This is a genomic window from Planktotalea sp., from assembly GCF_049680325.1.
Lineage (GTDB): Bacteria > Pseudomonadota > Alphaproteobacteria > Rhodobacterales > Rhodobacteraceae > Planktotalea.
Genome location: NZ_JBAUHO010000215.1, coordinates 1 through 43342 on the forward strand (window position 1 = coordinate 1; position 43342 = coordinate 43342).

43 protein-coding genes are annotated in these 43342 nt (G+C 55.4%); 17 read left to right on the plus strand and 26 right to left on the minus strand.

Annotated features, from left to right (window positions below; translation table 11 throughout):
* Positions 1-1529 (plus strand): methylmalonyl-CoA mutase family protein (locus WBC85_RS09745; RefSeq protein ID WP_424435992.1); only part of this gene is annotated, 1529 nt, incomplete at its 5' end.
* 36 nt (positions 1530-1565) lie between these two features.
* Complete coding sequence (locus tag WBC85_RS09750) at positions 1566-2012, plus strand: GNAT family N-acetyltransferase (RefSeq protein WP_424435995.1); 447 nt, start codon at positions 1566-1568, stop codon at positions 2010-2012.
* Positions 2013-2016: 4 nt separating this feature from the next.
* On the opposite strand, the gene WBC85_RS09755 is transcribed toward WBC85_RS09750, so the two are convergent.
* Entirely contained in the window at positions 2017-2511 is a 495-nt protein-coding gene (locus WBC85_RS09755) for a collagen-like triple helix repeat-containing protein (protein WP_424435998.1), read from the minus strand.
* A 539-nt stretch (positions 2512-3050) separates the two neighbouring features.
* Here WBC85_RS09755 and deoD point away from each other — a divergent pair.
* Positions 3051-3755: a purine-nucleoside phosphorylase gene (gene deoD / locus WBC85_RS09760; protein WP_424436001.1), complete on the plus strand. Its 705-nt coding sequence runs from the start codon at positions 3051-3053 to the stop codon at positions 3753-3755.
* A gap of 86 nt (positions 3756-3841) precedes the next feature.
* Here deoD and WBC85_RS09765 read toward each other — a convergent pair whose 3' ends face one another.
* The 11 genes from WBC85_RS09765 to WBC85_RS09815 form a co-directional block, all read right to left on the minus strand.
* Positions 3842-4690, minus strand: a complete 849-nt coding sequence (locus WBC85_RS09765; RefSeq protein ID WP_424436005.1) for an urea carboxylase-associated family protein — start codon at positions 4688-4690, stop codon at positions 3842-3844.
* A gap of 160 nt (positions 4691-4850) precedes the next feature.
* Positions 4851-6506: an FAD-binding dehydrogenase gene (locus tag WBC85_RS09770; RefSeq protein ID WP_424436008.1), complete on the minus strand. Its 1656-nt coding sequence runs from the start codon at positions 6504-6506 to the stop codon at positions 4851-4853.
* A gap of 126 nt (positions 6507-6632) precedes the next feature.
* Positions 6633-7412, minus strand: a complete 780-nt coding sequence (locus WBC85_RS09775) for a succinate dehydrogenase iron-sulfur subunit (RefSeq protein ID WP_424436011.1) — start codon at positions 7410-7412, stop codon at positions 6633-6635.
* Positions 7413-7424: 12 nt separating this feature from the next.
* Positions 7425-7742 (minus strand): succinate dehydrogenase, encoded by a 318-nt coding sequence (locus tag WBC85_RS09780; protein WP_424436014.1) that lies wholly within the window; start codon positions 7740-7742, stop codon positions 7425-7427.
* Positions 7742-9547 carry a succinate dehydrogenase flavoprotein subunit gene (sdhA, locus tag WBC85_RS09785; RefSeq protein WP_424436017.1) on the minus strand — a complete coding sequence of 602 codons (1806 nt, stop codon included), beginning with the start codon at positions 9545-9547 and terminating at the stop codon, positions 7742-7744. Before sdhA ends, WBC85_RS09780 begins: the two co-directional genes overlap by 1 nt.
* A gap of 16 nt (positions 9548-9563) precedes the next feature.
* Positions 9564-9935 (minus strand): succinate dehydrogenase, hydrophobic membrane anchor protein, encoded by a 372-nt coding sequence (gene sdhD, locus WBC85_RS09790; protein ID WP_424436020.1) that lies wholly within the window; start codon positions 9933-9935, stop codon positions 9564-9566.
* An 11-nt stretch (positions 9936-9946) separates the two neighbouring features.
* Positions 9947-10330 (minus strand): succinate dehydrogenase, cytochrome b556 subunit, encoded by a 384-nt coding sequence (gene sdhC, locus WBC85_RS09795; protein WP_424436023.1) that lies wholly within the window; start codon positions 10328-10330, stop codon positions 9947-9949.
* Positions 10331-10638: 308 nt separating this feature from the next.
* Entirely contained in the window at positions 10639-11670 is a 1032-nt protein-coding gene (locus WBC85_RS09800) for a MaoC family dehydratase (RefSeq protein ID WP_424436026.1), read from the minus strand.
* Positions 11670-11876, minus strand: a complete 207-nt coding sequence (locus WBC85_RS09805) for a DUF1737 domain-containing protein (RefSeq protein WP_424436029.1) — start codon at positions 11874-11876, stop codon at positions 11670-11672. The genes WBC85_RS09800 and WBC85_RS09805 overlap by 1 nt, the downstream gene beginning before the upstream one ends.
* Positions 11877-11880: 4 nt before the next feature.
* Complete coding sequence (locus WBC85_RS09810; protein ID WP_424436032.1) at positions 11881-12426, minus strand: NnrU family protein; 546 nt, start codon at positions 12424-12426, stop codon at positions 11881-11883.
* 6 nt (positions 12427-12432) lie between these two features.
* Positions 12433-13290, minus strand: a complete 858-nt coding sequence (locus WBC85_RS09815) for an HpcH/HpaI aldolase/citrate lyase family protein (RefSeq protein ID WP_424436035.1) — start codon at positions 13288-13290, stop codon at positions 12433-12435.
* A 296-nt stretch (positions 13291-13586) separates the two neighbouring features.
* Here WBC85_RS09815 and WBC85_RS09820 point away from each other — a divergent pair, with 296 nt between their 5' ends.
* Complete coding sequence (locus WBC85_RS09820; protein WP_424436038.1) at positions 13587-13904, plus strand: hypothetical protein; 318 nt, start codon at positions 13587-13589, stop codon at positions 13902-13904.
* Here WBC85_RS09820 and WBC85_RS09825 read toward each other — a convergent pair.
* Positions 13901-14653, minus strand: a complete 753-nt coding sequence (locus WBC85_RS09825; protein WP_424436041.1) for a sulfite exporter TauE/SafE family protein — start codon at positions 14651-14653, stop codon at positions 13901-13903. The genes WBC85_RS09820 and WBC85_RS09825 overlap by 4 nt on opposite strands.
* Positions 14654-14810: 157 nt before the next feature.
* Between WBC85_RS09825 and mdh the strand changes: the two genes are divergently transcribed.
* From mdh to lpdA, 9 genes are all read left to right on the plus strand, one after another.
* On the plus strand, positions 14811-15773 hold the full coding sequence (gene mdh / locus WBC85_RS09830) for a malate dehydrogenase (protein WP_424436044.1): 963 nt from the start codon (positions 14811-14813) through the stop codon (positions 15771-15773).
* A 293-nt stretch (positions 15774-16066) separates the two neighbouring features.
* The gene (locus WBC85_RS09835; protein WP_424436047.1) at positions 16067-17335 is read left to right on the plus strand and encodes a hypothetical protein; all 1269 of its coding nucleotides are present in this window, start codon (positions 16067-16069) and stop codon (positions 17333-17335) included.
* Between the two features lie 170 nt (positions 17336-17505).
* Entirely contained in the window at positions 17506-18702 is a 1197-nt protein-coding gene (sucC, locus tag WBC85_RS09840; RefSeq protein WP_424436050.1) for an ADP-forming succinate--CoA ligase subunit beta, read from the plus strand.
* Positions 18703-18706: 4 nt separating this feature from the next.
* Positions 18707-19588 (plus strand): succinate--CoA ligase subunit alpha, encoded by an 882-nt coding sequence (sucD, locus tag WBC85_RS09845; RefSeq protein ID WP_424436053.1) that lies wholly within the window; start codon positions 18707-18709, stop codon positions 19586-19588.
* A 102-nt stretch (positions 19589-19690) separates the two neighbouring features.
* A complete protein-coding gene (locus tag WBC85_RS09850; protein ID WP_424436056.1) occupies positions 19691-22654 on the plus strand; it encodes a 2-oxoglutarate dehydrogenase E1 component in 2964 nt (987 codons plus the stop codon).
* 3 nt (positions 22655-22657) lie between these two features.
* Positions 22658-24139 (plus strand): 2-oxoglutarate dehydrogenase complex dihydrolipoyllysine-residue succinyltransferase, encoded by a 1482-nt coding sequence (gene odhB, locus WBC85_RS09855; RefSeq protein ID WP_424436059.1) that lies wholly within the window; start codon positions 22658-22660, stop codon positions 24137-24139.
* Between the two features lie 206 nt (positions 24140-24345).
* The gene (locus WBC85_RS09860; RefSeq protein ID WP_424436062.1) at positions 24346-25329 is read left to right on the plus strand and encodes a glycosyltransferase family 2 protein; all 984 of its coding nucleotides are present in this window, start codon (positions 24346-24348) and stop codon (positions 25327-25329) included.
* Positions 25326-25715, plus strand: coding sequence for an MAPEG family protein (locus tag WBC85_RS09865; RefSeq protein WP_424436065.1), 390 nt, complete (start codon positions 25326-25328; stop codon positions 25713-25715). Before WBC85_RS09860 ends, WBC85_RS09865 begins: the two co-directional genes overlap by 4 nt.
* An 86-nt stretch (positions 25716-25801) precedes the next feature.
* Positions 25802-27190: a dihydrolipoyl dehydrogenase gene (lpdA, locus tag WBC85_RS09870; protein WP_424436068.1), complete on the plus strand. Its 1389-nt coding sequence runs from the start codon at positions 25802-25804 to the stop codon at positions 27188-27190.
* Between the two features lie 55 nt (positions 27191-27245).
* Here lpdA and WBC85_RS09875 read toward each other — a convergent pair whose 3' ends face one another.
* From WBC85_RS09875 to WBC85_RS09885, 3 genes are read right to left on the minus strand one after another with little or no spacing between them, the layout of a single operon-like run.
* On the minus strand, positions 27246-27983 hold the full coding sequence (locus WBC85_RS09875) for a lysophospholipid acyltransferase family protein (RefSeq protein WP_424436071.1): 738 nt from the start codon (positions 27981-27983) through the stop codon (positions 27246-27248).
* Entirely contained in the window at positions 27980-28882 is a 903-nt protein-coding gene (locus WBC85_RS09880; protein ID WP_424436074.1) for a cell division protein FtsX, read from the minus strand. The genes WBC85_RS09875 and WBC85_RS09880 overlap by 4 nt, the downstream gene beginning before the upstream one ends.
* Entirely contained in the window at positions 28879-29556 is a 678-nt protein-coding gene (locus tag WBC85_RS09885; RefSeq protein ID WP_424436077.1) for a cell division ATP-binding protein FtsE, read from the minus strand. Before WBC85_RS09885 ends, WBC85_RS09880 begins: the two co-directional genes overlap by 4 nt.
* A gap of 190 nt (positions 29557-29746) precedes the next feature.
* On the opposite strand from WBC85_RS09885, the gene WBC85_RS09890 reads away from it, so the two are divergent.
* Positions 29747-30571, plus strand: coding sequence for a zinc-ribbon domain-containing protein (locus WBC85_RS09890; protein ID WP_424436080.1), 825 nt, complete (start codon positions 29747-29749; stop codon positions 30569-30571).
* A gap of 9 nt (positions 30572-30580) precedes the next feature.
* Here the strand turns inward: WBC85_RS09890 and WBC85_RS09895 are convergent, their stop codons facing one another.
* The 6 genes from WBC85_RS09895 to argH form a co-directional block, all read right to left on the minus strand.
* Positions 30581-33172, minus strand: coding sequence for a TIGR02302 family protein (locus tag WBC85_RS09895; protein WP_424436083.1), 2592 nt, complete (start codon positions 33170-33172; stop codon positions 30581-30583).
* Positions 33173-33206: 34 nt separating this feature from the next.
* Positions 33207-34472 carry a diaminopimelate decarboxylase gene (gene lysA, locus WBC85_RS09900; RefSeq protein ID WP_424436086.1) on the minus strand — a complete coding sequence of 422 codons (1266 nt, stop codon included), beginning with the start codon at positions 34470-34472 and terminating at the stop codon, positions 33207-33209.
* A 116-nt stretch (positions 34473-34588) separates the two neighbouring features.
* Positions 34589-35794, minus strand: coding sequence for a sugar-transfer associated ATP-grasp domain-containing protein (locus WBC85_RS09905; protein WP_424436089.1), 1206 nt, complete (start codon positions 35792-35794; stop codon positions 34589-34591).
* 139 nt (positions 35795-35933) lie between these two features.
* Positions 35934-36251, minus strand: coding sequence for a DUF2834 domain-containing protein (locus tag WBC85_RS09910; protein ID WP_424436092.1), 318 nt, complete (start codon positions 36249-36251; stop codon positions 35934-35936).
* A gap of 15 nt (positions 36252-36266) precedes the next feature.
* The gene (locus WBC85_RS09915) at positions 36267-36383 is read right to left on the minus strand and encodes an argininosuccinate lyase (RefSeq protein WP_424436095.1); all 117 of its coding nucleotides are present in this window, start codon (positions 36381-36383) and stop codon (positions 36267-36269) included.
* Positions 36380-37771 (minus strand): argininosuccinate lyase, encoded by a 1392-nt coding sequence (argH, locus tag WBC85_RS09920; RefSeq protein WP_424436098.1) that lies wholly within the window; start codon positions 37769-37771, stop codon positions 36380-36382. The genes WBC85_RS09915 and argH overlap by 4 nt, the downstream gene beginning before the upstream one ends.
* Before the next feature lie 21 nt (positions 37772-37792).
* Here argH and WBC85_RS09925 point away from each other — a divergent pair, with 21 nt between their 5' ends.
* Positions 37793-38362: a TlpA family protein disulfide reductase gene (locus WBC85_RS09925; protein WP_424436101.1), complete on the plus strand. Its 570-nt coding sequence runs from the start codon at positions 37793-37795 to the stop codon at positions 38360-38362.
* Positions 38363-38471: 109 nt separating this feature from the next.
* Here WBC85_RS09925 and WBC85_RS09930 read toward each other — a convergent pair whose 3' ends face one another.
* The 3 genes from WBC85_RS09930 to WBC85_RS09940 all read right to left on the minus strand — a co-directional run bounded on the left by WBC85_RS09930 (position 38472) and on the right by WBC85_RS09940 (position 41237).
* Entirely contained in the window at positions 38472-39536 is a 1065-nt protein-coding gene (locus tag WBC85_RS09930) for a Hint domain-containing protein (protein ID WP_424436104.1), read from the minus strand.
* Between the two features lie 109 nt (positions 39537-39645).
* Entirely contained in the window at positions 39646-40572 is a 927-nt protein-coding gene (locus WBC85_RS09935; RefSeq protein ID WP_424436107.1) for a lipid A-modifier LpxR family protein, read from the minus strand.
* Between the two features lie 203 nt (positions 40573-40775).
* Positions 40776-41237, minus strand: a complete 462-nt coding sequence (locus WBC85_RS09940; protein ID WP_424436110.1) for an Lrp/AsnC family transcriptional regulator — start codon at positions 41235-41237, stop codon at positions 40776-40778.
* 138 nt (positions 41238-41375) lie between these two features.
* On the opposite strand from WBC85_RS09940, the gene ald reads away from it, so the two are divergent.
* Positions 41376-42491 carry an alanine dehydrogenase gene (ald, locus tag WBC85_RS09945; protein WP_424436113.1) on the plus strand — a complete coding sequence of 372 codons (1116 nt, stop codon included), beginning with the start codon at positions 41376-41378 and terminating at the stop codon, positions 42489-42491.
* A 56-nt stretch (positions 42492-42547) separates the two neighbouring features.
* Here the strand turns inward: ald and mscL are convergent, their stop codons facing one another.
* Positions 42548-42958 carry a large conductance mechanosensitive channel protein MscL gene (gene mscL, locus WBC85_RS09950; RefSeq protein ID WP_424436116.1) on the minus strand — a complete coding sequence of 137 codons (411 nt, stop codon included), beginning with the start codon at positions 42956-42958 and terminating at the stop codon, positions 42548-42550.
* Between the two features lie 148 nt (positions 42959-43106).
* Between mscL and WBC85_RS09955 the strand changes: the two genes are divergently transcribed.
* Positions 43107-43342: glutathione S-transferase N-terminal domain-containing protein (locus WBC85_RS09955; RefSeq protein ID WP_424436119.1), on the plus strand; the 236-nt coding region annotated here is incomplete at its 3' end.

Below are 43342 nucleotides of genomic sequence, written 5' to 3' on the forward strand. Positions count from 1 at the left end.
TCGCTGATGTGGCAGAGTATTGCTACACGAACATCCCGAAATGGAACCCGATGAACGTGTGTTCCTACCACCTGCAAGAGGCCGGCGCGACGCCTGAGCAGGAATTGGCCTTTGCTTTGGCGACAGCGACTGCGGTTCTGGACGAACTGCGCCCGCGCGTTCCAGCGAGCGATTTTCCAACGCTGGTTGGTCGCATTTCTTTCTTCGTGAACGCGGGCATTCGTTTCGTGACCGAGATGTGCAAAATGCGCGCTTTTGTGGACCTGTGGGATGAAATTTGCCGCGACCGCTACGGCGTTGAAGACCCCAAGATGCGCCGTTTCCGCTATGGCGTTCAGGTGAACTCCCTTGGTCTGACCGAGCAGCAACCAGAGAATAACGTATACCGTATCCTAATCGAAATGCTCGCAGTGACACTTTCCAAGAACGCGCGCGCGCGCGCTGTTCAGCTGCCCGCGTGGAATGAAGCGCTTGGACTGCCGCGCCCATGGGATCAGCAATGGTCGATGCGCATGCAGCAGATTTTGGCCTATGAAACCGACCTTTTGGAATTTGACGATCTGTTCGATCAAAACCCGGCCGTTGATCGCAAAGTTGAAGAGCTGAAAACAGGCGCGCGCGCAGAACTTGCGAACCTCGATTCAATGGGCGGCGCGATCAGCGCGATCGAATATATGAAATCCCGACTGGTGGATAGCAATGCGGATCGTCTCAACAAGATCGAGCGCAATGAAACTATCGTGGTCGGCGTCAACAAATGGCAACAGGGCGAACAATCGCCGCTGCAAACCGAAGATGGTGGTATCATGGTTGTTGATCCCGCGGTCGAAGGCGAGCAGATCGAGCGCCTGAACGCATGGCGCGCCTCGCGCGATCAGGATGCGGTAAATACAGCGTTGGCCGCGCTGCGCGAAGCCTCTTCTAAAGGCGAGAACGTCATGCCCGCCTCTATCGCAGCTGCGAAAGCAGGTGTCACTACGGGCGAATGGGCAGCGCAAATGCGCGCGATCCATGGCGAGTATCGCGGTCCGACGGGCGTGTCTGCTTCTGTGTCCAACAAGACCGAAGGTCTGGACGACATTCGCGATGCCGTGAATACAGTCAGCGACAAGCTGGGCCGTCGCCTCAAGTTCCTTGTGGGTAAGCCGGGTCTGGACGGGCATTCCAACGGCTCCGAGCAGATCGCCTTTCGCGCACGCGATTGCGGCATGGATATCTCCTACGATGGCATCCGCATGACACCGGAAGAGTTGGTAACGTCTGCCCTTGAAACGCAGGCGCATGTGGTTGGTTTGTCGATCCTGTCCGGCAGTCATATACCTCTTGTGGAAGACATGATGCAGCGGATGCGCGATGCTGGCCTAGGCAATGTGCCCGTCATCGTTGGCGGCATTATCCCTGATGAGGATGCAAAGCGCTTGCTTGCCATGGGCGTAACCCGCGTCTACACGCCCAAAGATTTCGAGCTGAATGCGATCATGCAGGATATTGTCACACTTGCCGACCCTGCGGCTGTCGCAGCGGAGTGATTGACCCTGTGGCGCGGCGGCTTTAGCGTCGCGCCTATGACAAACGATCTAGAAATTCGCGCGCTTCGCGCTGAGGATGAGGCAGACTGGCGCAAGCTTTGGACTGCCTATCTGGAGTTCTATGAAAGCTCCGTTCCCGAGGACGTCTATAAAAGCACATTTGCCCGGTTAATCGACCCGGCGCGCACCAATCAATGCGCAGCAATTGCCTTGCTCGATAGCAAGGCGATTGGACTCGTTCATTGGATCTATCATCCGCATAATTGGAAGATCGAAGATGTGATCTATCTTCAAGACCTTTATGCAGACCCCTCTGCACGGGGCACCGGGGTCGGGCGCGCATTGATTGAACACGTGTATAACGTCGCCGATCACGGCGACACACCAACGGTCTATTGGATGACGCAGGAATTCAACACAACTGCGCGCCTGCTTTATGATCGCATCGCAAGCAAAACAGTTTTCGTGCAATACAAGCGTTGACTCGTTATCCGCTCGGAGTGAAGGAGGCTACAAAATAGCCGCTGCTATGCTCGAATTTCGACAATAACATCGACACCTTTGGCGTACGCAGTTGAAATGGTCCAGTATTGAGGATCGAGCTCGTTGTCCCATTGAAAAAGTTCAACTTAACTCCAACTTGCCCCCGCATAAGATTAGCGGTTGCGTAGACGCCCCCTTGGTAACAGAAGATCGCGCCGTCATAAACTTTTACAGCGACCTGAGGCACGTTTTCCAAGTCAAAACACTCTCCATCTCTGGCTTCTGTAATTTTGGCACGCCCATTAGATTGATTGCTGTCTGAAACACCAGAATTCAACGTATTTTGGGCTGGCGAGGTTGTTGCGGGTGCGCCTCTTTCACCCTTAGGCCCTTCAGGGCCGGGATCGCCAGCCGCACCTTTTTCACCCGGATCACCGCGCTCACCCTTCGGCCCCCTTGGTCCTGTCGGGCCGCGCAGTTCATCTACGTAATCTCGCATCAAGACCTCAGCGACCGCTTCCGCCGAAACCGTAGCGGAGGGGGGCACCACTGCACCAAGCCCTTGGAATTCTCTAAACTCATTGCGCAAAGTCTGGATATCAGCATCGATCTGCGCAACAGTTGCGCCATCGGCTCCCGCTCTGACAGCATCTTGAAGACCTTTCTCCAGCTTTTTGAGATCATCAAGAAAACCAGTGCTCTGCGCAATTAAGGTCTCTTGTTTAAGCTCTAATTTAGCAAGTTTTTCCGAGATATCGAAAATAATGGGCGCCTCGCTAACTTGTCGCGTAACTAAAGAATTCGACCCTAGACTGAATTAGCCGATCACCGCGGCCAAGACTGTGCCAGTTGCTCCAATCACGGCCGCGCCCCTACCCGTCACCCCCATAAAGAAATCCACTTTCCCGCAATTAATACACTGGGATTGACACTAAAGCATGCTGACGTTGATTAACGAGCACTAAATTCACGTGAGGTGATCTATGCAGCCTGTGAAAAAGCAAATACCATTAACCAACCCCGCACTAGGAGAGCGACATGACCATCCACATTGGAGCAAAGCCAGACCAGATTGCCGAAACGGTGTTGATGCCGGGCGATCCTTACCGTGCAAAATGGGCGGCTGAGACATTTCTTGAAAACGCAGAACTTGTGAACGAAGTGCGTGGGATGCTGGGTTTCACAGGAACATGGCGCGGTAATCGCGTGACGATCCAAGGCAGCGGGATGGGCATGCCGTCGCTTTCGATCTACGCCAACGAATTGCTGAAGGACTACGGTGCCAAGACTTTGATCCGCATCGGATCATGCGGCGGGATGCAGCCTCATGTGGGCATTCGCGATGTGATTATTGCAATGACGGCCTCAACCCTTTCCACGCCCTCGCTCGGGTTCTTCAAGGAACTGAACTTCGCACCCTGCGCCGATTGGTCCTTGCTGCGGGCCGCCGTTCACGCTGCCGAAGCGAAAGGGACCAAGACCCATGTCGGCGGAATTTATTCCTCTGATGTATTCTATGACGAGCGTCCTGATCTTAACGAACAAATGGTGCGCCACGGCATTCTAGGTGTCGAAATGGAGGCGGCCGAACTCTACACGCTTGCAGCGCGGTATGACGCGCGGGCGCTGGCGGTTTTGACGGTGTCCGATCACTTGCAAACGGGCGAAGCCTTACCCGCAGCAGAGCGCGAAAGCAGCTTTGGAGAAATGGTAGAGATTGCGCTGGAAGCGGCGTTCGCCTGATCTGTTGTTTGCGAGTGTGTGATGCTCTGGACTGGGGCGCTGCCCCAGACCCCGAGGTATTTAAGACCAGAGAAGCGAGGGCGTGACTAACGCCCGTGGCTTTGTGAATATCCGTTTTTCTGAGGCGAAGACCATTCAGCCAATGCACCTTGCGCAGGGGCAAACACTTCGATCAGCAGTGGGTGGCATTGAGCCGTGTCGCTGGAATGCTGCGAAGAGCAATCGCCGCCCGGGCAGGCGCTAAGCGCTGCAATCAGGTTAATCTCCGCAAAGAGCTCCAGGTAGTCACCCTGGCGCACAGGGCTTGCCTTCATGAAATACTGCCCTGTATCGCGGGTGAACCCTGTACACATGAAGACGTTGAGCACATCATGCACATGAGGTTCAGCCTCGCTCAACGAAATATCCAAGAGATCGGCAAGAGCACGCGTCAGGTTCGAATGGCAGCAATGGTGATACTGGCTGCCTTGCAAAAGATTGCCAGTATAGGGATCGCACCGCGTGCCAATTACATCATGGACCGAGCCGCCAAAGCGATCCATTCCGTACCACCCGAGCGTGTCTTCGGTGATCGTCGCAATAGGACGTAAGTGCGGAAAACTGCTCCACATCTGCTCGCCCGTAGTAAGGTGCGTTCCGTGAAGTGCGCGGGTCTTACCAGAATAGAAACGCTCGCTTAGATCATCGGCATTCCACAGATTGAGATCGCCGACTTGTGGCCCCGTAGGGCAGGAAATGCGGAAGAAATGCCCTGCGGGAATGGCAATACATGCCGCCTCACGCGGAGCGGCGATCACTTCATCAACCTTTTGTGCGTTTTTGCGTGCTCTTGCGTAAAGTTCAAGTTCGGGGATGGGAAGCGTCTCTGTGGGATAGCAAATGACCGGCTCAACAGCGCGGCGCGCTTCGGCATCTGCGGGTGCATTGTAAGGCATCAGGCGGTTTCCATTACTGTCGCGCCCAACACTTTGGGCAAGTGATATCCAAACTCTAACCTGTTATCGCCTTCGTCAATTCAAGCGAAGACAGAACCAGCGTTCGTTGCAGAATTGATACCCGAAGCATGGTGCCTATCGGCTGCTATAGCCCGCGTTTTCAAACCGACCGACCACAGGCACGGCCAGAGAAAATGCAGCCCCCGAGAAATGTCCCTTCCAGTGCGTTGTATCCGTGATACCCGCCGCCGCCGAACCCGGCGACCTCACCTGCCGCGAAGAGCCCGTCAAATGTGGAACCATCTTCGCGAAGCACTTGGCCTGCGAGGTTCGTGTGCAGGCCGCCAAGAGACTTGCGCGTGAGGATATTCAAGCGCACAGCGATGAGCGGGCCAGCCGTTGGGTCAAGCAAACGATGTGGTTTTGCGGTTCGAATTAGGCGATCGCCGCGATATGCACGCGCACCCCGTATCGCAGTGATTTGTGCGTCCTTTGCGAAAGGGTTGCCGATCTGCGCATCGCGCGCTTCGATCTGGCTGCGCAGGTGCGCTGGATCGAGTGGCACATCAGGGGTCAACGCGTTCATCCCGCTGACCAGCTGTTCCAACGTCTCTGCGACGACGAAATCCTCGCCCTTTTGCATGAATGCTTCAACGGGTGCTGGTGCCCCCTTACCCAAGAGCCGCGCCTTTAGCACTTCGAGCCATTTGCCCGACGTGATATCCGGGTTCTGCTCCGATCCAGACAGTGCAAACTCCTTTTCGATGATCTTCTGGGTAAGGATAAACCAGCTGTGACCGTGACCCGTGCTAAGAATGCGTTTTAGCGTGCCAAGGGTGTCAAACCCGGGAAGAAAGGGCGCTTCCATCCGCTCGCCCAATGCATCGAACCACATAGAGGACGGGCCAGGCAGGATGCGAATTCCATGATTGGGCCAGATCGGATCCCAGTTTTTTAGCCCTTCGGTATAGTGCCACATACGGTCCGCGTTGATGATACCTGCACCTGCGGCATTTGCCGCGCGCTGCATTTGACCATCGACATAGTCAGGAACGCCGGCAACCATGGTTTGCGGGGCATTGCCCAGCCTTTCTGTAGGCCATTGCTTGCGCACCATTGTATGATCGCCGCCAATGCCACCCGTCGTTAGAATGACAGAGTCTGCAAGAAATTCGAAAGCTCCGCTGACCGTGCGATTGGTGCTATGCCCGCGCTCGGCCGGATCGTCCTGCAAAACATCGCCGCGCACACCGCAGGCACGTCCATTCGTGACTATCAACTCGCTTACTCGATGGCGAAAGGCAAAGGTCAATTTTCCTGCGGCCTGCGCCGCCCGCACCAACCGTTCGAACGGGGCGACTGTTCCCGGCCCTGTGCCCCACGTCATATGGAACCGAGGGACCGAGTTGCCATGCCCATGCGCCATCGCACCGCCGCGTTCAGCCCAACCGACAATCGGAAACCAGCGGTAGCCTATACCATGAAGCCATTCGCGCATTTCACCAGCGGCAAAGTCCAGGTAGGCCTCAGCAACGGCCTTTGGGTTGGCATCCTCGGCGCGGTCGAACTGCGCGCTGCCCATCCAATCGCTTTGCGCAAGTGCATGGCTATCTCGAATGCCCATGCGACGCTGTTCCGGCGTATCGATCATGAACAAGCCACCAAGTGACCAAAACGCTTGCCCGCCGAGCGATTGCTCGCCCTCCTGATCTAGCAGAATAACCGAGCGCCCGCGCGCCACAGCTTCGCTCGCTGCGACCAACCCGGCCAGCCCTGCACCGACGATGATGACGTCTGCCTGTGCTTTCCCGCTCATGTCATTCTCCCTTTGTTGGGCTTACTTTAGCAGTTGGCACCCATCACGCCAGTGGCCTTTCGTAAACAAAAAAGCCCCGCGACCTTTCGGTGCGGGGCGTTTTCAATTCGATGCGAACCGCGCCGTTTATACTGTACGCTCGACCATCATCTTTTTGATCTCGGCAATTGCTTTCGCCGGGTTCAGACCTTTGGGGCAGGTCTTTGCGCAGTTCATGATCGTGTGGCAACGATAGAGTTTGAAGGGGTCTTCAAGCTCGTCCAAACGCTCGCCCGTTGCCTCATCGCGGCTGTCGATGATCCAGCGGTAGGCGTGAAGAAGCGCCGCTGGTCCAAGGTAGCGATCGCCATTCCACCAATACGAGGGGCACGACGTTGAGCAGCACGCGCACATAACGCATTCATAAAGGCCATCAAGTTTTTTGCGATCGCCGATAGACTGCTTCCACTCTTTCGCAGGGCGGTTTGTCTTTGTTTCAAGCCACGGCATGATCGACGCGTGCTGTGCATAGAAATGCGTCAGATCGGGGATCAAATCCTTAACCACAGGCATGTGTGGCAGCGGGTAGATTTTCACGTCGCCTTTTATCTCATCCATACCGTAGATGCAGGCAAGTGTGTTGATGCCGTCGATGTTCATCGCGCAAGAGCCACAAATGCCTTCGCGGCACGAACGGCGGAACGTTAGCGTTGGATCGATTTCGTTCTTGATCTTGATAAGCGCATCCAAAATCATCGGGCCGCACTCGTCCATATCAACCCAATAGGTATCAAGGCTCGGGTTTTTCCCGTCATCAGGGTTCCAGCGATATATCTGGAATTTACGCAAATTGGTCCCGCTGGACGGTTTTGGCCAAGTTTTGCCAGTTGTCATACGCGAGTTCTTGGGGAGGGTCAGTTCTACCATCGTCTCACTCCTTTAAAGAAACAGGCCTAAGCCGTTTTTTGAAATGCACTGCACCGTGTCGGGACGCGATGCGATTGTCGTTACCGTTTCCACCGTTGACGGGGTCACCCCTGTCGCTGCGGCCTTGGCAATGTCGAAAATTTCGAAGCGTGTCGCATTATCGATTACACAATCGGTGATCGGTGATGCGTTCACGCCCGGAAACTTCTGCGCCACGACGCCGTTCACCACGCCCTTTGCACTTTCGCGCGCGACAGTGTCAGCAGTTTCGTTTGCAGCCTGACAGCCACCAAGCGCAATCGCCGCACCAATGAGCAGAGCAAGGCGCATTAGAATGTCCGCTCTTTCGGTGCGATCTTCTTAAGGCTGATGCCGCCTTCGGCTTCGGTCGTCAGAGGATCGGTCACCACGGGGCGATGGGTCAGCTTAACCTTGCTACCATCAACACGGGAAATCGTGTGAACGCGCCAGTTCTTGTCGTCACGTGTCGCGTAATCCTCGTGCGCATGGGCACCGCGGGATTCCTTGCGCGCCTCTGCGCCGACAATCGTCGCCAATGCGTTTGGCATCAGGTTCGTCAGCTCCAGCGTTTCCATCAGGTCGGAATTCCAGACAAGGCTGCGATCCGTCACCTTCAGGTCGCCGACTTTCGCAGCAACTGCGGTCATCTTCTCAACGCCCTCTTTGAGGGTTTTGTCGGTACGGAAAACAGCTGCGTCGGCCTGCATGGTCTTTTGCATTTCAAGGCGAAGTTCAGCTGTTGGTGTACCGCCGCTTGCATTGCGCAGGCCGTCGAAACGATCAAAGGCAAAATCAACAGACGCTTGGTTCAACGCACTATTGCCAGACTCTGCGTCCACAACCTTGCCTGCGCGGATCGCAGCGGCGCGGCCAAAGACCACGAGGTCGATCAGCGAGTTGGAGCCAAGACGGTTCGCACCATGCACAGAAGCGCAGCCCGCCTCGCCAACTGCCATGAGGCCCGGAACAACGGCGTTCGGGTCTTTTGCGGTCGGGTTCAGCACTTCGCCGAAGTAGTTCGTCGGGATACCGCCCATGTTGTAGTGAACTGTTGGCAGAACCGGAATTGGCTCTTTGTTCACATCAACACCTGCGAAAATCTTCGCGCTTTCGGAGATGCCCGGCAAGCGCTCTGCAAGTGCCTCGGCAGGCAGGTGGCTGAGGTTCAGGTGGATGTGATCGCCCTCTGCGCCCACACCCCGCCCTTCGCGGATTTCCATCGTCATACAGCGCGAGACATAATCGCGCGGCGCAAGGTCTTTATAGTTCGGCGCATAACGCTCCATAAAGCGCTCGCCTTCGGAGTTGGTGAGATAGCCACCCTCCCCGCGTGCGCCTTCGGTGATAAGACAGCCGGAACCGTAGATGCCAGTCGGGTGGAACTGAACGAACTCCATATCCTGAAGTGCCAGACCCTGACGCGCGACCATGCCGCCACCATCGCCCGTGCAGGTATGCGCGGAGGTGGCAGAGAAATAGGCACGGCCATAACCACCCGTCGCCAGCACGACCATCTTTGCGTTAAAGACGTGCATTGTACCATCATCAAGCTTCCAGCAAACCACGCCTTGGCAGACGCCATCGTCGGACATAATCAGGTCAATCGCGAAATATTCGATGTAGAATTCCGCGTTGTTCTTAAGCGACTGGCCGTAAAGCGTGTGCAAGATCGCGTGACCTGTGCGGTCCGCCGCGGCGCATGTGCGCTGCACGGGCGGGCCTTCGCCGAATTCTGTTGTGTGACCGCCGAAGGGGCGCTGATAAATCTTGCCCTCTTCGGTACGCGAGAATGGCACACCGTAATGCTCCAGCTCGTAAACCGCTTTGGGCGCTTCGCGGGCGAGGTATTCCATCGCATCCGTGTCGCCAAGCCAGTCAGAGCCTTTGACCGTGTCATACATATGCCACTGCCAGTTATCAGGGCCCATGTTGGACAAGGACGCTGCAATGCCACCCTGCGCCGCTACCGTATGCGAGCGGGTCGGGAATACTTTGGTTATGCAGGCTGTTCGCAGGCCTTGTTCGGCCATGCCAAGCGTTGCACGCAGACCCGCGCCACCAGCGCCGACCACCACAACATCATAATCGTGGGTTTCATATTCATAAGCTGCCATTGGGACGCTCCGAAACTTAAAGTGCAATGCGGGCGAGGGCAAACAAGCCTGTCGCCGCGAACGCGTAAGCGATGCATGTGAATAGGATGATCAGGAATTTTTTGGTCAACCCGCGTGTGTAGTCTTCAATCACGACCTGCATGCCATGGCGGAAGTGTACCATCGCCACAGTGATTGTCATCGCTGCAATGATAGCGGGAAAAGGTCGTCCGTAATAGGCGAGCACATCCGCATGCGACGATCCCAGTATGCTCCCAAATTGCAAAACGAAAATCGGGATCAAAACGGCAAGGCCAACGGCGCTAATCGTTTGGCGCCAAAAATGGGTTGTGCCAGTGCGAGAAGATCCGCGGTAGGTCGCGCGTTTGCGGTCTGTAAGATAGGCCATCTGCGGTCCCCTTATACAACAATCGCGACGAAGATCGCGAGGATGACCGAACCAGCCACGACGGCTTTGCCCAGCATTTCAGCTTTTTCAATCTCAAAGCCACGGCCCGTGTCCCAATAAAGGTGACGCAAGCCGGACAAGAAGTGATAGCAGACCGCCCAAAGCGCCAGGAACATCACGATGTCCCCGACAAACGAGGTCAAAAGCCAGTTCACGAATTCAAAATACTCTGCACCAGATGCGGCAGCCAACAGCCACCAGATCACGAGCAGCGCCGCGCCAAGCAACGCGATACCTGTGATACGGGCAAAGATGGATGTCACAGACCCCCATTGCGGGCGATAGACTTGCAGATGCGGAGACAGTGGGCGATTGCCACGGTTCACGTCAGCCATTTGCGTTTCCTTTCGGTTCTGTTGCCACTGTTTTATAGCAATTTTTGCGACTGTCACCTGACCTAGACAAATCAAGGCGCGGTTTTTTGGCGCAATTTGCTAGATTTCTTGTTTTTTGTGATCACGCTAGTTTGCCGTGTGATCACAAAATTATCATTCTGTATTCTCGCGATAGAATCGCGGATGGGCCTAGTCACCAAAGGACAATCCAGCCCCGATTTGCTTCGCAGCAAGCCAAACGCTTTGGGGAAGTCAATAGCGGCACCCCTTGTGATCACAAATTTCACGCCCTTTTGAAGGGTGTAATATCACTTCGGAATCAACGCCCAATAGTCGAGATCCAGAAGGACTTGCGGCATGTATTTGCCATTCTCGCCCTTAAGCTCGAACGCAGCGTCGCCCTTGTACGCAACCAATCGCAAGCGGATCGCACCTACGCCTGGAGCATCGGTTTCGGCCTTGTCCAAGACTTCGGACCATGCGCGCACCGTATCGCCACTAAAGCAGGGGTTCGCATGGGCACCGCCATTTAATCCGACGATCATCTGTGCATTCGCAAGTCCGTTGAAGGAAAGCGCCCGCGCCATAGAAATCACGTGACCGCCATAGATCAAACGCTGACCATCATCGCGATTGGTCGCGTCAAAATGGACCTTTGCGGTGTTCTGCCAAAGGCGCGTGGCGATCATGTGCTCGGCTTCTTCAATCGTGACACCATCCACATGGTCAATCGTTTCGCCAATCGCGTAATCGCCCCAGCGATGGGCCTCGCCAGCGAGCGTTGTGTCGTAATTGGTGAAATCAAGGCCCGCGGGAATGCTAAGATCACTTGCACTCAAAGCGCCTTTCAGCTCTGGCACGACTGTTTCAGGCGCAGGCGCATTTACATCGCGCTTGCGCACCATGACCCAACGCACAAATTCCATCACGACCTCGTCGCGCTGGTTACGGCCCGAGGTGCGTACATCGACGACGCCCGTTTTTCCGTTGGAGTTCTGTTTGAGACCAATCACTTCAGAGCTGGAGCGCAGTGTGTCCCCCTCATACACGGGCAACAGCCAGCGACCCTCGGCATAGCCAAGGTTTGCGACCGCGTTCAGTGAAATATCAGGGACGGATTTGCCGAAAACAACGTGGAACGCGGCCAGATCATCGATTGGCGAGGCTGGCAGGCCAGAGGCGCGGGCGAATTCATCTGACGAATAAAGCGCATGGCGCGCAGGATAGAGCGCGTGATAGAGCGCCCGCTCCCCCCCCGAGACAGTCCGCGGCACTGCATGATGGATGACGTCGCCTATGGAATAGTCCTCGAAAAATCGGCCTGCGTTTGTTTTGAGCATTACTGCGCTCCTAATTTCATGTCTGGTGTGTACTCGGCATCGACATCTTTCGTGACGGATTGCCCACACCGCATAATGCCTTTGACGGGGTCAAAAGTCTGCGTGGGCGAGCCGTAAAGCTCCCACCCTTTTGCCAATGCGTCAGAAACCTTGTGGCAAAAGGCCGATGTGTCGTCTTCACTGAGAAAGCGGTAGATTTTGCTCATGGGGTCAGCCTCCAAAGGGCGAAACGCCCAGTGCTAGGTGGATAAGTGCCGTGATCGTAAAAGTCACAAGCGTGATGATAACGAGCAGCTTGTCTTTCTTTGCATCCCCGGGTTCTGGGCGATCCCAAGGCCCGGCGCGGTTAATCAGGATCACCGACCCGACAGCCCAAGCCAGCATGCCGCCGAAGAGGATGAGCGACGCGAGATCACCGTTCACCAGCAGGTGCGCCAAGGCCCAGACCTTTACTGCTGCCAATTGCGGATGGCGCATTTTGCCGCGAAGCCGCCCCGTTGTTGCGCTCATCCCGAAAAGGAAAAACGCACCAAGCATCAGCAAGTTATTGATATGTGTGAAAAACGAAGGCGGCGACCAAACTGGGATAAACTCTGCCCAGCGATAGCCGAATATCATCAACAAGAGGCTTAGAGCGATCGCTGCGGCAACCAGGCCTTTCCCCTTATCACCCATCGCCGCACGCTGCGCCGGCATTAAGCGTTTGAAATAATGGGCAAGGGTCCAAAGAACGAGACCGAGAATCAAAAGGGTCATATTAGGTTACTCCGCTGCAAGGGCTTCAATTGCCTTTGCTTTTGCCAGAGTTTCGAGTGCGGTGGCAACGTGTAGGTTTTCAACGATGCGCCCGTCGACTACTGCAACGCCCTGCCCGCTTGCCTCGACTTCTTCAAAGGCCGCGATCTGACGTTTGGCCAGTTCGATCTCGGCTTCGCTTGGGGCAAAGGCGGCGTTGGTCACATCGACCTGCGCGGGGTGGATCAGCGTTTTTCCGTCAAAGCCCATGTCGCGGCCTTGTTCACACTCGACCTTCAGGCCTTCGTCATCCTTGAACGCATTATAAACGCCGTCCACAATAATCAATCCTTCAGCCTTTGCCGCCAACAGACAAAGCCCGAGCGAGGTCAGCATCGGCAAACGATCCGCCCGGTTGCGACTTTGAAGCTCTTTGGCGAGATCATTGGTGCCCATAACCATGCCCGCCAGTTTTGGGTGCGCAGCGATTGCCGCCGCATTCAGCATGCCGCGTGGGCTTTCCATCATGGCCCAGATCGGCAGATCGCCAGTGATTTTTGCGAGCGCGTCCAGATCGGCAGGGCTGGCGACCTTGGGCAGCAAGATCGCGTCAGCATCCATTTCGGTAACCGCTTTCGCATCATCTTTGCCCCATTCTGTATCTAATCCGTTGATACGCACAATTTTGAAACGCGCGCCATATCCGCCCGCCGCAAGGGCTTCTTTCAGAATGTCACGTGCTGCGTTCTTTTCTTCCACAGGCACAGCGTCTTCCAGATCGAAGATGATCGCATCCACAGGCAAATTACGTGCTTTATCCAAAGCGCGTGGCTTGGAACCTGGAATATAAAGAACCGAGCGATAGGGGCGTTGACGCATGTCCATGGGAATCTTCCTCGCAATAAAGTTGCGCGTAAGTGGCCCTTTATTTGCATTTCATTCAAGCCCTAAATGCCGCGATGCAGCAAATATCGCTAAAATGCGACGCAACGCGCGGTGGATTAACCTTATCTACACCCCGCGCCTTGCATGTTTCATCCCATCGGACACCACGGGAGGGCTGACCAGTTGGCTACTGGAACAAAGCAGCGAAGCACCGTCCGAACAAATGAACCTTGGGTGCATCAACCGGCAAAGCCGGAACAGCCTGACGATGCGACACATTTCGAAGGAATGACGCTATGAACAAGCGGATGATAATTGGTGCACTGGGATTTGGAATTCTCGCTCTCGCTGCGACCACAGGATTTGCCCAGAACGCCCGAAACTGCGCCCCTCGCGAGGTGGTGGTTGAACGGCTGGCCGACAAATATGGGGAAGCACGCCAATCTGTCGGGCTCGGGGCCAATAACTCGTTGGTAGAGGTGTTTGCCGCAAATGAAACAGGCACATGGACGATCACGGTCACGATGGCCAATGGTCTTACCTGCCTTGTTGCATCTGGTCAGAATTTTGAAACCTTGGCCGAAGCACTGCCAGCCAAGGGCAATGACGCCTAGGTTAGCGCATCTAAAATCAATTTGGTTCCCGTCACGGCGAGCAACACATAGGTGATGCCAAAGAAGACCCGCTCGGGAACCAGATAATGCGCTTTGACACCGATCCATGCGCCGAGCAGGGCGAAAGGGGCCAAAGCAAGATCAAGTACAAGCAGTTCGAGCGTGAAGATGCCAAGCACGCCGTAGGCCGCGGCCTTAAGGCTGTTGACGATCCAAAAGACCAGAACGGTGTTGGCTTGATACTCTGTTTTCGTAAGCTTCAAAGACAGCATGTAAATTGCAGCGGGTGGACCGCCTGCATGGCTTACAAAACTGGTAAATCCTGCCCCTACTCCTGCCAATATCCCTGCGCCATTCCCGAGGGGTCGCTCTGAAATAGCGATCCAACCGCGCGATCGCGCAATTTGCCAGATAACAAACAACAACGACATGGCGCCGATCATGAAACGGATCACGTCATCATTGGCAGCGCGGTAGACCAGCGCGCCGATGATTACACCCGGTACACCTCCGATAATCAACAATCGTGCAGAGGGCCAATCCCACTTGCGCCAATAGGGGCGAAGTGTTGCGATGTCGATCAGCATGAGCAACGGCAGCATCAAGCCAAGCGCCTGGCCGGGTGTGAGGACCAGCGCCAGAATCGACGCCGACGCAAAGGCTGCGCCAGACCCAAAGCCCCCTTTTGACACCCCCGCAAAGACGACTGCGGGGGCCGCAATTGCAAAAAAGGAAAAATCCCAAAGCACTGGCTACCCTTTCAATTTCCCTGATCTATTACGGCTTTAGCCTGCTCCATCGCTCATTTCCACCCACCCGCGCCTCTGCGCCGCAGCGCAGCACACTTGCGCCAAAGCGCAAACCGCACTAGCCATGCGCCAAATTCAACGGACCGGAGAGAGTTCCATGGCCAGACCCAAGATAGCACTTATTGGTGCAGGACAAATTGGCGGCACACTTGCCCACCTCGCAGCTTTGAAAGAATTGGGCGATGTTGTCCTGTTCGATATTGCCGAAGGCACGCCAGAAGGCAAAGCCCTCGACATCGCAGAATCCGGCCCTTCCGAGGGTTTCGATGCGACAATGTCTGGCACGCAATCCTACGAGGACATCGCTGGCGCAGACGTTTGCATCGTAACTGCTGGCGTTCCTCGCAAGCCCGGCATGAGCCGCGATGACCTTCTGGGCATCAACCTCAAGGTTATGAAATCCGTCGGCGAAGGCATCCGCGATCACGCGCCAGACGCTTTTGTCATCTGCATCACCAACCCGCTTGATGCGATGGTTTGGGCGCTGCGCGAATTCTCGGGCCTTCCGCACGAAAAAGTTTGTGGCATGGCGGGTGTCCTTGACTCAGCGCGTTTCCGTCACTTCCTTTCGGTCGAATTCAATGTGTCCATGAAGGACGTTACAGCCTTCGTTCTGGGCGGCCACGGCGACACGATGGTTCCACTTGAGCGTTATTCGACAGTTGCGGGTATTCCTTTGCCTGATCTGGTCGACATGGGCTGGACCACGCAAGACAAGCTTGACGCAATCATCCAGCGCACACGTGATGGCGGAGCAGAAATCGTTGGCCTGCTGAAAACCGGCTCTGCCTTCTACGCGCCTGCGACATCCGCGATTGAAATGGCCGAAGCCTATCTCAAAGACCAGAAACGCGTTCTGCCTTGCGCAGCTTACGTTGATGGCGCTTACGGTTTGGACGGCTTCTATGTGGGCGTTCCAACAGTGATCGGCGCTGGCGGCGTCGAGCGCGTTGTCGCAATCAACATGAACAAAGACGAGCAAGCGATGTTCGACAAATCAGTCGACGCTGTCAAAGGCCTCGTTGCTGCGTGTAAAGAGATCGACAACTCACTCGCTTGATAGCGACCTAAAAGTGTGATTCCAATTAGCGCGCAAGCAAGTCAGCTTGCGCGCTTTTTGTTGGATTATTCATGCTTTTTCGATCCGTCTTCACGCTTTTTCTTTCCGCCGCCGTTTGCTTTGCCGAACAACCCATATAAACGCTTGCAAAAGACGGCCTTGCAAAGCGGATCGCGAGCATAAAGCCTGACAAGCCCGAGCTGCAAATGGAGCTGGCCTTTCTAACGTCGCTTCGAGCGCTTGAAAAATCAGCGCAAAATCAAAACCGGTCTGGCATCGGGAACAGCCTGGCAATGCTTCCATTCTTCGGACTGAACCGGATCGCACAACGCCAAAGCGATGAGCAATCCACGCCCGAGGCTCTCAAAGCACTGCTACAGGGTTTTCTTCAGGATTTGGACAAGGCGCGCATCGCAATTGATGCCATCGAAGATCGTGACAGCGCGACTTTCGTGCTTAACGTGGATGACCTTTGGTTCGATCTTAATGAAAACGGGCTGCGCGAGCGTCATGAGGATGCCGCAAGCGTCATGGCCCCTTTCTTGGGCCGCGCAGCGATCCGCCGTGCGCAGGCCAATGCCAAGGCTAAAGGAAACCCCACCGTCATACGTTTTGACACAGCAGATATCGCCTGGCTCATGGCCTACACCCACGCGATGTCCGCTACAGCGCAGATGGCATTGGCCTTTGATCCGACAGAGATCATCCGCAACCTGAATGCAGATCGGGCGACGTTAGACGACATCCCAACCCTTAAGCCGTTCTATGACATCGCGCTTGTGAAAGCAGATCTCCTGCGGCTCGAGGCGATGCTAACGAACCTCAATGACAAGCTTAGACCCCTGGATGAGCAGATCAAATCACTTCGAGCGCGCCGCATTGCATTGCGCAAGGAAGACAAGTCGAATGAACGGGATGCAAAGAATGCCGAACTTAATGACCAGTTCGAAAAACTGGGCAACGACCGAAGGGAACTGTCACAAAGCCGTCGCTGGATTACAGCAGAGATCCAAAGTCTCAAAGCAAAGCTTCCTACCAGCAAGGCCTCGGATTTCGACAGGACCAGCCAAAGTTTCGCCCCCATCATCGATGGCATTTACGTTTTGTTGAAAGCGCTCGATCAGCAACCTGATCCTGTTCATCTTGAAGCAGCCCGTGGTCATTGGGCGCAGATGATTGCAAGCAACCGGGAATTCTGGACGCTTGTCGAAGGTGAAAGCGACAATGATCGAGAATGGGTCCCTAACCCGAACCAGACATCCGCACTTGGATTTGAAATCACGCAAGAGACTGCAGAAACATGGCAACACATTCTGGAAGAAGCCGACGCACTGGTGCAGGGCAATTTGCTGATACCGCATCCGCTCTTGCCACAAGGGACGGGCATCAGCCTCAAAGCCTATTTCGACGACCCCTCGCCGCTTGACCTATTGGCATGGGTTCAAGGCCATGCAGCTTATCGCTATACACAACGTGGTCAACGATTGAGCAATCAGAGTTGGCAACGGTTACAACGACTCTCTAGTGGCAATGCTGCATTGTTTGCGATTTTCCTCAACTAAGGCTCGAATCGCAACATTCGCACCGAGGATTTCACATTTTGTGATCACACGATTTAAAAGTGTGATCACAAATGTCGGAATTATCCCACCTGCGTCACTTTTTCGTTTAATTCGCTCTTAATACTCACACTATAGAGGCAAGCAATCGAAGCAAGACGGGACCGTTTCTTATGAACATCCACGAATACCAAGCCAAAGCGCTGCTAAAGAGCTACGGCGCGCCAGTTTCAGACGGCCGCGCCGTGCTGAAGGCGGAAGATGCCAAAACAGCCGCAGGCGAGATGGACGGCCCGCTTTGGGTTGTTAAGGCGCAGATCCACGCAGGTGGTCGCGGCAAAGGCACCTTCAAGGAAGCCGACGCAGGCGAAAAGGGCGGCGTTCGCCTTGCCTTCTCTGCGTCCGAGGCTGCTGAAGAAGCCAAGAAAATGTTGGGGCGCACGCTCGTTACGCACCAGACCGGCCCAGCGGGCAAGCAAGTCAACCGCATCTACATCGAAGATGGCTCTGACATCGAAGCCGAACTTTACCTCGCGTTGCTGGTAGACCGTCAAACGTCGCGCATCTCTTTTGTTTGCTCCACTGAAGGTGGCATGGACATCGAAGAAGTTGCAGCGGCAACACCAGAGAAAATTCTCAGCTTCTCTGTTGATCCAGCGACTGGCTACCAGGCCTTCCACGGCCGCCGCATCGCTTTCTCGCTTGGTCTGAAAGGCCAGCAGGTCAAGCAGTGTGTTGCATTGATGGGCAATCTTTACCGTGCTTTCGTTGAGAAAGACATGGAGATGCTGGAAATCAACCCGCTGATCGTTCTGGAAGGATCTGGCGATCTGAAAGTGCTCGACGCGAAAGTCAGCTTTGACGGCAACGCGCTATACCGCCACGCAGACATCATGTCCCTGCGCGACGAAACTGAAGAAGACAGCAAAGAGCTTGAGGCGTCCAAGTACGACCTCAACTACATCGCGCTCGACGGCGAAATTGGCTGCATGGTCAACGGCGCCGGCCTCGCGATGGCGACAATGGACATCATCAAACTCTACGGTGCAGAGCCTGCTAACTTCCTCGACGTAGGCGGCGGCGCGACCAAAGAGAAGGTGACAGAAGCGTTCAAAATCATCACCTCCGATCCTCAGGTCAAAGGCATCCTTGTGAACATCTTCGGCGGCATCATGCGCTGCGATGTCATCGCCGAGGGCGTTGTTGCTGCGGTTAAGGAAGTCGGCTTGCAAGTTCCACTGGTTGTGCGTTTAGAGGGCACAAACGTGGAAGAAGGCAAAGCGATCATCAACAATTCCGGTTTGGATGTGATTGCAGCGGACGACCTGAAAGACGGTGCACAGAAAATCGTCAAAGCGGTGAAAGGATAATCCCATGGCTGTTCTTGTAGACGAAAACACAAAAGTAATTTGCCAAGGCCTCACAGGCTCGCAAGGTACATTCCACTCCGAGCAAGCGATTGCATACGGCACGAAAATGGTTGGCGGCGTCACACCCGGCAAAGGCGGCACAACGCATCTCAATTTGCCCGTGTTCAACTCTGTGCATGAAGCAAAGCATGTCACCGAAGCGAATGCTTCCGTGATCTACGTGCCTCCCCCCTTCGCGGCGGATTCCATCCTAGAGGCCATCGACGCCGAGATGGAATTGATCGTGTGCATCACAGAGGGCATTCCAGTTCTCGACATGATGCGTGTTCAGCGTGCGCTTGAGGGCAGCAAAAGCCGCCTGATCGGCCCCAACTGCCCCGGCGTAATCACGCCAGATGCGTGCAAAATCGGCATTATGCCGGGTCACATTCACAAGCGCGGTTCATGCGGTGTTGTCTCCCGTTCGGGCACACTGACGTATGAAGCGGTGAAGCAGACCACGGACCTTGGCCTTGGCCAGTCTTCTGCGGTTGGCATCGGCGGCGATCCCATCAAAGGCACCGAGCATATCGACGTGCTGGAAATGTTCCTCGCGGATCCAGAGACACAGTCGATCATTATGATCGGTGAAATCGGTGGTTCTGCTGAAGAAGAAGCAGCGCAGTTCCTTGCAGATGAAAAGAAAAAGGGCCGTTGGAAGCCAACAGCCGGTTTCATCGCAGGTCGCACGGCCCCTCCCGGCCGCCGTATGGGTCATGCTGGCGCGATTGTCGCTGGCGGCAAAGGCGGCGCAGAGGACAAGATCGAAGCGATGCGCTCCGCTGGTATTGTGGTGGCAGACAGCCCCGCAACACTTGGCGAAGCCGTGATCGAAGCGATCGGTTGATCTAACAGAACCAAACGCTTGGGCTTACGGGCCCAAGCCTACCAATACTTTGGCCCCAATCGGGGCCGCATTCACAAAACGGCCCCTTTCGGGAGAGCAAGAATGACCGACCAAAGCCCTAATGACGTTTTTCACGCATCTAGCTTTATGCAAGGCCATAACGCCGAGTATCTAGAGCAGCTTTATGCGCAATACGCCAATGACCCCAATGCGGTCGATGCGGCGTGGCAGGACTTCTTTTCCCAGTTGGGCGATGCTGAGCTGGACGTAAAGGCAGAGGCAGCAGGTCCGTCATGGGCGCGCGCCGATTGGCCCCCGATGCCGAATGATGATCTGACCGCTGCGCTTGACGGGCAATGGCCTGCACAGGCCGAGACCCAAGCCGCGGGCGACAAGATCAAAGCGAAGGCTGCGGCGGCAGGTGTCGAAGTCAGCGACGAGGCGATCAAACGCGCCGTGCTGGATTCCATCCGCGCGCTGATGATTATCCGCGCCTACCGTATCCGTGGTCACCTTGCAGCCAATCTGGACCCGCTTGGTATGCGCGAAGCGAGCAGACATCCGGAACTGGACGCCAAATCCTATGGCTTCACCGAAGCCGACATGGACCGCCCGATTTTCATCGACAATGTTCTGGGCCTGCAAATCGCGTCTATGCGCCAGATTCTCGACATCGTGAAGCGTACCTATTGCGGCACCTTTGCGCTGCAATACATGCATATCTCCGATCCCGAAGAGGCCAGCTGGCTGAAAGAGCGGATTGAAGGCCTTGGCAAGGAAATCCAGTTTACCCGTGAGGGCCGCAAAGCGATCCTGAACAAGATGGTCGAAGCCGAGGGTTTCGAGAAGTTCCTGCACGTCAAGTATATGGGCACCAAGCGTTTCGGCCTTGATGGCGGCGAAAGCCTGATCCCGGCGATGGAGCAGATCATCAAGCGCGGCGGCGCGCTAGGCGTGCGCGATATCGTGATCGGCATGCCCCACCGTGGACGCCTGTCTGTCCTCGCTAACGTGATGAGCAAACCCTACCGCGCGATCTTCAATGAATTCCAGGGCGGCAGCTTTAAGCCTGAGGATGTCGATGGATCTGGCGATGTGAAATATCACCTCGGCGCAAGCTCCGATCGTGAATTCGACGGCAATTCCGTGCACTTGTCACTGACTGCCAACCCTTCCCACCTAGAAGCGGTGAATCCCGTTGTCATCGGCAAGGTGCGCGCGAAACAGGACCAATTGAACGACACGGATCGCACAAAAGTTATGCCGATCCTGCTGCACGGTGATGCGGCCTTTGCGGGTCAAGGCGTTGTAGCAGAATGTTTCGCACTGTCTGGTTTGCGCGGCCACAAAACCGGCGGCACGATGCATATCGTTGTGAACAACCAGATCGGTTTTACAACAGCTCCGCATTTCTCACGCTCATCCCCCTACCCCACAGACAACGCTCTGGTGGTAGAGGCACCGATCTTCCACGTGAATGGCGATGATCCCGAAGCCGTGGTTCATGCGGCAAAGGTTGCGACCGAATTTCGTCAGAAGTTCCACAAAGACGTGGTCATCGATATCTTTTGCTACCGCCGCTTTGGTCACAACGAGGGCGACGAGCCCATGTTCACCAACCCGGTGATGTACAAGAAGATCAAAACGCACAAAACCACACTCAGCCTCTATACAGAGCGTCTTGTAAAAGACGGCCTGATCCCAGAAGGCGAGATCGAGGACATGAAGACCGCGTTCCAGGCACATCTGAATGATGAGTTTGAAGCAGGCAAAGATTACAAGCCGAACAAAGCCGACTGGCTGGACGGCAAGTGGTCGCATCTCGATCGGATGAAAGAGAAGAAATACCAACGCGGCAAAACAGCGATCAAGCCTGAAACGCTTGCAGAGCTTGGCACCGCCCTGACGCGCGCGCCGGATGGCTTCCCGCTGCATAAAACGGTTGGTCGCCTTCTCGAAGCGAAACAACAGATGTTCGAAACCGGTGAAGGGTTTGACTGGGCCACAGGCGAAGCATTGGCGTTTGGCTCATTGCTAACTGAAGGCATGGGAGTGCGTCTTTCTGGTCAGGACTCCACGCGCGGTACGTTCTCCCAGCGCCATTCCGGTCTGATTAATCAGGACACGGAAGAACGTTATTATCCGCTAAATAACATTCGCGAAGGCCAAGCGCGCTATGAGGTCATCGACTCGATGCTGTCGGAATATGCGGTGCTCGGGTTCGAGTATGGCTACTCCATGGCTGAACCCAATGCTTTGACGCTTTGGGAAGCCCAATTCGGCGACTTCGCCAATGGTGCGCAGATCATGTTTGACCAGTTCATTAGTTCCGGCGAAAGCAAATGGCTGCGCATGTCTGGCCTCGTTGTCCTGCTGCCGCACGGCTATGAGGGTCAAGGACCAGAGCACTCCTCTGCCCGCCTTGAGCGCTTTTTGCAGATGTGTGGCCAGGATAACTGGATCGTCGCGAATTGCACGACGCCTGCCAACTACTTCCACATTCTGCGCCGCCAGTTGCACCGCAGCTTCCGCAAACCGCTGATCCTGATGACCCCGAAATCCTTGCTGCGCCACAAGCTGGCAGTCAGCAAGGTCGAGGAATTCACGACTGGCTCCAGCTTTCACCGCGTTTTGTGGGACGATGCGCAATATGGCAATTCTGACACCAAACTGGTTGCAGATGACAAGATCAAACGCGTCGTGATGTGTTCGGGCAAGGTCTACTATGACCTGCTGGAAGAGCGCGATGCACGTGGCATTGACGACGTTTACATTATGCGTTTCGAGCAGTTCTATCCTTTCCCGGCAAACTCGGCGGTGCGCGAACTTGAGCGCTTCAAAAATGCCGAAATGGTCTGGTGTCAGGAAGAGCCAAAGAACCAGGGCGCATGGACCTTTATGGAGCCCAACCTTGAATGGGTTCTGGGACGCGTAAAAGCAAAACACCTACGCCCCGTTTACGCGGGCCGCTCGGCTTCGGCGTCGCCTGCAACGGGCCTCGCCAGCATGCACAAAGCACAACAAACAGCGCTGATTGACGAAGCGCTGACATTGGAAGGGAAATAACCCATGAGCACTGAAATTCGCGTCCCAACACTGGGCGAGTCTGTCACAGAGGCCACCGTTGCCACATGGTTCAAAAAGCCCGGCGATGCCGTTGCTGTTGATGAAATGCTGTGCGAGCTGGAAACCGATAAGGTAACCGTCGAAGTGCCTGCCACAGTGGCCGGTCAAATGGGCGAAATCATTGCCGCCGAAGGTGAAACCGTAGGCGTTGATGCCCTGTTGGCAACCATCGTTGAAGGCTCTGGCAAAGCGGCCAGCCCAAAGGCAAAAGCCGCCCCTGCTGCGGATACGCCCAGCGAGGCCAGCGTTGATGTTATGGTTCCAACCCTTGGCGAGTCGGTAACCGAAGCAACCGTGAGCACATGGTTCAAGAAAGTTGGCGACACTGTCGCGCAGGATGAAATGCTATGCGAGCTGGAAACTGACAAGGTTTCAGTTGAAGTTCCTGCCCCCGCTGCTGGCGTTCTTTCCGAAATCACAGCGCCCGAAGGCACGACTGTTGATGCCTCCGCCAAGCTGGCTGTTATCGGCGGTGCCGCTGCCTCTGCCAGCCCGGCCGACGCACCCGCAACAGCGCCCGCAGCCTCCGCTGGTGGCAAAGACGTTGAAGATGCACCCTCCGCCAAAAAAGCAATGGCCGAGGCTGGCATCAGCCGCGACGCCGTTGCAGGCTCTGGCCGCGACGGCCGCATTATGAAGGACGACGTTGCCAAAGCGCTAAGTGCTGCGCCCACAGCGGCCCCGGTTGCCGCAGCGCCCCGCGCACCTGTGCCTGCCGATGATGCCGCCCGCGAAGAGCGTGTTAAGATGACCCGCCTGCGCCAAACCATCGCAAAGCGCCTGAAGGACAGCCAGAACACCGCAGCGATGCTGACCACCTATAACGAGGTGGACATGACCGAAGTAATGGCGCTGCGCAAAGAGTACAAAGATCTCTTTGAGAAAAAGCACGGTGTGAAGCTTGGCTTTATGTCCTTCTTCACCAAGGCTTGCTGCCATGCTTTGCAGGAAGTCCCTGAAGTGAATGCAGAGATTGATGGCACCGACATCGTCTACAAAAAATTCGTGCACATGGGCATCGCCGCTGGCACGCCCACGGGTCTGGTTGTTCCCGTTATCCGCGACGCGGATGCAATGTCCTTCGCGGATATCGAAAAAGCGATTGCCGAAAAGGGCAAGCGCGCCCGCGATGGCAAGCTTTCCATGGCGGAAATGCAAGGCGGCACATTTACCATCTCCAATGGCGGTGTTTACGGCTCGCTCATGTCCTCGCCCATCCTGAACCCACCGCAGTCCGGCATTCTCGGCATGCACAAGATTCAGGATCGTCCGATGGCCATCAATGGGCAGGTTGTGATCCGTCCGATGATGTATCTGGCGCTGTCCTACGATCACCGTATCGTTGACGGCAAAGGTGCTGTGACCTTCCTTGTGCGCGTAAAAGAGGCACTGGAAGATCCCCGTCGCCTGTTGATGGATCTCTAAACAAGCAAAATGGCCTATCTCCAACCCGCAACGCTTACGTGTTCTCAGTGTGGTTTCCGCTCTGAGATCACGTGGGTGATCGGGGTTGGGCCAAACAGCGTCCCGGGCAAAAAGCCTTACCGCAAATTGCACAAACCGGGTGAGTTCCTTCGCGATCCAGAAAGCCGTAACAGGTTACTGTGCCCGGACTGCGGCGAGGTCGTTTCATGAGCGTATCATCCAAAACCGCGCTCGTTGCCTGCATGCGCAACGAAGGACCTTTCATTGTTGAATGGGTCGCCTATCACCGCGTGATCGGTTTCGATCGCATTGTAATTTGTTCAAACGATTGCACCGATGGCTCCGACGCGTTGCTTGATGCGCTTGATCGGGCAAATGTCATCACCCATTTGCCCCATGACATTCCTGACGGCGATACACCACAAGACAGCGGCATTCGCACCGCATTTGCAACGCTAGAGCAAAGCGACATCGAATGGATTGCCCATATTGACGCCGATGAGTTCCTGAACATTGGCCATGGCGCTGGCAAGGTCACTGATCTGTTGGCCGTTGCGGGGATGGGCGATGTGATTGCGCTACCTTGGTGGGGCTTTGGCGATAGCGGGCATATTCATTGGCCTGGTGATATTCTGAGCAAATTCACAATGGCAGAGCCCGCACCAAGCGAGGCGCGCGCCAAGTTCAAATCCATGTTCCGCTTTCGCAAATTCACCCATGCGAACGATCACATGCCGACAGGCCCCAAGGTATCGGTTCCGGATGTGCGATCAGCCAATGGCGAGCAACTGAGCGATGAAGGGCTATATGATAAAAAGCGCGCGAAGTATCGACCGCTCGAACTTGCCCTGTGTCCCGAAGCGAGCTGCATCAATCATTATGCAGTGCCGTCACGCGATGCTTTCCTGATGAAGAATGATCGCGGCGATGGTCAAGGAAAGGTGACAGATAAATACTACCTCGGGTCGCGCTGGCACGAGATCGCCAATCAAAATGGCGCACCGAATTTGAGCATCCAGCGGCATCTTTCAGCAACACAATCTGAAATCGCGCGGCTTCGTGCGATCCCGGAAATCGCAGACGCTGAAGCTGCGTGCCAAGTCTGGTTTGCCGAGCGCTGCAAAACCCTGCTTACCGACGCGCAGATCGCAAAATGGTCCAAACCCCACATAAGGAGTGCACGCGCATGACCCCTGAACTCATGGCACTCACCTTGGCCGCGCTCCTGCAAGTGCTTCAATTCTGCGCCTACTCTTTAACTTCGATCATGCAGGTCGGCATGCGAAAAGCCGCAGGCCCGCGCGATCAGAAAATCGAACTCACCGGCACCGCGGGACGACTGCAAAGGGCAATGAACAACCACTTCGAGGGGTTGATCCTTTTCACCATTTCTGTCGTCGTGGTGACATACACCGATCAATCCAGTGCGCTTACGATGCTTTGCGCTTTCACCTATCTTGGTGCGCGCATTCTCTACATTCCTGCCTATGTATTCGGGCTTGCGCCTTGGCGTTCGCTTATCTGGTTCATCGGCCTGATTGCGATTGTCGTTATGCTACTGGCGGCACTCTTTTGACTTCATCCTTCCTAATAAACTTCGGGTGCCTTAGTTTTACTAAGGCGGGGCAACCCCCCTTCCCCGCTTACTGAAAAGGACACATCATGTCTGACTATGACGTTATCATCATCGGCGGCGGCCCTGGCGGCTATGTCTGCGCAATTCGCTGCGCACAACTTGGCCTCAAGACCGCCTGTGTTGAAGGGCGCGATGCGCTTGGCGGCACCTGCCTGAACGTCGGGTGCATCCCATCCAAAGCCCTTCTACACGCAAGCCACCAGCTTCACGAAGCCGAACACAACTTTGCAAAGATGGGCCTCAAGGGCAAAAGCCCCTCCGTCGACTGGACACAAATGCTCGCCTATAAGGACGAGGTGATCGAGGGCAACACCAAGGGCATCGAGTTCCTGTTCAAAAAGAACAAGGTCGATTGGCTCAAGGGTTGGGGCTCTATTCCCGAGGCAGGTAAAGTCAAAGTCGGCGAAGACGTTCATACCGCCAAGAATATCATCATCGCCACTGGCTCTGAGGCATCGTCTTTGCCCGGGGTCGAGGTTGACGAGAAGATGGTCGTCACTTCGACGGGGGCGTTGGCGCTGGGTAAAATCCCCAAAAAGCTGGTTGTGATCGGCGCAGGCGTTATTGGCCTGGAGCTGGGGTCCGTTTATGCGCGCCTTGGTGCTGAGGTGACTGTTGTTGAATTCCTTGACGCGATCACACCGGGAATGGACGCCGAGGTTCAGAAAACCTTCCAGCGCATCCTGACAAAGCAAGGTCTCAACTTCGTCATGGGCGCGGCGGTGCAGGGCGTTGAAACGTCCAAGACCAAGGCAAAAGTCACCTACAAGTTGCGTAAGGATGACAGCGAACATGTGATCGACGCGGACACGGTTCTTGTCGCGACAGGCCGCCGTCCCTTTACGGTTGGGCTTGGCCTTGAGGCGCTTGGCGTCGAAATGTCAGAGCGCGGCCAGATCAAGACTGGCAAGGATTGGCAGACCAACGTCAAAGGCATCTATGCAATTGGCGATGCCATTGCTGGCCCAATGCTGGCCCACAAGGCAGAAGACGAAGGCATGGCCGCAGCAGAGCAGGTCGCGGGCAAACATGGCCATGTGAACTACGGCATCATCCCGGGCGTTATTTATACGCACCCGGAAGTCTCCAACGTCGGCGCAACCGAGCAAGAGCTGAAAGAGGCGGGCCGCAACTACAAGGTTGGCAAGTTCTCCTTCATGGGCAATGGCCGCGCGAAAGCGAATTTTGCGGGCGATGGATTTGTGAAAATTCTGGCGGACAAGGATACAGACCGTATTCTGGGCGCGCATATCATTGGACCCGCTGCAGGCGAGTTGATCCACGAGATCTGCGTTGCCATGGAATTCGGTGCCTCTGCCGAAGACCTTGCGATGACATGCCATGCACATCCGACCTATTCCGAAGCCGTGCGCGAAGCTGCGCTTGCCTGCGGTGATGGTGCCATCCACGCGTAACGCCGCTCAATTTTTCAAAAATTGAGACTGCAAAATCTTTGAAAGATTTTGGGCGCTAGATATCGAAACCCGCTTCACGCATCAGTTCGTTGGAGCGGGCTTCAACCCGTTCTTCCAAAATCGCCATAAACTCATCGCGCGGCAAGCCGGGTTCAATGGGATCAAGAAACTCAACAACTGCCAAACCGGGTTTGCGATAGATACCTGTGCGCGGCCAGAAAACACCGACATTTGTGGCAACAGGATAACATGTCTGTGCCATCTGTTCATACAACACGCCCGTTCCTACTTTGTAGGGTTTCTGAGCGCCCGGCGCGACGCGCGTGCCTTGACTGTAGATGATGAGCTGACCCGGCTCGACAAGGCCCTCTTTCACGTCCGCGACCATCTTTTCAATTGCTGCACCGCGCTTGCCACGATCAACGGCAATGCAGTTCAGCAATTTGGCATACTGGCCAACGACCGGCGTCCACAAAATCTGTTTCTTCATGATGAATTTTCCGGCAGGGATGGCCGTGAAAATCATCATGATGTCCAGAAAACTCTGATGCTTGGCCGCGACCAAGCCAGCCTCGCTTGGCGGAGTGCCGCGCACCTCGACCCTGAGGCCCACCATCCAGCGAGCGGTCCAGAAAACCCAGCGGCTATAGGTCTTGCAACACGCATAGGCCCCACGCCGCGAAAACATCGCCCAAGGGGCAAACGCCAGCCCGATTATTGGCATCATCAGGTAGATTTGCCCGACATATAGCAATGATCGTAGCCATTGGATCGGATTTTTCTTTTCGCTCATGTCAAGCTCCGTAGGGTATTTGTCGCGGCAAGGCGCGTGGCCAGAAAGGCTACAACGCCAGCCAGAACCGGAATGAAAAGCAGCAAGAGCCACTGCCCCCCTTGCGGACCAAGGCCCGTTAGAAACCCGCCCTCTTCAGAGGCACTTGGCAAAAATAGCAGGGCCAACGCGCCAAGCACCGTGCCAACAGCCGAGCCTGTCAAAGCCCGCAAGGTAAAGCGGCGCACAAAGGCCTGCGCAATATAAGCATCACGCGCACCAACAAGGCGCATAACCGCGATCACTTGCGCATTCGCCGCCAATGCTGCGTTTGCCGCCAACGTAATCATCGCGCCCGTCGCTACCGCGATCAGCAAGATCGACAGCCAGCCAAGGGTACGCAGCGAGCCCGCCGCAGCCACCAAGGGCGCGCGCCAACGCGCGTGATTGTCCAAGACTGCGCCCGGAACTTCACCAGACAGGCGCAAGCGCAGCCCGTCCCCGTCAAACCCTTGTGCCGTCTCGATGACTTCAATCATTTGCGGTAGGGGCAACGCATCCAACGGCAACTCCGGACCAAACCATGGTGCAAGCAAATCGCGTTGCTCCTCCAAGGTCAGCGCGCGTGCGGATTCAACACCTTCAGTCGTGCGCAATACATTGAGCGCGGCTTCCGTCTGGGCTGCCATTTGCTCAATTGGGGCCGAAATGCGCACTGTCGCGCTGCGCGCCAGTTCTTCGCTCCAACGATTGGCCAAGCGCCCTGACGCTAACGACAGCGCCAGCGCGAAGACCACAAGAAAGGCCATTGCCGCGGCGCTGAAAACAGTAAGGCGCACGGTAAAGCCTGTTGGCGGGACCGCGCGTTCCGCTTGCGCATCGCCAATTGCGAAATCAAGGACTGAACGAAGCGCACTCACAGGTCCGCTCCTGCCAGTTGCAGTCTACGCCCCGAAATGCGCAGCACGCGCGCTTGCACCTGGTTCTTTGCAGCGCGGATCAGACCCAAATCATGGGTCGCGATCATGATCGTCTTTCCCATTTTGTTCAGCTCGATCAGCAATGACAAAAGGCGTTGGGACATTTCCCAATCCACGTTTCCAGTTGGTTCATCCGCCAATATGACATCAGGCGACATGATGATTGCGCGGGCCAGCGCGGCGCGTTGACGCTCACCACCCGAAAGCTCGGGCGGCATCGCATCCGCGCGCGAGGTCAATCCGACCCAGCCCATCAACTCTTTCAGATTCGCATCATCATCAAGCGCCTCATGGTTGCTCACCGTAAGCGGCAGCGCGAGGTTCTCTTTGAGTGTGAGGTGATCCAAAAACTGGCAATCCTGATGCACCACACCGACGCGGCGGCGTGCAAAGGCAATGTCATCGCGGCTCATGCTTCTGACGTCTTCGCCGAAAATCCGAACTGACCCGGACGTAGGCACCAAAGCACCGTAGCAGAGTTTCAAAAACGTTGTTTTGCCAGAGCCAGAAGGCCCCGTTAGGAAATGGAACGATCCCGGTGCCAGCCGCAATGACACGTCATTGAAAAGCTCTCCGCCGCTATAGCTATGGGCAACTGTCTCAAACTCGATCAATCGGTGACCTTTCCTTAGCAACGCCCCAGTGGCGTGCGTTTCCCTGTTGTGCCTGAGCCTGTCGCCGGATTCAATCTCTCCGAGACGGATAGAGCGAATGGGATTTACCATAGCTGCATGTCGTCATATGGTGCGCAGGACAACAACCGGCAGCGGTTTGGGAATTTGCCAAAAAAGGCAGGGTGATACTATGCGTTTGATTTGCCCGAATTGTGGGGCTCAATACGAGGTTCCGACAGAGGTCATTCCGACCGAGGGTCGCGATGTCCAGTGTTCTGCCTGTTCCAACACATGGTTTCAGGCACATCCCGATCACGACAACGCATTGGCGGACGAGGTTGATACACCAAGCGTCGAGGCCGTTTCGCCTCCTCCCGCGCCTCCTTCTGCGCCCGCGAAAGAGCCGCAGGAAATACCGCAAGTCGCGCGCCGCGAGCTTGATCCGCAAGTTTCCGATGTCTTGCGCCAAGAAGCCAAGCTTGAGGCAGCGGCACGCGCTGCCGATCATGGCACCCCACTGGAAAGCCAGCCGGAATTGGGGCTGGAAGCCGCGACCGAGGATGAAGGCACCCGCCGCGCACGCGAAGCACGCGAACGCATGGCACGCATGCGCGGTGAACCTGTGCCGGATGAGGTCGCTGTCGCAGCGGTGACCGCCGCCGCAGGATCGCGCCGCGATTTGTTACCAGATATTGAAGAAATCAATTCAACGCTGCGCTCTTCCGGCGAACGGCGGCGTCCTGCAGAAGCGACTGACGCTGACCTGAGCGGTACAACGCCGCGTGTTCGACGCAAACGCAGTGGTTTCAAGCGAAGCTTTATAATGATGATCTTGGTCGCGGCGATCGCGATAGGTGCCTACGTATTCGGACCACGCATTTCAGCTATGGTGCCAGCAGCCGAACCCTATGTTCAGCAATACACAACACGTGTTGAAAGTGCTCGAACCTGGCTTTCTTCGTCGCTCGACAAGGGGTTGGCCTGGCTTGATAAAATGGCCTCCGAAAACCTCTAAATCATTGATTTAAAAACGATCTAACAACCTTTGCAGGTAGTCGCGCTCGCCCTCTGGCCGTGCGCTTTCGCCGCTGCGCTTGCGAATTTCGTCCAGCAGCTCGCGCGCACGTCGATAGACATCCTCGCCCTGCAGCAGGCCTTCATCGGTCCCCGCCTGCCCGCTTCCACCGGGGCTACGCCCTAGTGGATCACGCTGTGTTCCCCCTTGGCGGCCTTCGGCAGTGCCTTGCTGGCCCTGATTTTGCTCAGACTCGGCCAAGGCCTCGCCTAGGTTTCGCATACCATCACGCAACGCATCCATCGCTTCCGCTTGGCGGTCGATCGCCTCGGGAAGGTCGTTTCGAGAAAGCGCATCGCCTGCGCCCCGCATCGCATCTTCTGCACGCTTCAAAGCCTCGCGGGCCGCATCACCCGCTGCGCTACCCTCACCAGGCAGACCACCGCGCTGACGCTCCAACTCACGGCGCAATTCCTCTTGTCGCTGCGCCAGACCCTGCCCGCCATTTTGGGACTGCTGACCGTCTTGGCCTTGCTCGGACTGCCCTTCGCCTTCGCCCTGACCTTCGCCAGACTGGCCGTCGTGCGATTGCCCTCGTCCCTGACCACCATTACGGCCTTCGTTGCCTTGGCTTTCTCCCGCTTGTGCACCGGGGTTGTATTGTTCTTGCAAGTCACGGAACGCCTGATCGGACAGCCCTTGCTGATTGCGTAGGGTGTCCGCCAAATCTTCCATGGCGCGTTCGCCTTCAGATTGCTGACCCTGACCTTGCTGGCCCTCGGCGACCTGCATGTTCTCCATCAACTCCTGGAGTTCCTGCAAGGCCTGCTCTGCTTCGGCCATGCGGCCTTCTTCCATCAGCTCCTGAATACGGTCCATCATCTTTTGCAGATCGTCTTGCGTCATCTGCATTGCGTTTTCCTGAGATCCCTGCGGCTGTTCGGAATTGTCGCCATTGCGCGCGGCTTCGCGCTGCAATTGCTGAATGTAGTTCTCGTTAGCTTGGCGTAACTCATCCATGAGTTCAGCGATTTCGTCGTCGCTGGCACCGTTTTTCATCGCTTCTGACAAACGTTCCTGCGCCCTGCGCATGCGTTCCAGGGCATCTTCGACATCGCCATCCTCAAGCAAAAGCGCCAAATCCCAAAGCGCCTGCGCTGCTTCATCACGGGCTTCGGCGGTAAAACTATCAAAGCCGATTTGCGTTTCCATACGGCGCAAAATCACTCGCATACGAAGGTAGGCTGTTTCGGATCGGAAAATATCATCGGGCCGATACGAAATCGCACGAAGCATCTGTGACACGCGGGTGCCGTTGCTGCGCGACCACAACAGCCATTGGCGCTGCTCGATCAACGCGCTTGCCAGAGGGTCAAAAAATCGCCGCCCCGGCAGGATCATATGGGTGACGTTCTGCTCTGAGACCTGCCCTTTTGCATCTTTCACGGTCATCGTGAGTAAAACCGGAAGATTGGCGAAAGGGTGCCGGGACAGATCGCCCATTAAGGTTTCGGAAAAGTCGCTGCGATCACCCGAAATGGGCAATGGCAAGTCAAGTTCCACGGTTTCGCGCGGTTCCGGGTCAACACCAAGGCCGTAACGACGCGTCACAGATGCCAGATCAAGCGATATCTGCGCTTTGCCTTCCACAACGTCGTAATCGTCAGAGGCCGCGAAAGGCAGGCTCATGACACCATCCGCTGCACGTTCTGGCGCGCCTGTCACCTCGACGCGCGGCGCGGTATCGGGCGTCACCAGAATATCCCATGTACGTCCGTTTGGACCCGCTATTTCCAAGGTTCCGCTTTGCAAAGCGGTAAAGTTTTGCTCGGGATCAGCCACGCTTCCCGTCTCAACGGTTCGTGCAGAAACGGTTTCCGCCACCGTCAGCGCACCAATTTCGCCGTAAAGCCGCAGGCTAATCTGGCTGCCAACCGGCACTTCGATGCTGGCTTCCTGATCGCTCAGATAGAGGCTTGGCTTGCCCGTATAGCTTGGCGGTTCAATCCAACCTTCCCAAACCGGGCCGCTTGCCAATCCCGTATTGCCTTGCGCGAGGTCGGTCACTGTTGCCACGCGCCAAAGCGATCCAAACAGGACGGCAATGCCCAATAGCAGTGCCGCGACATAGCGCAGTGCAAAAGGGTCAAGCGCAGCAAGGCGGATTTTCGGGCGCACGGCACGTGCTTGCATGGCGCGCTCTGCCATTCTGGCCTGATGTACGCGCCAAACAGCAGCCGATGCCTCGTCTTGCGGACCGATTGCCTGATTGTCGATCAGCGCTTGAATCGGGTGCCCTTTCAGGCTGGCATCAAGCCGCGCCAATGCTTCGATGCGGCTAGGAAGGCGGAACTTGATGAAGCCGCGCAACAAAAACACCACCGCGGCGACGCTGGATACCACCGCGACGGCCCAGATGGCCTCGATAGGTAGGGTTTCGTGCCAGCCCAGCATCAACGTAGCAAGCAAGGCTATAGCAAGGCTCCAAAGTGGCCAAAGCGCACGCGCGGCGCGTTCGGTCACCATTCCCAACCACGTCAACGCCAAAGGCACGCGCAACCGCGCGAGCGCCCTGGTTTGCTCAGATGTGGTCTGCGTCATACCCTGCTCCGTGCTCGAACGGGCAGGATGCGCGCTAGAGCCATTCAGGAATGGTATCGCGATTTATCATTTCGTCAAAGGTCGGACGTGGCCGAATGACAGCGAATTGATCGCCTTTCACCAAAACCTCCGGGATCATCGGCCGTGTATTGTATTCAGACGACATCACCGCACCATATGCACCGGCGGAACGGAACGCGACCAAATCACCTGCATTAAGCGGTGATATTTCGCGTCCTTTTGCAAAGGTATCGCCGCTTTCACAGACGGGCCCGACGACATCATAGGGGCGCGGCAAGGTGCCTGCCTCTGGCTCAATGACGGGGATGATATCGTGATAGGCATCATACATTGCCGGGCGGATCAAATCGTTCATTGCCGCGTTTATAATAAGAAATTCGCGATCTTCACCCGATTTAACATAGATCACCTCACTGACCATGAGGCCCGCGTTTCCAGCAATCAAACGACCCGGTTCAATTTCAATCTCGCAGCCAAGATGGCCAACGCATTTCTTAATCAGCGCTCCGTAATCTGTTGGCAGCGGCGGCGCTTCATTCGTGCGTGCGTAGGGAATGCCAAGCCCGCCACCAAGGTCCAGACGCGTGATTTCGTGGCCATCGGCACGAAGTTGCTCAGTCAGATCCGCAACTTTGTTATAGGCCGCTTCAAACGGTGCAAGATCGGTCAATTGGCTACCGATATGTACGTCGATTCCGATGACTTTGAGGCCTGGCAAAGAGGCCGCCAACGCATAGACTTCGCGGGCGCGGCTGATTGGGATGCCAAATTTGTTCTCGGACTTGCCCGTCGCGATTTTCGCGTGGGTCTTCGCGTCTACGTCAGGATTTACGCGAATTGTAATTGGCGCTTCAACGCCCAACTCTGTCGCGATCTCGGAAATGACATGCATTTCTGGCTCGCTTTCCACATTGAACTGGCGAATGCCGCCACTCAGAGCCATGCGCACTTCGTCGCGGGTTTTCCCGATGCCAGAGAAAACAATGCGATCACCAGCAACGCCCGCAGCCTTCGCGCGCGCGTATTCGCCGCCAGATACAACGTCCATTCCTGCGCCAAGCGCGGCAAGTGTCTTGAGAATCGCTTGGTTCGAGGCCGCTTTCATCGCGTAGCAAACCAAATGGTCGATGCCGTCCAATGCCTCGTCAAACAGTTTGAAATGACGTTCAAGCGTCGCCGTTGAATACACATAAAAAGGCGTGCCGACGCTCGCAGCTATTTCGCTGATCGGCACATCTTCGGCGTAAAGCGCGCCGTCGCGATAAAGAAAATGATCCATGCGCGCGTGAGTACTGACAATCACGCGCGCAATCAATCGCTATTGAGTCCACATGGCGTCAACTTTGAAGATAACGCGTTGGGGCCACAGCTGGTGCAACCAGCTTTTTCCAGCCCTTAAACTTGCTGTTCTTTGCGAAGCTTCTTGTAGTGTTCCGTGCGCGTTTTCAAGATGGCTTGCGTGCGCGCTTCAACCCTGTCGAAAACAGGTGAAAAGTCGTCATTGTTGATCCCACGATCATGGGCCAATTGATAAAGTGTATGGAATGGGTTCGCGTTGCACTCAATGATAACGGGACCATCTTCCCCAACTGCAATATCCCATCCGAAAACTCCAAACTCGGGGAATAGGCTGTGACCTTGGCACGCAACCTCTTTCACCTTGTCCCAATGGGGCACTTGGAAGCCGGCAAAACTTTTGCCCGAAACCGGGTGCTGTTCCAGAATTTGACGATCCAGACCAGCGCCTGTGATCGCATGGCTCACTTTACCGTTGTCGGCATCAACTGCACCCAGCATCGAGCCAGACTGCCAGAAGTTATCGGACATCGCTTTGGGTGAAGGAATTTTCCAGACCGCATAAAGCACGCGAGGCGCACCCTCTTCAATCACTGTCACCACACGCATCGTGCCAACTGCTTGTCCAGCCAAAGCTGAAACCGATTTGTGTTGCTGCACAGCGCTTTGAAAGGTGAAGCCTTCTGGGTAATCGTTGATAACTTCATGTGCGAAGGCATCAATATCAAACGATTTTCCATTGCCCATTTCAATGAGCCCTTTGTCCGCATCAATGCCCGTCAGCAAAGCGGAACCAACTGATTTGGAACCTTCTAGCGGCTTGGCAAAAACGGGATAACGGGCCTCGGATTTCAAAAAATTGGACACATCTGCGGGTGTGCGCAACGTGTTGATCGCGCCAAAGCCGCGTTCAGGATGCGCAACCGCCTGTGTTTCTGTCGTGGGCAAATCCATTCCACGCAGCATCGTCGTGTAGAGAACCTTGTCGCGGATGAACGAACGCTTATCGCCCAGCTTGCTGGGAGAAAGGCGCAGGTTCAGCTTGTAGCTACCCTTTTCACCGACGAACTGAAGCTTTTCTTCAGCAGTCAAATCCGTGCGATAATGTTGCGCGGCATAGTATTCCCCGAAAGAAATCCCTGCCTTGCGATCCAGTTTGAACATCTCGCGCATTTGTTTGATCGGACTAACGCCAAACTGGCGCGCGACCTCAACAATCATCTTGGACGCTGGCATGGCCGCTTTTTCAGGTGCGGCCAGTAGCGCCTTTTGCGAGTGGATCTGGGATGCGTCGATGCTGCTCATGGGATTACCCTCTGTGTTCATTGCCTGCTCACAGAAAGAAATGGGCGTCAATTGTGCCGAAACTTGGGCAATTCACGGCCTAAATTGGGAAAATACATCGAATTTGAACGTTCTGTTTCCAAAATCGCACGAATTGAGCTCACACAACCGGCCGCGTGCGCAAAAACAGATAGAGCGGCAGTCCACAGCTTACGCCAATGCAAAAGGTCGCGGGGATCGCAATCAGCGCACTCCAGTTACGCCGCGCGAAAACTTCAGCCAAAATCCAGATTGTCAGCGCAATTGCCGCGATAGTCAGGTCCCAGACAAGTCCTGAACTGGCCGCATTCGTATGCCATGCCGCAAGCATCTTTGCGATATCCCAGCCCTCAAGCTGGAACCATTGAACAAAATAATACATCGGGTGGATTGCGCCCCAAATTGCCAGCGCCAGATAGATCATTCGCAACATCGACATCTCGGATCGCTCTCCTCACGCGGCGGGCGTTGCCGCTTTTTCTGCCTTTGGCTCTGGTTTTGTCGGCATCCCGTCGGCCCCGCATGCCGCGAGAAGCGCGAGCACGCTCAACATGCCAATCAAGCGGATCATCCTACAATTCCCCGCCAACGTGCTACCTGCGCGCGAACTTGACTTGGCGCAGTGCCACCATACGACGTGCGCGACGCAACAGAGGCATCGACAGTTAGCACCGAAAACACATCCTCTGTGATCGCGCTATGAACTGACTGCAACTGCTCCAATGTCAAATCAGGTAGATCGCAGCCTTCTTTTTCGGCCAAGGCCACAAGCGATCCGGTCACATGATGCGCATCGCGGAACGGCATATTGAGTGCGCGCACACACCAATCCGCCAGATCGGTCGCTGTTGAAAACCCAGATCCAGCCGCCGCGGCCAGACTTTCACGGTTCGCGGACATATCGCGCACCATTCCGTCCATGGCCGCCAGCGCAAGCATCCAGTTGTCCGCGGCATCAAAGACCTGCTCTTTGTCTTCCTGCATGTCCTTGGAATAGGCCAGTGGCAGGCCCTTCATCACCATCATCAGCGCGGTATTGGCACCAAAAATGCGACCGATCTTGGCGCGGATCAATTCCGCAGCATCGGGGTTCTTTTTCTGCGGCATGATAGAAGACCCCGTCGAAAAGCGATCCGACAGCGCCACGAAGCGGAACTGCGCAGAGGACCAGATCACCAGCTCTTCCGCGAGGCGGCTCAGATGCATTGCACTGATCGAAGCGGCCCCGAGAAAATCCAGTGCAAAATCGCGATCACTCACCGCATCAAGCGAATTCGCACTGGGACGATCAAAACCAAGCGCTTTCGCGGTCGCATCACGATCAATCGGAAAGGAAGTTCCCGCCAATGCCGCCGCGCCCAGCGGGCTTTCATTCATCCGCACGCGCGCGTCGCGAACACGCGACAGATCACGGCCCAGCATTTCCACATAGGCCATCATATGATGCCCCCATGTGACGGGCTGCGCGGTTTGAAGATGTGTAAATCCGGGCATCACCCAATCTGCGCCCGCTTCGGCCTGATCCAGCAAACCGCCAATCAATGACAGAATCGCGCCCTCGGCCGCATCAAACTGATCGCGCACCCACAGCTTGAAATCCGTCGCCACCTGATCGTTACGCGAACGCGCTGTGTGCAATCGCCCCGCAGGCTCGCCCACAATTTCTTTCAAGCGCGCTTCCACATTCATGTGGATATCTTCCAAAGCTGCGGAATATTCAAACGTACCGCCTTCAATTTCTGACAAGACCGTGAGCAGGCCTTCCCGAATGGCCTTAGCGTCGGTATCTGTGATGATACCTTGCGCAGCCAACATGCTTGCGTGAGCGCGAGAGCCGTCGATGTCCTGACGCGCCATGCGCTTGTCAAACCCGATAGAAGCGTTAATCGCTTCCATAATTGCATCGGGTCCGGCAGCGAAACGGCCGCCCCACATCTGGTTCGAAGAAGAATTGGTCATGAGCCTACCCTTGGAGGGAAAATGAGAAAACGTGTTGCTGCGATGATGTATACCGCTCTGCTGATGGGTGCAAACCTTGCTCATGCCGATATGAGCGAAATTGCCGCGATGCGGAGCGGCGAGATGATGAAACTGAACTTCCATTCAGAGGCAAAGCCGGTTTCAACGCAAAGCTACATCAAAGACGACGGCTCCGAAGCGGTCCTTGCAGATCACACAGGAAAAGTTGTGTTACTGAATTTCTGGGCAACGTGGTGCGCGCCCTGCCGCAAAGAAATGCCCATGCTGTCCGAGCTACAAACAGAACTTGGCGGCGAAACGTTCGAGGTCCTGACACTGGCAACAGGGCGGAACGCGCCGCCAGCAATGAAAAAATTCTTCGCGGATATCGGCGTCGATAACCTTCCCCTCCACCGCGATCCAAAACAAAAGATCGCGCGCGATATGGGGGTGCTCGGCCTGCCAATCACAGTTATCCTTGATAAATCGGGCCAGGAGATCGCCAGACTTCGCGGGGATGCTGACTGGTCGTCGGACAACGCCAAAGAAATCCTGCGCGCACTCATCACACAGGCGCAGAACGACAGCTAATCCAATCTTCTCTGGTCCCTAAATACCTCGGAGTTTGAGGCAGCGCCTCAATCCGTTCACCCCTCTGGGGTGAACTAAAACTGCGCGCCCCTTGGGGCGCACATTAGGATTATGCAGCGTGATGCGTTAGAATTGCCGCTTCGGACTGCGAAAGAATACGCCGCGCATATCCGCCGTAGCTGTTAGGATCAGCTTCCAACCTGTCATTTACAAGTGCCAAACGCGCACGATCCTTGTCTGGTATTGTAGACAAAGCCGTTGAAGCAGGATGGAAACTTTCGGTTTCCACACCATTTGCTATAATAATCTGATGGCTGGGCAGCATCAGGTGAATATAGCAAACCTCTTTCACTTGCGTATCAATTGTCACTGTTGATCCATTTACCAGATCTTTGGCGGCAACCAGCACTTCGGACGTGTTGAACAAATCACGCGCGATTACGCCGCGCACAAGCATTCGGTGGTTTGGCGAGACCAAAAACTCCTGATCCGGCTTTTCGACACCCAAAGCGCCAGCCCGGATGCGGATCGGGCGCAGTTGCGGCATTGCAAACAGGCGTGCACCTGTCATCCGGCGTGCACCAATCCATTGGATATCCTGCGCGCCGCTATCACGGGTTTGCAAACGATCCCCTTCACGCAGGTCTTCAACCAACCGCGCGCCGTCAGGTGTTTCAATCATTGTACCAGGCGTAAAACAGATTACGCCGCCAGACGAGGCCGACACCATGTTGTGACTTTGAACGTCAATCGTGTGATGCACGACCCAAAGATCAACATCTTTGGGCGGCATTTCATCAAGAAACATCAACAAAGGCGCTTTGCTGCCTGCCACATCAATTACAGTGATCGTGTAGCTTTGCGCGCCATCAGTCACAACAAATCTGCTGTCACGGATCGGGTGCTCTACGTCAACACTGTCCAAATTCTTTACGTCTGTGAGCGCTGCACCAACAAGTTTGCGCACCATTTTTGCCGCACGCTTGCGAATACTCGCTTCACCATCTGCCTCATCTAGTCGCAATAGCTCGGAAGGGCCGTCAACGCGCACCGCGTCACCGCTCCAAGCCCAGGCCATACCCACATCAAGAGACTGCAGTGGAACAGCCCCCATACCATCTAACTTTGTTTGCGACCATGAAATGACAAACGTGCCTCGAAAGCCCGTTTTCATACTCTAGTCCTGCCTCGTTCTTCTTTTATTATTACCAAAAGGTTAACAAACGAAGCTAATGCAGGAAAGAATTATAAATCGCGCATCTTGAGATTGTGGCTAGAATGTCTCAGAATTTCAGGGCAAGCCGAATAGAGCCAACAACCTGCGGGTCTTTTTGGCTGATGTGTTCCCGCCCAAGATAGGTCACACCAAAAAAGCCATGACTTTTCTTGCTTTGCCAATGCACCCCTGCGCGCGCGCGATCGCGCGTGTCGGTCAATGTAAAACCGCCGCTGCTTGGAAGATAGGCGCTTTCGGATACCAGTGCCATGTCTGCACCCAGCACGAAAGAAACGCCGCCCGCGCCATTCAGGATCGTGCGGTAGCGTTGCCCGGTGATCCCGTCACGCACCATTAGATCGCTGCTGGTCAATTTGCCTATCTCGAAATCCACGCCCGCGCGTGCAAGTGTTTCCACGCCTGCGCGTGCCTCGATAAAGGGACGGATTTGCGACCGTGTACCGATTTCAAACGGACGACCCATCTCCACCACGACACCGGGATATAGTTTATTTCCAATCTGCGCCGACCGTGTGGCAAGCGACGGTGGCGCGACACCGATCCCGTCATGCAAGGCTGTCTGAAATTGATCGAGGCGCGTCTGCGGGCCCGTGGCGACCAGTTCACCCCCCATAGCGATCTCATAACCAGATTGCTGATAATGGGTATGTAAACCTAAAGAAACCGAGCCTGCGAAAGGGCGATCGCCCGCGGCTGGCGTTACAAGATCATCGGGGGCTTTAATATCCGCTTGCAAGCGAAACTCTAGAAATTCGCCCGCTCGCTCGGGCAATTTTCCGCCCCATGCTTTGCCGAAAATCCGGCTGGAAACGTATGAGCCCGTTTGACCGCGATCTTTCAAATCACCGAGAAAGTCGTTGTTGACCAAACGGCCATAGCCAAGCTGAACCATTCCTTCCGCACTCGCCCCGAGGGGGGCAAACATTGCAGAACCGATACATATGATCCTTAGGGTTCGAAGTATTGCGCGCATTTGTGTCATTCCCATCTCGCCCCCAAGGCTTTTCGCTCATACGTGTTTTGACCGCGTCACGCCAGTATCGATCACAATCAGACCGTGCGTGTCTTGCGTCTGTGTCAATTCAGCCGCGCCAGAACCTCGACATTTCATTTGTCTTGGCCACGTCGCCACATCCGCCTCATACGGGTAAAACATGACATCATTTTGGCAAGCGGTCAGGAAACTGGCAGCGCTGTCGTCTTAAAGACCGTTCGCAAGGCGAAAGAGCTTTGCATCTGAGCGACACCAGGCAGCCGTGCGAGATATTGGCGGTGGATACGGGCAAAGTCTTCTGTATTCTCTGCCACAACCTTGAGCAGGTAATCCGCGCTGCCGGCCATCAGGTGACATTCCAGCACATCTGGAATGCGAGAGACTGACTTTTCGAAGGCATCCAGAACGTCATCGGCCTGTGCGCGCAGCGTGATCTCGACAAAAACGGTTGTTGGCACGCCCATCTTGCGCGCATCCAAAAGCGCTACATAATCACGAATATACCCATCGGCCTCCAAGCGCTGAACCCTTCGGTGGCACGCCGAAGGAGACAGATTTGCCTTTTCGGAAAGCTCCGCATTCGACATGCGGCCCTGCTTCTGCAATGCGATCAGAATACGCTTATCCGTTGCATCTAGACTCATTACGCAGATTCCTTGGCTTAGTTCACATTATGTTTCGAAGAATAGTGCAACAATAGAACAAATTGCGAGTGATATTTCACAGCACTTGCAGTCTGCATTCGGCAATCTCATTTCAAATCGCAAGGGAGGAAATGCGAAATGAAAATTGGATGCCCCACTGAAATCAAGCCACAGGAATTCCGCGTTGGCATGACGCCGAATGCAGCGCGTGAAGCCGTCGCACACGGTCATAGCGTTTTGATTCAAAGCGGCGCTGGCGTTGGCGCAGGCTTTCCCGACGAGGACTATGTAAGCGCAGGTGCCGAAATTGCCGCAACTGCGGCCGACGTTTTCGCCGGTGCCGACATGATCGTGAAAGTGAAAGAGCCGCAAGCAGGCGAGCGCAAGATGCTGCGCGAGGGTCAGATCCTCTTCACTTATCTGCATCTTGCCCCGGATCGCGCACAAACCGAAGATTTGATTGCTTCTGGCTGCACAGCCATCGCCTATGAAACAGTCACGGACCGCAATGGCGGGCTTCCATTGCTTGCCCCCATGTCCGAAGTTGCGGGCAAGCTGGCCCCACAGGTCGGCGCATGGACGTTGCAAAAAGCCAACGGCGGGCGCGGCGTTCTGATGGGCGGCGTTCCTGGCGTTGGACCGGCAAAAGTTGTTGTGATTGGCGGCGGTGTGGTCGGCACCCATGCAGCACGCGTTGCAGCAGGCATGGGCGCGCAAGTGACGGTGCTGGATCGCTCGCTACCCCGCATGCGTTATCTGGATGATATCTACAGCTCGATTTTCAAGACCAGCTATGCCAGCGCCGGCAATACCGCCGAATTGGTCGCCGAAGCCGACATGGTGATCGGCGCGGTTCTGATCCCTGGCGCTGCCGCACCCAAGTTGATTTCACGAGAGCAACTTGGAACCATGAAGCCGGGTGCTGCGATTGTTGATGTCGCGATCGATCAGGGCGGGTGCTTTGAAACGTCCAAAGCGACGACCCACCAAGACCCGATCTACGATGTGGACGGGATCATGCATTACTGCGTCGCCAACATGCCAGGTGCCGTTGCGCGCACATCTACAATCGCGCTTGGCAACGCGACAATGCCTTTCATGCTCGCGCTGGCGGACAAAGGATGGAAGCAAGCCTGCGCTGACGATCCACACCTTTTAGAGGGTCTGAACGTTCACGCAGGGAAGTTGACCTATTTCGCTGTTGGCAAAGCACTGGGCATCGATGTGACTTCGCCGCAGGTCATCATCAAGTAACGCAAAAGGGCGGCCCGTATCTGGGCCGCCCTTTTTTGTAACGATGTAAGTAACGATTACTTCTTCAGCGCGTCACGGATTTCCATCAGAACGTCCATTTCAGTTGGACCTGCTGGCGCTTCTGGCGCTGGCTCTTCCGCTTTCTTTGTTTTGTTCACTGCCTTTACGAGCATGAATACAACAAAGGCGATGATGACGAAGTTAATGATCGCAATAATGAAACGGCCCCAAGCGAAGACAGCGGCACCCGCTTCTTCTGCTTCTGCGATAGAGGCAAACTCGCCTTCACCCAACAATGTGTACTGGCTTGCAAAGTCGATGCCGCCCATGAACAAGCTGATGATCGGATTGATAAGATCGCCAACAAGCGACGTTACGATCGCCGTGAAGGCCGCACCGATGATGATACCGACCGCCATATCCATGACGTTGCCCTTGGCGATGAAGTCTTTGAATTCTTTAATCATGAAAGTCCCCTAAGTTCTCTTTACCTGTAAGATGCGCTTGGTTTTATTTTACATTTGCGCACGCACATTATGGTGATTTCGCACAGCTTTGATACTGTTTTAATGGGAAAATAGGCTTAAGTTCGTCATATCTTCAGAGGAGAAAGTTGTGAGCACCCTTAGCCAATTCGACATCACCAAACGCTGGCCTGCAAAAGATTCAACAAAAATACAGCTTTATTCGTTTCCAACGCCAAACGGCGTCAAAATCTCCATTGCTTTGGAAGAGCTTGGCCTGCCATACGAGCCGCATCTTGTTACGCTTTCGGACGCAGACGTGAAAAGCGCGGAATTCCTTTCTCTTAACCCGAACAACAAGATTCCGGCCATCATAGACACCAACGG

Excerpts from the sequence above, each read along its gene's own strand:
- WBC85_RS09750 (WP_424435995.1), top strand. The coding sequence starts at position 1,566 with ATGACAAACGATCTAGAAATTCGCGCGCTTCGCGCTGAGGATGAGGCA.
- WBC85_RS09755 (WP_424435998.1), bottom strand. The coding sequence starts at position 2,511 with ATGCGAGATTACGTAGATGAACTGCGCGGCCCGACAGGACCAAGGGGG.
- deoD (WP_424436001.1), top strand. The coding sequence starts at position 3,051 with ATGACCATCCACATTGGAGCAAAGCCAGACCAGATTGCCGAAACGGTG.
- WBC85_RS09765 (WP_424436005.1), bottom strand. The coding sequence starts at position 4,690 with ATGCCTTACAATGCACCCGCAGATGCCGAAGCGCGCCGCGCTGTTGAG.
- WBC85_RS09770 (WP_424436008.1), bottom strand. The coding sequence starts at position 6,506 with ATGAGCGGGAAAGCACAGGCAGACGTCATCATCGTCGGTGCAGGGCTG.
- WBC85_RS09775 (WP_424436011.1), bottom strand. The coding sequence starts at position 7,412 with ATGGTAGAACTGACCCTCCCCAAGAACTCGCGTATGACAACTGGCAAA.
- WBC85_RS09780 (WP_424436014.1), bottom strand. The coding sequence starts at position 7,742 with ATGCGCCTTGCTCTGCTCATTGGTGCGGCGATTGCGCTTGGTGGCTGT.
- sdhA (WP_424436017.1), bottom strand. The coding sequence starts at position 9,547 with ATGGCAGCTTATGAATATGAAACCCACGATTATGATGTTGTGGTGGTC.
- sdhD (WP_424436020.1), bottom strand. The coding sequence starts at position 9,935 with ATGGCCTATCTTACAGACCGCAAACGCGCGACCTACCGCGGATCTTCT.
- sdhC (WP_424436023.1), bottom strand. The coding sequence starts at position 10,330 with ATGGCTGACGTGAACCGTGGCAATCGCCCACTGTCTCCGCATCTGCAA.
- WBC85_RS09800 (WP_424436026.1), bottom strand. The coding sequence starts at position 11,670 with ATGCTCAAAACAAACGCAGGCCGATTTTTCGAGGACTATTCCATAGGC.
- WBC85_RS09805 (WP_424436029.1), bottom strand. The coding sequence starts at position 11,876 with ATGAGCAAAATCTACCGCTTTCTCAGTGAAGACGACACATCGGCCTTT.
- WBC85_RS09810 (WP_424436032.1), bottom strand. The coding sequence starts at position 12,426 with ATGACCCTTTTGATTCTCGGTCTCGTTCTTTGGACCCTTGCCCATTAT.
- WBC85_RS09815 (WP_424436035.1), bottom strand. The coding sequence starts at position 13,290 with ATGGACATGCGTCAACGCCCCTATCGCTCGGTTCTTTATATTCCAGGT.
- WBC85_RS09820 (WP_424436038.1), top strand. The coding sequence starts at position 13,587 with ATGAACAAGCGGATGATAATTGGTGCACTGGGATTTGGAATTCTCGCT.
- mdh (WP_424436044.1), top strand. The coding sequence starts at position 14,811 with ATGGCCAGACCCAAGATAGCACTTATTGGTGCAGGACAAATTGGCGGC.
- WBC85_RS09835 (WP_424436047.1), top strand. The coding sequence starts at position 16,067 with ATGCTTCCATTCTTCGGACTGAACCGGATCGCACAACGCCAAAGCGAT.
- sucC (WP_424436050.1), top strand. The coding sequence starts at position 17,506 with ATGAACATCCACGAATACCAAGCCAAAGCGCTGCTAAAGAGCTACGGC.
- sucD (WP_424436053.1), top strand. The coding sequence starts at position 18,707 with ATGGCTGTTCTTGTAGACGAAAACACAAAAGTAATTTGCCAAGGCCTC.
- WBC85_RS09850 (WP_424436056.1), top strand. The coding sequence starts at position 19,691 with ATGACCGACCAAAGCCCTAATGACGTTTTTCACGCATCTAGCTTTATG.
- odhB (WP_424436059.1), top strand. The coding sequence starts at position 22,658 with ATGAGCACTGAAATTCGCGTCCCAACACTGGGCGAGTCTGTCACAGAG.
- WBC85_RS09860 (WP_424436062.1), top strand. The coding sequence starts at position 24,346 with ATGAGCGTATCATCCAAAACCGCGCTCGTTGCCTGCATGCGCAACGAA.
- WBC85_RS09865 (WP_424436065.1), top strand. The coding sequence starts at position 25,326 with ATGACCCCTGAACTCATGGCACTCACCTTGGCCGCGCTCCTGCAAGTG.
- lpdA (WP_424436068.1), top strand. The coding sequence starts at position 25,802 with ATGTCTGACTATGACGTTATCATCATCGGCGGCGGCCCTGGCGGCTAT.
- WBC85_RS09875 (WP_424436071.1), bottom strand. The coding sequence starts at position 27,983 with ATGAGCGAAAAGAAAAATCCGATCCAATGGCTACGATCATTGCTATAT.
- WBC85_RS09890 (WP_424436080.1), top strand. The coding sequence starts at position 29,747 with ATGCGTTTGATTTGCCCGAATTGTGGGGCTCAATACGAGGTTCCGACA.
- WBC85_RS09895 (WP_424436083.1), bottom strand. The coding sequence starts at position 33,172 with ATGACGCAGACCACATCTGAGCAAACCAGGGCGCTCGCGCGGTTGCGC.
- lysA (WP_424436086.1), bottom strand. The coding sequence starts at position 34,472 with ATGGATCATTTTCTTTATCGCGACGGCGCGCTTTACGCCGAAGATGTG.
- WBC85_RS09905 (WP_424436089.1), bottom strand. The coding sequence starts at position 35,794 with ATGAGCAGCATCGACGCATCCCAGATCCACTCGCAAAAGGCGCTACTG.
- WBC85_RS09910 (WP_424436092.1), bottom strand. The coding sequence starts at position 36,251 with ATGTCGATGTTGCGAATGATCTATCTGGCGCTGGCAATTTGGGGCGCA.
- WBC85_RS09915 (WP_424436095.1), bottom strand. The coding sequence starts at position 36,383 with ATGATCCGCTTGATTGGCATGTTGAGCGTGCTCGCGCTTCTCGCGGCA.
- argH (WP_424436098.1), bottom strand. The coding sequence starts at position 37,771 with ATGACCAATTCTTCTTCGAACCAGATGTGGGGCGGCCGTTTCGCTGCC.
- WBC85_RS09925 (WP_424436101.1), top strand. The coding sequence starts at position 37,793 with ATGAGAAAACGTGTTGCTGCGATGATGTATACCGCTCTGCTGATGGGT.
- WBC85_RS09930 (WP_424436104.1), bottom strand. The coding sequence starts at position 39,536 with ATGAAAACGGGCTTTCGAGGCACGTTTGTCATTTCATGGTCGCAAACA.
- WBC85_RS09935 (WP_424436107.1), bottom strand. The coding sequence starts at position 40,572 with ATGCGCGCAATACTTCGAACCCTAAGGATCATATGTATCGGTTCTGCA.
- WBC85_RS09940 (WP_424436110.1), bottom strand. The coding sequence starts at position 41,237 with ATGAGTCTAGATGCAACGGATAAGCGTATTCTGATCGCATTGCAGAAG.
- ald (WP_424436113.1), top strand. The coding sequence starts at position 41,376 with ATGAAAATTGGATGCCCCACTGAAATCAAGCCACAGGAATTCCGCGTT.
- mscL (WP_424436116.1), bottom strand. The coding sequence starts at position 42,958 with ATGATTAAAGAATTCAAAGACTTCATCGCCAAGGGCAACGTCATGGAT.